Here is a 57,671-nt window from a genome sequence, read left to right as displayed (position 1 = left end):
TCCCCCGCTGAAAAGGATCGGTGGTGTTGTCGGTGAGCGGCAGGCGCTCCGCTTCTGTTCCGACAGTGCCGTCGTATTCGAACACGCGCGTCGAATCGGCAAAGGTGCCGCGGACGATGGACTCGATCGGATTTAAATCAGGCAGAGACGGCATGACCGCAATCGGGTCATGATCGGCCTGAACCATCAGCATGGTATATTCGACGGGTGCATCGCTGGTGACATCGGCATTCATTGTGATGACATCGCCGGGAGCAGCCGCGGTAGCATTCAGCTTGGGAAAGAGGGCCACGCTCTCGCCGGGGGCGATCTGCACGCTTCGCTGCTCACTGCCGGTCAAGGTGGACTCCAAATACCGGACGCCAGCCAGTCTGCCGGATAGCTCAGGATACGGAGTGGGCCCCGCCACGCCCCCGCTCTCGATCTGGATTGATGCCGCGGTATCGTTCGGATTGGTGGCGACCAGGTAGAAGCGTGCCTTTGTGGCCAGGTTGTTTTTGTGATGGACCAGAAACCGGGCCGGTCCCGACAGGATGTCCTGGTACAGGATCCCTTCCGAGTTGACCGTCTCCGGTCCGCTGGCCCGGAACAGTAAATACGGCTCGGTCGTGTAGGTGTAGGGCAGCGCTTTGTAGGACAGGATCGATTTGCCGCTGACCTGGAATGTGCCGCCTGCCGGAGTGAAGCGCTTGGCATACTCTTCTTTGCTGTACAACACCTCGGAAGTGATTTCGATTTTTTTGCTGTATTCGGATGTCAGGCCGTGCTTGTCGGTGACTTTAAGCTTGATTTCCACCGTACCCGGCTCGAAAAAGGCCGGTTCGTTGTTTGTCCATTCGCGATTCGTGATCGCGTCTTCGTCGTCGGTGCTTTGATCGCTCAGGGTCACCGGCTCGCCGATCCGGTATTGATCTTTGTCCGTCGTAAAATAGGCCAGCGGCGGTTCGTTCGTTTGCGGACTTTTTGGCTTGTCCGTCCCCGAAGATCCGGAACCGCCAGGGTGTAGCGTAATTTGGTTTCCCTGGAGCACATAAGGGAGATGAAAAGCAGCCGTCAGCGAAGTAAGGGGAACCATCAACACGCCGCGGTCCTCGTACGCTTCGCCTTTCATCGTTTTCGTCTCCCCGTTGACTTGATATGCCTTGGTATGTACACGGTACCTGGCTTTGGTACCTTCTCGGGATACGGTGGTCTCTTTCGTAGAGGCTTGGTAAGTCACTTTACAGCCTAAAGAGACGGCAAGCGAGCGGAGGCTGACAAAGGTGACTCCTTTTTTGACGACAGTGGAACGGTTTAATGCGGACTCGGTGCCGCTATTCAGGATTCGGCTGCTGTTTAAATAGATGACCGTCGTTCCGGAAGGAGCTGCGGGTGCTTGAGCCGTAGTCACTTTCTGCGGAATCGTAGGCTCCTGCTCCAGATCGGATGCGGCAGATGCCGGAACCACACCGTAGGCGGCAAGCAGAACGGAAGTCAGAAGGGCGGTTTTTTGTATTTTCATCGGAATGATATGGAACTCCTTTTCTGAAATTTGAAAATCAAACAGGGGGCTTTATTTGGCGGCAATGATGACCGCTCCCAGTACGATGACCGCGGCCCCGATCCAGCGGTTCAGCGGAACGCTTTCCCCGAAGAAATACCACGCGGCGAAAATACCGGCGGCGTAAGCCAGGCTTTGTAGCGGGTAGGCAAGGCTGAGCGGCAGCCGGGACAGCACAACGAACCACAATCCCGTGGCGATTGCATAAAGAACGATACCAAGCAGAATCAGCGGTGAAAATAATACCTGCAATAGGTTGCCAAGGTGGATGCCACCTTGATGCTGCAGGCCGATTTTCCAGGTGATTTGACCGGCGACCAGAAGCAGCATGTTGAGAAGCAGCATCAAGTAAGCCATACTAGCGGTTCACCTCCGTGCTCGAAGAAGAAGGCACAATAATTTGATCTTCGGAAGAAGCCGCCGCAGAAATTCGCTGACAGGGCTCCACGGAATGGAGTCCGGAGAATTCCCCAGACGGCATCCCGGATTGCGGCAGGGTATGCGCTTCTGGGGGCTGTTGAGAATGCGGTCTAGATGGCTGCTCAGGATGCGGTCTAGATGATTGTTCAGCATGAGGCGCGGATGACTGTCCAAAATGCGGGTCGGATGTCTGTCCCGGGTGCGACCCAAAGGCAGTACCGGCAGCAAGCCCCATAGAGCCCTCTGAGCCTCCCTCCGCCTGGGCTTCAAGCTTTTGAATGCGCTGTTCCTGCAAGCCCAGCGTTTGAGTAAGCACGATGACCCGGTGCGTGAGCGTGGACACCGCCATCGTCAAATGCAGCAGGATGAACAGCACCGCGACTACGCTCAGCAGGTAGAGCAGCGACGGGGCGTAATAAATGTGGATCCGCTGCGCGACCTCGTCCAAAAGGGACGGAAACAGCGACAGCACCATCATGATCACGCTCATCAAAAGCCAGAGCAGGGCGTACTGCTCGCGTAGCCTGTGCTTGCGGATCAAGTATAAAATCGAGCCGGCAAAAGCAAGGCTCATGCAAAAGCTGATGAGGTAAATATTAAGATTCATAGCGGTTTTCCCACGCTCTCTTTTTCTTGGTTTTCATGAGCAGGACCGACAGGATGACCTTGGACATGTAATACACGGATTTCATGGCCGAGATGCTGGAGACGCCTCCCTGACGCTCATTCATCACGACGGGAATTTCCGTAAAGGACAGCTCCCGGTTGTAGAGCAGCATCAGCGCCTCTACTTCGGGATAGTCGGTCGGGTACTCGCGGGCGAATAGGGAGATGGCGCGCCGCCCGCACAGGCGGTAGCCGGAGGTGGGATCGGTCACGTTCTGCCCGGTGAGCCGGGTCACGAGGGCGGACAGCAGACCGATGCCCATTTTGCGGGCGAAAGTCGACTGGAAGCCCTCTTTGGTAATAAAGCGGGAGCCAATCACCATATCGGCGCCGGTATCGAACTGGGCGGACAGGAGGCGGCGCAGATCGCACGGATTGTGCTGACCGTCGCCGTCGATCTGCACGGCGTAGTCGTAATGATGCTCCGCCGCGTAGCGGTAGCCGGTTTGCACCGCGCCACCGATGCCCAAGTTGCAGGTCAGGTCGATGACACTGGCCCCGGCGTCCCGGGCGATCCGGCTGGTGGCGTCGCTCGACCCGTCGTTGATGACGAGCACGTCTGCGTAAGGCGCGTCTTCGCGGAGCCGGCGGATGACCTGCCCGATCCCCTCCGCCTCGTTATAGGCGGGCACAATCACGAGCACTCTGTGCGGCTTGTTATGACTTTCCGGTCGATTCAGCATAAGTAACAGCTCCTTTCCGTGAATTTGAAGAGCGGGTCCATTTCTGCCACGCCCAGCGGAGGATGGCGATCCCCGCGGCCGCATCCAGCATGATGATCAGCGGCATGGCGGTGTAGTTATAGCGGAACTCAGGAACGAAGGCCAGGCGGGTAACCGTCATGACCGCTACAATCAGCGACATCAGCGATAATGGCTGCTTCCATTTTCGAAGCGATGCGGCCAGGGCCACAGGACAGAACCACACAAGCGCCACATGCAGCAGGCTGCCCAGCGGGCTCGGAAGCACGCGGTATAACGGACTGTGGCCGCTGCCGAAGTACATATTCGAATAAATGTACTTGAGCTTGCCGACGGTGTACCATTTGACGAACTGCCATGTGTGCTGCGTAAAACCGATCTTCAGCCGCTCTTTGGCGACTTCCATCTGCGTTTTGCCATGCCGGTCGACCAGGCCGTCGTTGTAATTTTTGTCCGGATAGGTGCCGGCGGCAAACGGATTGACCTGGGTGGAAGCGATCACGACCTCGTGCAGGGTCACGATGTTGCGGATCACCCAAGGAGCGAGGACGATCCCTGTTCCGATGCAGGTGAACAGCAGCAGCTTGAGCGTGAGGCGGAATTCCTTTTTCCAGAGCCAATACAGCCCGTACACCGGCGCGATCAGAATTAAAAACTCCGGACGCGTCAGCACCAGCAGGCCCATTGCCGCCCCGCTCAGCAGAGCGAGGGTTCGTGTTCTGCGCTCGAAGGCTTCAAGCTGCAGACGGATATACAGCATCAGGAAAAAGCAGGCTAGCGTCTCGGTCAGAACCGCACCGTTGCTCCAAATAAAAGGCGGATACACGCTGCTGATGAGCAGCACGATCATCGAAACGGTCCGACCCGAGAGCTTTCGGGCCACCGAGTATATGAGCCACAGGGTGACGAGGCTGATCACGACCTGTATGTAACGGATGTAGGGGAACGGATCATGATGCTGGTAATCGACCAGCTTGTAGATGGCCGCCATAAACAGCGGATACCCCGGCGTGACCTGGGCGTTCGACTGGGTATCCTTGTAAGCGTAGATCCCTTTTTCAAGCAGCTGCCGGACCATGATGTCGTAATTCAGCGTGTCATGCGAAACCTTATGGTTGACCGAAAGCAAAAAGTCCAGCCGAACATAGGCAGCCAGCGCTAAGATCAGCACGAAAATCGTGATGAGCAGCGTTTTTTTATGGGCCAACCATTTTGAAGTGATGGTGTACATACGGATTTCGTGCTCCTTCCTGGACAGAGATTGGAGACAAACAGCTCTCCTCACGGACGATGCCTGCTGTCCTTCTAACTTGAATCTAAGATTACAGGAGAGTTCTTAACGGGAGCCTACCCAAATGCTTAACAAACGCTTAAGTTTTTCTGTATAAGCGTGCACCAAAAAAGCAGATAGCCGCACTCCCCAGATGGGATGAGGTTATCTGCTTTTTGTATGGTGAAAGGAAAGTGGTTATGCCGGCACAGCCGGATCGGGAAGCCGGGTCTCAAACACGGTCTGGTTCGTCGAGCTCTCCACGGAGATGTCGCCGCCGTGCACGTCAATGATGCTCTTGGTGATGGCCAGCCCGAGCCCGGTACCGCCGGTCGCTTTGGAACGCGATTGCTCTACGCGGTAAAACCGTTCGAAGATATACGGTAGATCCCGCTTGGGGATGGGCTCCCCGTAATTGCAGACGCGTATGCGGACAAAAGCTTCTTCCTTTTCGATATAAACGTCGATATATTTGCCGCTGCTTCCATATTTAATGGCATTGGAAATGAGATTTTCGTAAGCCCGGACGAGGTGGTCGCCGTCGGCCTGAATGATGACCGGCTGCTCCGGCGCGTGAATCTGCAGAATCATGTTCGCCTGCTCCAGGCTCGGCACAAACTCCTCGGCCAGCTGCCGGATCAATCCGGTTACATCCAGCTTGCGCAGGTGCAGCGGCATGCCGTTATTGATGCGAGTATACTCAAACAGGTCGTCGATCAGCTTCTTGAGGCTGAGCGATTTTTCGTAAGCGATATTCATGTAATAGCGAAGCTCCACCTCGTCGGCATAACGGTCCTTATCGATGATTTCCAAAAATCCGAGAATGGAGGTCAGCGGGGTCCGCAGGTCGTGGGATACGCCGGTGATCAGATCGTTTTTCGTCTTCTCGGCGTTACGCTCCTCTTGAATGGAGCGATTCAGCTGAGCGCTCATCTGGTTGATGCTGTCGGCAATCCGGCCGAGCTCATGGTTTTCCCGAACCGGAATTTCGTAATCGAAATGTCCCTTGGCGATCTCCGCCAGCCCGTAACTGATTTCCTCCAGGTACGTATGAATTTGCCCGGACAGGCTGTTCATGTTTTCCGCGATCGTTCCGAGCTCATCGGCAGCTTTCACACTAACGGAAGCTTGGAGCCGGCCGCCGGCCATGTCCTCCAGGACTCCAGCCAGCTCTTTGGCATAACGAACGAGGGGCCGGGTGGAAGCCACGTAGAGGGACAGGAAAAAGACGACACCGAACACCCCGATCGTCGGTCTTGAGCCGATATGGTTGATCACCCAAATCAGGGGCACATTATAAGGCGGGCGCACAATGATATAAGAGGCGAGCAGGCGGCCGAGCAGCACGAACAGCAGCGTCAGCCCAGTGCAGCCGAGAAACACGGCAAGGAACTTCCAGCGGATGCCGATGTATACCTTGGTGGTCATGGTGCTCTACACCTCCTTCGCCGATTTCATTTTGTAGCCGATGCCCCAGACGGTCTTGATGTAGGCTGGATGCTGAGTATCCTTTTCGATCTTTTCGCGGAGCTTCCGGATATGGACCATCACCGTGTTTTTTGATTCCATGAACGGCTCGTTCCAGACCTCTTCGTAAATTTTGTCCATGCTGAGCACGATGCCCTGATTGACGGCCAGCAGCTTCAAAATGTCGAACTCGCGGGGCGTCAGCTTCACTTCCTGCTCCCCGACGGTCACCGTATGGGTGGCGGTATTGATGACCAAATCGTCAATTACGATTTCGTCCTCGGCTGTGGTATCGCGGTAATTTAACAGCTTGTACCGGCGCAGCTGCGATTTGACGCGGGCGACCAGCTCCAGCGGATTGAACGGCTTGGTGACGTAATCGTCGGCACCGATGCTCAGGCCGGAAATTTTATCGATATCCTGGCTTTTCGCGGACAGCATGATGATGGGGGTGTTGTTCTTTTCCCGGATTTTCATGCAGGCTTGAATCCCGTCCATTTGGGGCATCATCACATCAAGGATGATGAGGTCGATCGGATGGCTCTGCAGCGCTCCGAGTGCCTCCAGTCCATTGGATGCTTTATATAAGGTGTATCCTTCATTTTTTAAATAAATTTCAATCAGTTCGATAATTTCTTTCTCGTCATCGACGAGCAGGATCGCTTCTCTGGACATTACGGCATTCACACCTCTTTGAATATTGTGGAAACTAGGAGTATGCTTGATGTATAGCATTATAAACCGAAACCCTTAACATTATGGTCACGAATTTCTTAACATTAACTTAAATTCCGCCGATGTTGTGGCCTTAGGATGAACGTTCCGCTGCTTCTTATACATACAGGGAAAGGGCGCAGCCGATGAAAGATCGGGCTTTTTCACCAAATGGAAAGGCTGGCTAACAACGTACGAGTATCATTTTAACGTAAAAAGAGGAGAGAGCGCATAGCATGGGCAACAAGTGGACCGAAACCTACTTAATCCATTCCAACGATATCGATTTTAAATCCGAAGCGCGGCTGTCGGTACTGCTGTCTTTGGCGCAGAGAACGGCCGACGCCGATCTGGAGCAGCTTGGGGCAACGAGGGACCAGATGATCGAAGCGGGCATGGGCTGGATGCTGATTACAATGGATCTGCGCATCAGCCGGATGCCGAAGGCGCTGGAGCAAATCAACGTCGAGACCTGGAACAAAGGCCCGAGAGGGGCCCTGTGGCAGCGGGACTTTGTGATTTATGGCAGCGGCGGGGAGATTCTCGGCGAAGCGTGCAGCATTTGGGCGCTCGTGGATATCCAGAAACGCAGAATGCTGCGGCCATCCAAGTTTCCTTTTGACGTCTACATTAATGAAGAGGACTCGGCCGGTGAAGCACCGGATAAAGTAACTATACCTGAGGATATGCCGCTGCATGAATCGTACCGCTCCGTGGTACGCTACAGCGGGATCGACGCTAATCTGCATCTGAACAATTCCCGTTATGCCGATCTGTGCATGGATACGCTGACCAAGGAGGAGCTTACGGGTTATTCTTGTGCGGGTTTTCGGATCACCTACCATCACGAGGCCCGATTGGGGGATGACATGGTGGTGAAACGGTCAGAGCTGTCCGGCGGCAGGGTGTACGTGAGCGGACAAGCCGAGGACGGGTCGCATTATTTTGATGCGTATCTTCTATTGAAAGAAACGAGCTGAACGAACGAGGGCATCCCAAGGGCCCCATGGATAATTCCGTCCCGATCGGGGGATTGTTAAAGGATAAGGGGGGATAAGCATGCCGCATCGTAAACCGGTTAAAGACAGTAACCTGCCAAACAGAGCGAGCCGGAAACAGGAATACACCACGCTGCATCCGGATAAAGCTGCTAAATTTCCGCCGAGCCTGAACCAAATTCCGAAGCAGGAACAGGATTAGGCATTTACCGCACCACCCCAGGTCCTTCAGTGGCATCCTCGGCTCCTGCCGAGGTTCCGCTGGGGGATTTTATTTTGCACAGGCGATAAGATAAAACAGGGTTACCTTCCTTTTGCATCCGCTGCCGGATTCAATGTTATAATAGGACGGAAAGAAAGGGTGGTACGTCATGAAATCATTGGTATTAGCCGAAAAGCCTTCCGTGGCCCGCGAAATTGCGCGCGTCATGGGAAGCCGCGACAAGCATAAAGGATATATCGAAGGTCCGAAATATATCGTCACCTGGGCGCTGGGCCATTTGGTCGGACTCGCGGAGCCCGAGGATTACGACAATAAATACGCAACCTGGAACCTGGAGGATTTGCCGATTCTGCCGGAATCGATGAAGCTGAAGGTGCTGCGTGAATCCGCCCAGCAGTTCAAGGTTGTGCAGCAGCAGCTCCGCCGACAGGACGTCGGCGAGTTGATCGTGGCGACGGACGCCGCGCGGGAGGGGGAGCTCCTCGCCCGCTGGATCATGAAGATGGGAAAATGGAACAAGCCGTTCAAGCGGCTCTGGATATCTTCACAGACAGACAAGGCGATCAAGGAAGGTTTTGCTTCGTTGAAGCCGGGGAACCAGTTCGACCGGCTGTACGAATCCGCGCGCTGCCGGGCTGAAGCAGACTGGATGATCGGCCTGAACGTGACGCGGGCGCTCACCGTCAAATTCGGGGCGCAGCTCTCCGCAGGACGGGTGCAGACCCCGACGCTGGGCATGATCATGGACCGGGAAAATGAAATCGTAAATTTCCGGTCGCAGGAGTACGACACGATCAAGGCCGACTTCGGCGGATTTGCCGCGGTGTGGCGGGGGAACAATGGTGACGCCCGCATCTTTGACAAGAGCGCGGCCGAAGCCTTGAAGCGCAAGCTGGACGGCTCGTCCGGCCGGATCGTCAAGGTGAAGAAGACGGAGAAGGTCGAGCCTCATCCGCTCGCTTACGACCTGACCGAGCTGCAGCGGGATGCGAACCGCCGGTTCGGCTTTTCCGCGAAGCAGACGTCGGGCGTGCTTCAGCGTTTGTATGAGCAGCACAAGCTCGTCACCTATCCCCGGACCGACAGCCGCTATCTGACGTCGGATATGACCGGCACGCTGAAGGAACGCCTGGAGAGCGTGGCCATCGGACCATATGCTTCCCTGGCGCGTCCGCTGCTGCGGAAAAATTTGAATATCACCAAACGCGTCGTGGACGATTCGAAAGTCAGCGATCACCACGCGATCATCCCGACGGAAGAGACAGTGCTTTTGAATCAGCTGAACACTGAAGAACGCAAGCTGTACGACCTGATCGTCCGGCGCTTCATCAGCCTGTTCTACCCGCCGGCACGGTACGACGCGGTCGCGGTAACGATCGACGTGGAAGGCGAGTCCCTTCATGTGAAAGGGACGACGATCAAGGAGAGCGGCTGGCGCGAGGTATACGGCGGAGATGTCTCCGACGAATCGGACGAGGATTCGTCGTCTGATACCGATGGCGAAGAGAGCGGAGCCCAGCTTCCCGTGCTGAACGAGGGCGAAGCCGTCAAGGTGCAGCGGGTCATCATGCAGGGCGGCCGGACTTTGCCGCCGAAGCGGTATACCGAGGCTACGCTTCTGTCCCAGATGGAGAAGCACGGACTCGGCACTCCGGCGACGCGCGCGGACATTATCGAGAAGCTGGTGAACTCCGATACGATCGAGCGCCAGGGGAACGCGCTGCATCCGACGGGCAAAGGCAAGCAGCTGATTGGACTCGTTGCGCCGGAGCTGCGGACGCCGCAGCTGACGGCCAAGTGGGAAGCCGAGCTGGAGAAGATCGCCCGCGGCCAGGGGCAGCCGGAGCCGTTTCTGAAGGGAATCCGCGGCATGTCCAAGGAACTGGTGGCAGGCGTAAAGAACAGCAAGGCGGACTACAAGCCGCACAACGTCTCGAACAGCCATTGTCCGGACTGCGGTACCCGGCTGCTGGAGAAGAAGGGCAAGCGCGGCAAGATGCTCGTCTGCCCGAGCGAGGACTGCGGCTACCGTCGTTCGGACGAGAAGCGCCTGTCCAACCGCCGCTGCCCGCAGTGCCACAAGAAGATGGAGATGAAGGAAGGCAAAGCCGGCCTGTATGTGCAGTGCCTGTCCTGCGGCATCACGGAGACAGTCAACAAGGACAGCAAGCACGTCAACAAGCGCGAGGAGCGCAAGCTGGTGCAGCAGTATGCCAAGAAACAGGAGCCGATCGGCTCGAACCTCGGCGAGCTGCTGAAAGCGGCGATGGAGAAAAAGAACGGTTAATAGCCTGAAAGACCCGGGCTGCATGCTCTGGCTGATCGGCCTAAGTATACATGCATTAAACCTATCTGGCCTATCGCCGGTACAGCTAGAATCTGGCTAGCAGACAGAGGAATCTCTCATTCGCGAGAGGAAGCTTGCTCCATAATTGCTTAGGAAAACTCCGCCAGGTAGGCGTTTTTGCTGGAAATACTGGCAGACGGATGCCTGGCGGTTTGTCTCTTGGCTAGTAAAGTTTTATAATAGAAGCAAGCAGTAGAACGGGGGTGGTAGTGTAAGTGAGGACGGCGCTCTTGATCTGGTTTATTTTTATCAACGCGGTAGGTTACCTGATCATGTCCGAGGATAAAAGAAGGGCAAGAAACAGGCGTGACCGTGTGCCGGAAAGAACGCTCTTTCTGCTTGCCGCCATCGGCGGGGCGCTGGGCGTATTGATCGCCATGTACCGCAAACGCCATAAGACCAGGCATCTGAGCTTTCGGGTCGGGATACCGCTGCTGCTGTTCGTCAACGCAGTTCTGTACGCATTTTTCATGAGTTGATTTATCGCTTGATGGTACAACAGGTTTCATTTCTTGCTAATTCGGTTTAATAACATCTCAATTCACACTTCATACAGAGAAAGCGCAGGTGGGTCCACATGTTATTTTCCAAAATTCTTTTAGCTTATGATGGTTCCAAAGCTTCCAATAAGGCTCTTGAACGTGCAATCGAACTGGCGAAAGCGGCGCCTGACGCGGTCATCGACGTTGTACACGTCTTTGATTTCCCGCGCGTGTTCATTGGCGAAGGCATGGCTCCGATTCCGGCATCCGTCAATCAGGACTTCTATGAACTCGCTGAGCAGACCGTCGCGGAAGTGAAGAAACGCCTCGACGGCGAAGGCGTCGCCTACAATGCGGAGATGATCCAGGGTGGACCTGCGGAAGTCATTCTGGAATATGCCAAGGAAAAAGGCAATGATCTGATCGTGATCGGCAGCCGCGGCTTGGGCGGAATCCGGGAGTTTGTGCTCGGCAGCGTCAGCCACAACGTCGTGCAGCATGCGACCATTCCGGTGCTTGTCGTTAAATAAATGATGGAATTGTAAGCCAGTGTGCCCCGAATATGGGGTGCACTGGTTTTGTTTTAGGAATGATCAGCGGCAAAATCCGAACATTCGATTTTACACTGTTTTAATTGTTCGTGTTTTAGTTGACATGTTGTGTAGGGGATTGTTAAACTGTTAGGTGTAAAGCCTTAAGGGATTTGGAAGAGGCAGAGAACCATCGCTGGATGGTTAAGGGAATGAACAAATAATCGAATGAATTGATCTCGTATAATGCCGGGGATATGGCCCGGAAGTTTCTACCCGGATACCGTAAATGTCCGGACTACGAGGGAATACTGCTGAGGAGTCGCCGGTTCCGATGGACGGAAAGGCTTCCCTCCTTGCTGCGTTTGCGGCAGCGGTATTCCTTACCCGGTCCGGTATCCTGAAAGTCAACGTATTTCTCGGGCACCGGGCCTTTTTGGGTCTCTCCCGAATGAATAAAAAACTTTTGGAAAGTGGGTTGAAACATGTCAGCAGCGGTCGCTGTCATTATGGGCAGCAAATCGGATTGGGAAACGATGCAGCATGCATGTCTCGTTCTGGACGAACTGCAAATTCCGTATGAGAAAAAGGTCGTGTCCGCGCACCGGACGCCGGACCTGATGTTCGCCTTTGCGGAGCAGGCGGCGGAGCGCGGCCTCAAGGTCATCATCGCCGGAGCCGGCGGTGCCGCGCATTTGCCGGGCATGGTAGCGTCCAAGACGACGCTGCCGGTCATCGGCGTGCCTGTGCAGTCCAAGGCGCTGAACGGCCTGGATTCGCTTCTGTCGATCGTTCAAATGCCGGGCGGCATTCCGGTCGCGACGGTGGCGATCGGCAAGGCGGGCGCCACGAATGCGGGCCTCCTGGCCGCGCAAATCATCGGGGCCTATGACAGCGAGGTTCAAGCGCGGGTGCAAGCTCGAAGAGATGCCATCCGCGACGAAGTGCTGGAAAGCAGTGATTCGCTATGAGCAGCAATCAGGCATCGCAGCAGACATGGCTCCCTGGTTCCACCATCGGCATTCTGGGCGGCGGCCAGCTGGGACGAATGATGGCGCTGGCCGGGACCGCTATGGGGTACCGCTTCATCACGCTCGATCCGACGCAGGATTCGCCCTGCGGGCAGGTGGCAGGACAGATTGAAGCGGCTTACGACGACGTTGATGCAGCCCGCCGGCTGGCGGCGGCATCGGATGTCATTACGTACGAATTCGAAAACGTCGACGCAGAAGTCGCGGCGCTGCTGGAGAAGGAATCCAGCGTGCCGCAAGGAAGCGCGCTGCTCTACACGACGCAGCACCGCCTCCGGGAGAAGCGCGCGATCGAAGCTGCGGGCGTGCCCGTGGCGCCGTACCGCGAAATTACGAGCCTGGAGAGCCTCAGAGAGGCGGCTGCCGAGCTCGGACTTCCCGGCGTGCTGAAGACCGCCACTGGCGGATACGACGGCAAAGGCCAGATCGTTCTCCGCTCGGAGGATCAGCTCGAGACGGCTTACGAGGAACTGGCTGCCACCGGCCGCGAGCTGGTACTGGAGAAATTTGTTGATTTTCAATGCGAAATTTCAGTTATTGCCGCCCGCAGTCCAAAAGGGGAAGTAAAAAGCTTCCCGGTGGCAGAAAATATTCATGTGAACAACATTTTGCACCTGTCGATCGTCCCGGCGAGAGTCGAGGAGCAGGTTCAGCGGGAAGCCCGCAAGCTGGCGGAGCAGCTCGTGGAGCACCTGGGCGCGGTCGGCCTGCTGGCCGTGGAAATGTTCGTGACGAAGGACGGGCAGCTGTACGTGAACGAGCTGGCGCCGCGTCCGCACAACTCCGGCCACTACACGATGGAGGCCTGCGCCACCTCGCAGTTCGAGCAGCATGTACGCGCCGTGTGCAACATGCCGCTCGGCGATACGACGCTGCTGACCCCGGTCGTCATGGTCAACGTGCTCGGCCAGCATCTGGAGCAGGTGATCCGCGCCAGCGGCAGACCGAGCATCGCCGTCACCGAATACGGCGTGGTGCCGAAGCTTCATTTATATGGCAAGAGCGACGTGAAGAAAGACCGTAAAATGGGACATATCAACCTGCTGTGCAAGGACGTGCAGGACGGACTCGATTGGGTTGAACAAACTAACATCTGGAGGCAAGGATAATTTATGATCGAACGTTACAGCAGACCGGAAATGCGGGCCATCTGGACCGAAGAAAATAAATTCAAGGCATGGCTGGAAGTCGAGCTGTGCGCATGTGAGGCTTGGGCCGAGCTGGGCGTCATTCCGAAGGAAGACACGAAGCTGCTTCGCGAGAACGCCAAATTCGACATCGACCGGATTTACGAAATCGAGCAGGAAACGCGCCATGACGTCATCGCCTTTACCCGCGCGGTATCGGAGAGTCTTGGACAGGAGCGCAAATGGGTGCATTACGGACTCACTTCCACTGACGTGGTGGATACAGCGCTCGGGTATCTTCTCCGTCAAGCAAACGAAATTTTGGAGAAGGATATTTTGAACTTCATCGAGATCCTGAAAGACAAGGCTATAGCTTACAAAGACACGCCGATGATGGGACGTACGCACGGTGTTCATGCCGAGCCGACGACCTTCGGCCTGAAGATGGCCCTCTGGTACGAAGAAATGAAACGCAACCTGGAGCGTTTCCGCCACGCGGCGAACGGCGTCCAGTTCGGAAAAATTTCCGGCGCGGTGGGCACCTATGCCAACATCGACCCGTTCGTGGAAGAGTTCGTCTGCAAGAAGCTCGGCACGAGCCCGGCTCCGATCTCCACGCAGACGCTGCAGCGTGACCGCCATGCCGAATACATGGCAACGCTGGCATTGATCGCGACGTCGCTCGACAAGTTCGCGACGGAAATCCGCGCGCTGCAGAAGAGCGAAGTGCGCGAGGTTGAAGAAGCCTTCGCCAAAGGCCAGAAGGGCTCCTCGGCGATGCCGCACAAGCGCAACCCGATCGGCTGCGAGAACATCTCGGGCCTCTCGCGCGTCATCCGCGGCCACATGGTAACCGCCTATGAAGACGTGGCGCTCTGGCACGAGCGCGATATTTCGCACTCCTCCGTGGAGCGGATCATCCTGCCGGATGCGACCATGCTGCTGAACTACATGCTGAACCGCTTCGGCAACATCGTGAAGAACCTAACCGTGTTCCCGGAAAACATGAAGCGCAACATGGCGCGTACCTACGGTGTGCCGTTCTCCGGCCGCGTCATGACGAAGCTGATCGACAAAGGCTTCAGCCGCGAGCAGGCGTACGATACCGTGCAGCCGCGGGCAATGCAGGCGTGGGAAGAGCAGCGCCAGTTCCGCGACATCGTGGAAGCGACGCCGGAAATTACGGAGGCGCTCAGCCCGGAAGAGATCGAAGATGCGTTTAATCCGTCGTGGCATCTGAAGCACGTGGATACGATTTTCAAAAAGCTTGGCTTGATTTAAGAGGGCTGTACAATAAATTTGTCATGGAGTAAGTAGGGCAGTGGAGAGGAAAGTTGAAGCTGGAGGAGCGGGAGCGTCCGCCTTTGTTTTCGGATTTCTACCTAGAAGTATTGATCCATCAAGGAAATCCGAAAACAACAGCGGCCGGAAGCTCAACTGTTGCTCGCAGCTGTACCGATGCATCTCCAAGACGAAAAAGTGGGGAGGATTCGCATGACATCACCGGCTGTATCGACTGCGGTCGAACTGGTAGACGCGCCGCTGCTGTACAAAGGCAAGGTGCGCGAGCTTTACGATTTGGGAGAGCATGTGCTGATCGTGGTCACCGACCGCATATCCGCTTTTGACTATGTGCTGGAGCCGCCGGTGCCCGAGAAGGGCAACGTGCTGAACAAGCTGAGCGCGTTCTGGTTCGAAATGACGAAGGACTTCATGGACAACCATGTTGTCCATACGGACGTCGAGCGCCTGGGCGCCGTGGCGAAGAACAAGGAGCTCTTGAAGGACCGGATCATGGTGGTCCGCAAAGCCGAGCGTATCGACATGGAATGCGTCGTGCGCGGTTATATTACCGGCGGAGGCTGGAGGCAGTACCAGGCGGGCGGTGAAGTGAACGGCATCAAGCTGCCGGAAGGCATCCGCAAGAACGAGGCGTTTCCGGAGCCGATCTTCACACCGGCGGCCAAAAACGATGTCGGCCATGACGAGGACATCTCCATGGAGCGCATGAAGGAATTGATCGGCGCAGAGCTGGCGCTGGAGCTCCAGGAGAAAAGCCTGAAGCTGTACGACTTCGCGCGGCGGTACTGCGATGAGCGCGGCATCATTTTGGCGGACTGCAAGTTCGAATTCGGCGTACTGGACGGCAAGGTCATCCTGATCGACGAGATTTTTACGCCGGACTCCTCGCGCTTCTGGGCGAAGGAAAACTACGCGCTGGACATCGAGATCGACAGCATGGATAAGGAGCCGGTGCGATCCTACCTTGCCTCAACACCATGGGACAAGAACAGCCAGCCGGACCCGCTGCCGCAGCCGGTAGTAGACGAAACGACCCGCAGATATGTGGATATTTACGAACGCCTGACGAAGCGCGTTTAAGATAGAACCCGCTATAGTAACGAACTTAGGTTTTAGACGATTTTTTAGCTAATGCAGGCCTGAAAAAGATTCATTCACTTATTCACTCATTCCTAGAGGAGGAACTAGAAGAACATGATGAAAGCTACGGTCTATGTCACTATTAAGCAGGGCGTACTCGATCCGCAAGGGGTTGCGGTGCAGGGAGCGCTTCATTCGATGGGATTCGAGGAAGTGTCGAGCCTCCGCATCGGGAAATACATGGAGCTTCAGCTGGACACGAATGACCGTGCTGAAGCGGAACAACGCGTCAAAGCCATGTGTGAGAAGCTTCTGGCGAATACGGTGGTCGAGGATTACCGATACGAATTGGAGGGCTAACATCCATGAAATTTGCAGTTCTCGTCTTTCCCGGCTCCAACTGTGATATCGACTGCTACAAAGCGGTAGAGGAAACACTCGGGGAGCCTGTCGATTACGTCTGGCATACCGCAACAGACCTGTCCGCTTACGACTGCATTCTGGTTCCTGGCGGTTTCTCTTACGGCGACTACCTTCGCTGCGGGGCAATCTCGCGTTTTGCTCCAGTCATGAGTGAAGTGGCCAAGGCTGCAGAGCAAGGCAAATACATTCTGGGCATTTGCAACGGATTCCAAATCCTGACGGAAGCGGGTCTGCTGCCGGGCGCACTGCTGCGCAACACGTCCATGAAGTTCCGCTGTCATGACACGGTGCTGAAGGTGGCGAACAACCGCACGCCGTTCACGACCGACTTTAGCGAAAATGAAGAAATCGTCATTCCGATCGCCCACGGCGAAGGGAATTACTATTGTGATGAAGAGACGCTCGCGCGTCTTCAGGAAAATAACCAAATCGTCTTCACCTACAGCAGCAATCCGAACGGCTCTGTGCTGGATATCGCCGGCATCTGCAATGAGCGCGGCAACGTCGTCGGCATGATGCCGCACCCGGAACGCGCAGTGAACTCCCTGCTCGGCTCCGAGGACGGCAAGCGTATGTTTACATCCATTTTGAAGGCTTGGAGGGATACCCATGGCGCAGCAAGTGTCCGCTAAAGAACCGACCGCAGCACAGATTGCGGAACAGAAAATCTATCAGCAGTTTGGGGTATCGGACAGTGAATACGAGCTGATCTGCTCCTTTATGGGACGTCAGCCGAACTATACCGAAATCGGCGTGTTCAGCGTCATGTGGTCTGAGCACTGTGCCTACAAAAATTCGAAGCCGCTGCTGCGCCGCTTCCCGACCAGCGGCCCGCGGGTCCTGATGGGACCGGGCGAAGGCGCGGGGATCGTCGACATCGGCGACAACCAGGCGGTCGTGTTCAAAATCGAAAGCCATAACCACCCTTCCGCGGTAGAGCCTTACCAAGGCGCCGCGACCGGCGTGGGCGGCATCATCCGCGACATTTTCTCGATGGGTGCAAGACCGGTGGCGCTGCTCAACTCGCTGCGTTTCGGCAAGCTCGAAAGCGACCGCGTGAAGTATCTGTTTGAGCATGTCGTGGCCGGCATCGCCGGATACGGCAACTGCATCGGCATTCCGACGGTGGCCGGTGAGGTGATGTTCGACAACAGCTACGACGGCAATCCGCTGGTTAACGCGATGTGCGTCGGTCTGATCGACCACGACAAAATTCAGCGCGGTGTGGCTAAAGGCGTGGGCAACCCGGTCTTTTACGTAGGTCCTCCTACCGGCCGCGACGGCATTCACGGTGCGACGTTTGCTTCGGTTGAGCTCAGCGAAGAGTCGGAAGCGAAGAAGACGGCCGTTCAGGTCGGCGACCCGTTCATGGAGAAGCTGGTGATGGAGTCGACCCTGGAGCTGATCGATTCGGGGATCGTGCTCGGCATTCAGGACATGGGCGCAGCCGGCTTGACCTGCTCCAGCGCGGAGATGGCGAGCAAGGCGGGCAACGGCCTGGAGCTGTACCTTGACCAGGTGCCGCAGCGTGAAGAAGGCATGACGCCGTACGAAATGATGCTCTCCGAATCCCAGGAGCGCATGCTGTTCGTCGTCGAGCCGAAGGACGAAGCGCAGGCGATGGAAATTTTCGAGCGCTGGGGCGTCATCTGCGCCAAGGTCGGCAAAGTGACCGACGATGGACGCCTGAAGCTGTTCCACCATGGCGAGGTCGTTGGCGACATGCCGGTCAAGGCACTTGTTGACGAGTGCCCGGTGTACAACAAGCCGTCGAGCGTGCCTGCTTATTACGAAGCAAACGCCGGCGTCGATACGCTGCGCTACGAAGAAGTGAAAGACTTGGGCGGCGCCCTGAAGCAAGTTTTGGCTTCCCCGACGGTTGCCAGCAAAGCCTGGGTATACAATCAGTACGATTACATGGTCCGCACGAGCACGGCGGTCCGTCCGGGTTCCGACGCGGCAGTGGTTACGATCCAGGGCACGCGCAAAGGTCTCGCGATGACGACCGACTGCAACGGGCGGTACGTGTATCTCGATCCGGAAGTCGGCGGCCGCATCGCGGTCAGTGAAGCCGCGCGCAACATCGTCTGCTCCGGCGCCGAGCCGCTGGCGATCACGGACAACCTGAACTTTGGCAGTCCGGAGAAGCCGGATATTTTCTGGCAGATGGAGCGTGCGGTAGACGGCATGGCCGAAGCCTGCCGCGTGCTGGATACGCCGGTCATCGGCGGTAACGTCAGCCTGTACAATGAGAACGCCAGCGGAGCGATCTACCCGACGCCGGTCGTCGGCATGGTCGGTCTGGTGCATGATACGGATCATATTACGACACAAGGCTTCAAACAAGAAGGCGACGTCATCTTCCTGCTCGGCGACACGAAAGCGGAGCTGGGCGGCAGCGAGTTCCAATATGTCGTGCATGGGGCAACGGAAGGACGTCCTCCGGCGCTCGACCTGGACACGGAGAAAAAATTGCTGTCTTCCGTGCTTGGTGCGATCCAGCAAGGACTCGTACAGTCGGCGCACGACTTGTCCGAGGGCGGTCTTGCAGTGGCTCTGGCCGAGTCCTGCATCAGCGGTTCGCTGGGTGCCCAGGTGCATGTCGAAACCGGCCTGCGTCCGGACGTAGCCCTGTTCAGCGAATCCCAATCCCGCATCCTGCTCTCGGCATCCCGGGACAAGGCAGAGCAGCTGAAAGCTTATATTGAAGGTCAAGGCGTGCCGGTTGCCGAAATCGGCATCGTGGAAGGCGACAGTCTGGTGGTTGACATCAACGGTGCTTCGGCCGTGAACGAAAGTGTAGGAGGCTTGAAGCAGGTCTGGGAGGATGCGATTCCATGTCTCATGAAGTAACACCGCAAACGCTGTGGACGGGAGACTACTATAACGAAGGCTCGGGCAAAGACGGGCTGTTCGACAAATTAAAAGAAGAATGCGGCGTGTTCGGGGTCTATGGACACCCGGACGCCGCTTCTTTGTCCTACTACGGGCTGCATGCCCTGCAGCACCGCGGGGAAGAAAGCGCGGGGATGTGTGTCAGCGACCGCGAGGAATTTCACTACCACCGCGGCATGGGTCTCGTCAAAGAGGTATTCGACAAAGATATGATGGCTTCCCTGACCGGGGACATCTCCATCGGGCACGTGCGCTATTCGACGAGCGGCGACAGCAAGCTGACGAACGCGCAGCCGCTGGTGTTCAAGTACCGTGACGGCGACCTGGCCGTGGCGACCAACGGCAATATCGTGAACGCTCCGCAAATCCGGCGCGAGCTGGAGGAAGGCGGGTCGATATTCCAGACGACGAGCGACACGGAGGTCATCGCGCATCTGATCGCGCGTTCGCCGAAGGATCTCGTCTCTGCGGCCAAAGACGCGTTCAACCGCATCGTCGGCGGCTACGCGTTCCTGATCATGACGAACGACCGGCTGCTGGTCGCGTCGGATCCGCACGGGCTGCGGCCGCTGACGATGGGCAAGCTCGGTGAGGCGTATATTTTCGCCTCCGAGACCTGCGCGCTCGAGACGATCGGCGCGGAGCTGATCCGCGACATCGAGCCGGGCGAGCTGCTTATTCTCGACAAAGACGGCCTGCATGAAGACCGGTTCGAGGAGAAGAAGCACCGTAAATCGCTGTGTGCGATGGAGTACATCTATTTTGCCCGTCCCGACAGCGACATGAACGGCTCGAACCAGCACGCCGCCCGCAAGCGGATGGGCAGCCGGATGGCGATCGAATCGTTTGTCGACGCTGACATCGTGACCGGGGTGCCTGATTCCAGTATTTCCGCGGCGATTGGTTACGCGGAGCAGACGGGGATCCCGTACGAGATGGGGCTCATCAAAAACAAATATACGGGCCGCACCTTTATCCAGCCGAGCCAGGAGCTGCGCGAGCAGGGCGTCAAGATGAAGCTCAGCGCCGTGCGGCGTGTGGTCGAAGGCCAGCGGGTCGTCATGATCGACGATTCGATCGTCCGCGGCACGACCTCCCGCCGGATCGTGAACCTGCTTCGCGACGCCGGGGCGGTGGAAGTGCATGTGCGGATTACGTCACCGCCTTTTAAAAATCCGTGCTTTTACGGCATCGACACGCCGGACCGGCGCGAGCTGATTGCCTCAAGCAAGTCGGTGGAAGAAATCTGCCGGGAAATTAACGCCGATTCGCTGGCGTTCCTTAGCCCGGAGGGTCTGATCACTGCGATTGCAGGCAACAATGCGGATGATTATAAGGGCGGGCTGTGCCTGGCTTGTTTCGACAACGATTATCCGACGCATCTGGATTTTAACGGTGAAGAGAAGTTTGGCTGCAGCTGCTGATGGGCTTGGAATGCAGGGCGATTACGGATCGCGATGGCATTGCCGGGCTGAAGGTTTGGGCTGTGTCTGTGGATCGATTCAGGATATGAATACTTTACCCGCTTAAAAAGTGGCGGAGCATTTGACAAAGGAGTGTCGTTGGAGTGTCTGAGGCTTATAAAAATGCCGGTGTGGATATCGCGGCCGGAAATGAAGCGGTAGAACGGATGAAGAAGCACGTGAAACGGACGTTCCGTCCGGAAGTGATGACAGATCTTGGCGGCTTTGGGGCGCTGTTCGGCCTGAACAAGGACAAATATGAGGAGCCTGTGCTCGTTTCCGGAACGGACGGGGTCGGCACCAAGCTGAAAATCGCCTTCGCCATGGACCGCCATAACACGATCGGGATCGACGCGGTGGCCATGTGCGTCAACGACATCGTGGTGCAGGGGGCAGAGCCGCTGTTTTTCCTCGACTACTTGGCATGCGACAAGGTCGTGCCGGAGAAGATCGAAGCGATCGTGGCCGGCATCGCCGAGGGCTGCCATCAGTCCGGCTGCGCGCTGATCGGCGGCGAAACCGCTGAGATGCCCGGCATGTACGCCGAAGGCGAATACGATATCGCGGGCTTTACCGTCGGCGTTGTCGATAAAAGCAAAATCATCAACGGCGCGTCCATCGCCCCTGGAGATACGGTCATCGGCATCGCGTCGAGCGGCGTGCACAGCAACGGCTTCTCCCTGGTGCGCAAGCTCCTGCTTGAGCAGTCCGGCTACAGCCTGCATGATGAAATCCCTGAACTGGGCGGCAAGCTGGGCGACGTCCTGCTGACACCGACCAAAATCTATGTGAAGCCTCTGCTGGCTCTGCTGGAGAAGGTCAACGTGAAAGGCATGGCGCACATCACCGGCGGCGGCTTCATCGAGAACATTCCGCGCATGCTGCCTGCGAACGTCAACGTGGACATCCGTTACGGTTCCTGGCCGATCCTGCCGATCTTTGAGCTGATGCAGAGCAAGGGCAGTATTGCCAACCGCGATATGTTCACCACATTCAACATGGGTATCGGGCTTGTCCTTGTCGTCAGCGAAGGCGATGCGCAGCAGGCGCTGGAGCTGCTCAAGGCAAGCGGCGAGGAAGCGTACATCATCGGGTCGGTAACGCCGGGTGAGTCGGTTGTGACCTTTACGGGAGCCGGTGTCTAATGAGCGGCTACCGGATTGCTGTGTTTGCTTCCGGAACGGGAAGCAACTTTCAGGCATTGGCCGAAGCGGCCGCTGAGGGAAGGCTCGGCGGCGCGACGGTGGAACTGCTCGTCTGCGACAAACCGGCGGCCCCTGTCGTCGGCCGGGCGGAGCGACTCGGTATTCCTAAGCATCTGTTTGTTCCCAAACAGTACGGATCGCGCGAGGAATATGAAGCGGAAATCGTCGCCAAGCTCGAGGAGCTGGACATCGACCTGGTCGTGCTGGCAGGGTACATGCGTCTGCTGACCTCCGTGATCGTCGACAAATATGCGGGACGCCTGATCAACATTCATCCGTCGCTGCTCCCGGCATTTCCCGGGACAAACGCGATCGGGCAAGCGCTGGACTATGGCGTCAAGCTGAGCGGCGTAACCGTGCATTTTGTGGACGGCGGCATGGATACCGGACCGATTATCGCCCAGCGGGCGATCGAGGTGGCCGAGCATGAGACGGAGGAGTCTTTTGCGCAGGCGGTGCATGCTGTAGAACAGGAGCTGTACCCGCAGGTCGTTGCTCTTTTTGCCCAGGGTAGAGTGAAGCTGGAGGGCCGGAAAGTTACGCTGCTTAAGGGATGATGCCTTGATGTGGTTGGAGAGGTAACAACACAAAGATATAGAGATACGGTAAGGGGATAAAGGACAACTGCCGCGGTTCCGACACGAATGGCGGCGGCTGTCAGCGGCTTTTTCGTATAATATAAGTTGAATTAAAAGAATAGGATGCAGGGCAAGGGAGTAAAACGATTCTGAAGAAGCGAAGCGTTCGTGAAAGCTTTCCAAAGGAAAGCTAGCATCGGAAGCATATGCTTTGGCTTTCGGATTTCTCCATTAGGTTGGATCCATCAATCAAGAAATACGAAAACAAGAGCGATCGTAGGAACGTTTTACGTACTTGCCCCTATCATCCATTTCAATCGTTCAACTTATATAAGAAATGATAAATTTCGGTGTTTCCGCAAAGACGTCGGCCGTTATCGAGCAAAAAGTGCGCTTTGTGGAGGGATTTGACGGTTTTGTCGGCTCGGCCCGCTTCCGGCGGATGCCGGGGAATCTTTTCGATATTTCTCGGGAAATAAATGAGCTTCGAGCGAAAGTTATCGTTTTTACACATAAAGGAGGAGCATATCGTGAGTATTAAAAGAGCGCTGGTCAGCGTATCGGATAAGAAGGGCATCGTGGATTTTTGCCGCGAGCTGTCTGCATTGGGCGTGGAGATCATTTCGACAGGGGGCACCAAAAGCCTGCTGGCACAGGAAGGCGTGCCGGTTATCGGCATTTCCGAAGTAACCGGGTTTCCGGAAATTTTGGATGGACGCGTCAAGACGCTGCATCCGGCGGTACACAGCGGCCTTCTGGCTGTCCGTGACAGCGAAGAGCATCAGCAGCAGATGAAAGAGCTGGGCCTGGACTACATCGATCTGGTGGTCGTAAACCTGTATCCGTTCCAGGAGACGATTGCCAAACCGGACGTTACGTATGAAGATGCGATCGAAAATATCGACATCGGCGGTCCGACCATGCTTCGTTCGGCAGCCAAAAATCATGCGTTTGTCAGCGTAGTTGTCGATTCGGCCGACTACGGCACTGTACTTGCGGAAATCCGCGAGAACGGAGATACGACGCTGGAGACGCGCAAACGGCTTGCAGCCAAAGTTTTCCGCCACACCGGCGCATACGATGCCCTCATTTCCGATTATTTGTCGAACGTCACAGGCGATCCTCTTCCTGAGCGTTTGACGGTCACTTACGAGAAGATCCAAGACCTTCGCTACGGCGAGAATCCGCACCAGAAAGCGGCGTTCTACCGCAAACCGCTCGCTCCATCCGGTACCATCACAACCGCCGAGCAGCTGCACGGCAAGGAATTGTCGTACAACAACATCAACGACGCCAACGCGGCGCTGCAGATCGTCAAAGAATTCGACGAACCGGCTGTCGTGGCGGTCAAGCATATGAACCCTTGCGGTGTAGGCACTGGCGAAAGCATTTTGGAAGCCTATAAAAAAGCCTACAGCGCGGATCCGACCTCCATTTTCGGCGGCATCGTCGCGGCTAACCGCATTATCGACAGCGATACTGCGGCGCTGCTCAGCGAAATTTTCCTGGAAATCGTGCTGGCACCGGGCTTCACCGATGAGGCACTCGAAATTTTGACGAAGAAGAAGAACATCCGTCTGCTGAAAATGGGCGAATTCGGTTCTGCCAAGGAACGGACCAGTCAATTTGTCGTCACGTCGGTCGACGGCGGCATGATCGTGCAGGAAAGCGACGTGCATTCGCTGGACGAAGCCGATCTGAAAGTCGTCACCGACCGTGCGCCTAGCGAAGAGGAGCTGAAGCAGCTGCTGTTCGGCTGGAAGGTCGTCAAGCACGTGAAGTCCAACGCGATCGTACTGGCCGCGGACAACATGACCGTTGGCGTGGGTGCGGGTCAGATGAACCGCGTCGGCTCCGCCAAAATCGCCATCGAGCAGGCGGGCGACAAAGCCAAGGGATCGGTACTCGCATCCGATGCGTTTTTCCCGATGGGCGATACGCTGGAGTTGGCGGCCAAAGCCGGGGTCACGGCGGTCATTCAGCCTGGCGGCTCCATCAAGGACGAGGAGTCCATTAAAGTCGCCAACGAATACGGCATTGCGATGGTATTTACGGGCGTCAGACATTTTAAACACTAAGTCAAGAACTCGCCGTTCTGGCTGGGAGAAAGTCAATACCGTCATATGTAAAGTCATTGCCTCTATGCACTGAAAAGTGAAAAAGGCTGAGATAGCCGCGTTTAAGAGGTTTGGGATAACGTTTGGGAAGGGTGACTACAGTTGGGCTGTTGTCGGAAAAGTCCCCTCCAGCTGCTGCTTCCCGTCATCAAAATCTCCGCTGAACGCGGCTGTCTGCTATAAACGGTGTCGACACCGTAATCTTGGCGGCGGTATTACGACGGGATGTTTAAGTTCTTATGAAAATTAACGTGCATGAATGAAGAAACGGGAGGCGGACATGGATATTTTGGTGATTGGCGGCGGGGGCCGCGAGCATGCCATCGTATGGGCGCTGCATAAGAGCCCGAAGGCGGGACGGATCTACTGCGCCCCGGGAAATGCGGGGATCGGGCAGATCGCCGAATGCGTGCCGATTCAGGTCAATGAATTCGACAAGCTGACGGACTTTGCTTTGACGAAAGAAGTGGGATTGGTCGTCGTCGGACCGGACGATCCGCTGGCAGACGGCATCGTGGATGCTTTTGAGGCGGAAAATATTCCGGTATTCGGGCCTAACCGCAAGGCGGCTGAAATCGAGGGCAGCAAAACGTTTATGAAAGACCTGCTGCATAAATACAACATTCCTACGGCGGCTTACCGCAAATTCGACAATTACGAAGAAGCATCCGCTTATTTGCAGTCGCAACAAGCACCGATCGTCATTAAGGCGGACGGACTTGCTGCAGGAAAAGGCGTCACCGTGGCGTTTACGATGGAGGAAGCGGAAAAAGCGCTCCACGACATCATGGTCGCCAAAGTATTCGGCGAATCCGGCACTCAGGTCGTCATCGAGCAGTTCCTGCAGGGGCAGGAAATGTCGATTTTGTCCTTTGTCGACGGCGAGACGGTGCGGCCGATGGCGGCTGCGCAGGACCATAAGCCGGTGTTTGACGGGGACAAGGGTCCGAACACGGGTGGTATGGGCACCTATTCGCCGCTGCCGCATGTGGATCCGGCGATTATTGAAGCCGCTGTCGAAAATATCATCAAGCCGACCGCCAAAGCGATGGTCGCCGAAGGCCGGCCGTTCCGCGGCGTGCTCTTCGCCGGGCTGATGATCCAGCCGGACGGTACGCCGACCACGATCGAGTTCAACGCCCGCTTCGGCGACCCGGAGACCCAGGTCGTGCTGCCGCGGCTGAAGACGGATCTGCTCGACATTTTCATCGCGGTCGTGAACGGTACACTGGCCGATATCGACATCGAATGGAGCGATGAGGCTGCCGTGTGCGTCGTGCTCGCATCGGGCGGCTATCCCGCTTCGTATCCGAAGGGGCTGCCGATCCAGGGGCTGGATCAAGTCAACGCGGCAGACGCCCTCGTGTTCCATGCGGGAACCGCAAAGAACGAGCAGGGCGAGTTCGTTACCAGCGGCGGCCGCGTGCTGGGCGTCGTCGGCCTGGGTGCCGACATCGCCGAAGCCCGCGCGAAGGCATACGCGCAGGCCGAGAAGATTACCTTCGAGGGCAAGCAGAACCGCACGGACATCGCCGCCAAGGCGTTGGTGAAGAGCGGGAAATAAAAATGTTTCGCTAGAAATGCATCCATAGGGATGTCCCTATGGATGTTGCCCGGTACATTTTGCCGGGTCTGAGATAGAAGGCGTTCCGAGGTCGGCACACGACCGAAGGGGCGCCTTTTGTTGTTCAGCAAATCACTCTTCGTATACCCCCTTGCCAAAAGTCTTGAAATCATATATTATATATTTATAAATCTTAATATTAAAATAAATTCAGATCAGGTTTGGCAAGTCGTAAACGCAATGAGAGGTTTAAAATTCAGAGAGCACAGAGGAGGTTTCAAACCATGCTGCAGACGACAGGGATCCACCACATTACCGCATTCGTGAACAACGCCCAGGACAACGTTGATTTTTACGCAGGGGTGCTCGGGCTTCGACTGGTGAAAAAGACGATCAACTTCGATGCACCAAACGTGTACCATCTGTACTTTGGCAACGAGCACGGCAGTCCGGGGACGATTATTACGTTTTTTCCGAGGGACAATAGCCGAACAGGTACCGTTGGCGGCGGACAGGTGAAAACGACGGTGTATGCCGTTCCTCCGGGAAGCCTGGATTTCTGGATGCAGCGTCTGAGCTCTTTGGACTTGGCGTACGGCACGACGGAAAGATTCGGAGAAACGTACATTCAATTCAAAGATCCTTCCGGTCTGCAGATTGAATTGGTGGAGCGGGCCGAGGGGGCGCCAAGCCGCTGGTCCTTCAGCGGCGTTCCAGTGGACCATGCCATTAAGGGATTTGGCGGCGCCGTTTTGGGAAGCAATAACCCTAAGCAGACGATGCTGGTTCTGGAAGAAATCCTCGGACTGGCCAAAATCGGCGAAGACCAAGGCCAGGTCCGTTACCGCAGCACCGGCGATATCGGCAACATCATCGACGTGAATATCGGTCAGGAAGAGCGGGGGACCGCCGGTGCCGGTACGGTGCATCATATCGCCTGGCGTGCCAAGGATTTTGCCGAGCATGAGACGTGGAGAAGTCTGGTGGAGGAAGCCGGTCTTCGTCCGACGCAGATCGTCGACCGTCAGTATTTTAATGCGGTGTATTTCCGCGAGCCAGGCGGGATTTTGTTTGAGATCGCCACAGATCCGCCAGGGTTTGCACGGGATGAGCCGGAAGCGGAAATGGGGACACATCTCATGCTGCCCGAGTGGTATGAGCCGCAGCGTGAAGTGATAGAACAACTTTTGCCGGACATTCAGGTCCGTGCGTTGGGAGGCGTACAATGATGAGTATGAAGCATATTTTTGTTCAAGGAAGTCGGCCGGAGGCACCCGTATTGGTTCTTCTTCACGGAACGGGTGGGAATGAGCGGGATTTGCTCCCGATCGCAGACATGATAGCACCAGGGGCATCCGTGCTTGGCGTGCGGGGAAACGTTCTGGAGCATGGCATGCCGCGTTTCTTCCGGAGACTGGCCGAAGGGGTGTTCGATGAGGAAGATTTGATTGCGCGGACGCATGAGCTGAAGGCCTTTTTGGATGAGGCGGCCGCGCAGTATTCCATCGACCGGAACCGGATGGTGGCTGTCGGCTTCTCCAACGGCGCCAACATTGCCGCGAGCCTGCTGTTCCATTACAGCGACTCCCTGCAGGGCGCGGTTCTGCTGCATCCGATGGTTCCGCTGCGCGGGAAGGAGCTGCCTGATCTAACCGGCGTTCCGGTATTTATCGGGGCAGGGACGAATGACCCAATCTGCTCCATCAGCGAAACCGAGGAGCTTCATTCGCTGCTGTCAGACGCCGGTGCGGATTCCGAGCTGCATTGGGCAGATTACGGACACCAGCTGAGCAAGCTGGAGATTGATGCGGCGACCGCCTGGTTTGAGCGTCATTTTAACAGCAAAGCATAATGATTTGATCGAACATAAGGAAAAGGCTGCTTGGGACTCATCCCGGCAGCCTTTTTTTGTTGCGTTGGAATTTCGTTCTCTTTACTCCGCCGGAAACTCCCAAGCGGGATTCCAGACGATTTCCCACAGGTGTCCGTCAGGATCCTGAAAATAACCGGAGTACCCTCCCCAGAACGTATCGTGCGCAGGGGAGGTGATGGTAGCTCCCGCCTGACGCGCCTGTTCCATCACTTGATCGACCTCTTCCTTGCTGGTAACGTTGTGGCCGATTGTAAACTCCGCACTGCTGGGGGCCGAGCGCTCGATGTTGGCGTCGTGGACGAGGTCGTCCCTTTTCCAGACGGCCAGCTTCACCCCGGCCTGAAGGTCAAAGAACGCGACCGCGCCGTGCTCAAACTCTGTTCCAATAATGCCTTCCGTAGGAAGCCCCAAGCCATCCCGGTAAAAGGCCAGCGCCCTTTCCAAGTCGTCTACCCCCAGGGTCAAAACGGATATACTTGGCTTCATCGTGTTACATCCTCCTTCTTGGATTAAAGTGTGTGCAATGTCTTCGGCTGGTACTTTTGATTATAGCAATGTATTGGTGACAGCTTGATTGTCATCATTAAGGAATAATTTGACTTCATTTCCGGCATGATATGAGAACCGATCATCGTACACAAGAGGTGGAAACTATGAAGGGAACCGCACTGGATATCCTCAAACAGCAGCTGAAGGATTCCCCGGATCTGGTTTGCCAGCCATTTCTCATTGACGGTAGAACTTGTACGTTATTTTATATACCTTCCATTGTAGACCAAGCGATGCTTCAAAAGAACATCGCCCGTTTTTTGCTGGCCGAAAGCCGGACGGGGAGTTGGGATGCTTTTCGCCGTAACCTGCAGCAAGGAAACGCGTTTCCGATCGTCTATCATTCCATTTCCGGCCCAGAAGAGGCATCCGTCCTGGTCGTACAAGGGAAGGCCGTCCTGCATGTGGATCAAACGGACGATTTTTACTATTTTGACACCGTACAGTACCAGAAAAGATCGATTGCGGAATCGCAAAACGAATTGGTCGTTACGGGTCCGCAAGAGGCTTTTATCGAGGATATTCAGAGCAACCTGTCCCTGCTGCGCCATAAGATCCGGCATCCGAAGCTGAAGATGAAGGAATATACAATCGGCGACTATACCAACACGTTGGTTTATGTGGTTTATATCGAGGGCCTGCCCAAAAACGAAGTGTTAGCCGAAATCGACAGCAAGCTGCAAAGCCTATCCATCGATGGGATTTTCGGTATTGGTTATGTAGTGGAGCATTTCAAGGAAAGCTCCACGCCGTTTCCGATATTTCAATATACGGAGCGGCCTGATGCCGTTGCAGCCTCTTTGCTCGAGGGGCGCGTCTGCATTTTGATGGATGGGGCACCTAATGCTGTGATCGCTCCGGTCACCTTGTTTTCGTTATTGCAGGCCTCGGAGGATTATTTTCAGAGTCCCTTTGCAGCCAGCTGGATTCGCACGGTCCGATTCGCTTTTTCACTGCTGTCGATCTTATTGCCTTCATTATACGTAGCGATTACGACGTTCCACCCTCAAGTCCTTCCGGCTCATCTGCTGATTACGATCGCATCCGCCCGTGAACGCATCCCGTTCTCGGCATTAACGGAAGCGCTGCTGATGGAGCTGACCTTTGAAGCGCTGCGGGAGGCGGGCATGAGAATTCCGAAGCCTGTCGGCCAGACGGTCTCGATCATCGGGGGGATCGTCATCGGCCAAGCCGCCGTTCAGGCAGGCATCGTCTCCGCTCCCATGGTCATCGTCGTTTCGATCACAGGGGTGGCCTCTTATATCATTCCCCATCTGGAGCTGGGGCTTATCTTTCGGATGCTCCGTTTCCCGTTTCTCATTTTGGGCGGTTCGATGGGGCTGATCGGCATATTCGCAGGTACTTTTGTTCTGTACGCGCATTTGGTGCACTTAAGGTCCTTCGGGGCCCCATATTTGCAGCCGGTCGCACCGCTCGTCCTGTCCGATTGGAAAGATACGCTGTTGCGGCTGTCATCACCTCTGATGAACAAACGCAGCAGCGCCTTTTCGAGAATCCGGCATCGGAGGAGATAATCGATTCCTATGAAAACGACACTTCTGAAAGTTGGGCTGATGGTCATCATATTGTGCAGCATCACTGGATGCTGGTCCAAAGTCGAGCTGGATCAGCGTATTTTCGTAAACGGGGTGTTTATCGATGTCGGTGAGGAACCCGGAACGGTGAAGGTCTCGATCAGCACGCCTCTGACCAACCGCCTGGATTCGGACCAGTTAAGCGGCGGGGGAGGCGGCAAGGATAAGCCCTACTCCTTGATCACCAAGCAATCCACGAGCATCGGCAAGGCGCTGGAATATATCCACAAAGATTTGTCGCGCCAGCTCAGCCTGTCCGAAATCAAAGTCGTGATGATCAGCGAGCAATACGGCGAGCAGGGCATCGGCGATCTTCTGGAATGGATCAAGAGGGAACCCGATGTCCCGATCGGGGCATACTTGTTAGTTGCTTCCGGTAAGCTGGATGATGCCGCACACCTGACGCCGATTTTTGAACAGCTGCCCACCACGGTGCTGCTAAGCTTCGCCACCCAAGGTTATATGCTGAATACGACCATCAAGGACTGTCTCGTCGCGGACGCTGCCGGCTTGGGATACGCCGCTACCTTATTGCAGAACGACAAGATCCATTCCGCCGCCGATGCTCATAAAAGCGAAACGTGGACGGGAATTAAGGGGGCAGCTTTGTTTCAGCAAGGCCGATTGAAAGGCACGCTCCCCTATGAAGAAGCCAAAACCATCGCATGGGCCTATGGGCATCTCAAATTTCCGATTTATTCCGTTCAATGGGATCACGGCAAGAGCAAAGCAGATCTTAAATTCACTTATACGAACGGCAAAACTTCGGTCAAAATGACCCCAAACGGCCCGGTTTTCACGGTTCATCTCAAAGGCAGGGCCAGCATCATAGCCAAAAAGGACGCTTCTCACCGCTTCGTGAAGGACGTCAGCGGGACCATCATGAATCAAATGAGAGAAACCGTCTCCGAAGACTTCCGGAAGAGCATTGCCTACTCTCAACAAATCGGAGCTGATGTGCTTCAGCTCGGGTTTCTTCTGGAGTGGAACGCCCCGCAGTACTGGCAGCAGGTGAAAGGCAAATGGCCGGAACACTATAAGAAGGATGCCGAGGTACGCGTAGTTACCAAGCTGAGCCTGGACGATTACGGGAAAGAATATTGAGAAGGGGAGCGAGGCGAAATGACTTCAAACAACAACTGGAGGTTGGCCCGATTTGCCTTTGTCTATTTTAACTCCCAGGCGTCCATCTTCCTTATTCCAGAGCTGGTATCCACGTCAAGCTATCAAGGAATTGCGGGCATCGTGTTCGGTTCCCTCTTGGGCTTCATCATTTTGTTCTATGTGGTTTATATCAGCAAGCTTCAGCCCGCTTCCTCCTGGGTCACCTTCGGGAACCGAATCATGGGTAAAGGGATACATGGAGCCTTCGTTATTATGCTGCTCGTATGGACGGTGTACTACGCCTCCTACGATATCCAAAGCTTCGTCTTGTTTTTCGGGACCAATTACTTGAAAGGAACCCCGCCCTGGTTCATCCAGCTCATTATCAGCCTCGTGATCCTCTACGTCGTCCGGTTGGGGGCAAGAACGCTTGTCTACATGTCGGAGGGCCTTTTTTTGCTGATCTTTGCAACCACGCTGCTGATCACCTATTTTTATGCTGAAAACGCCAGTGTGCAGATGCTTCCGGCTTTTTTTCATTATTTTGACCTGCCTACTTTTTTCAGCAACACAATGGCTACGTTTTCGGTCGTGAGCGAGTGGGTGGTCTTTCTGTTTCTTGCTCCGGAATTTACATTCGGCAAAGGGACGTTCGCCAAGCTGGCGGTTGCATCGGTTGGAAATTCCTTCGTCTTGTTGTCAGGCTGGATGTTTACGCTGCTTAATTTCAGTCCGCATTATGCCAAGCAGATCCAATATCCATTCCTCGAAATTATCCGAGGTAAAATAGACGATGGCCTGTTGGAAAACTCCGCCCCATTTATGATCGGGGTATGGACGGCTTCGATGCTGATCCATTGCTCCTTTTTGATATATGCCGGGACCAAGTGCATGTCCTATTTTACGAAAGGTAGAGGAGAGGGAATCATCGTCCCTTCGCTGACGCTCGTTTCGGCGGGGATTGCGTTTTATTACGCCTACCACTTGTCTGCCTACCAGAAGCATTATTTCTCCTTTATTACGGTGCTGGTGTGGATATTTATCGAGCTGATTCCGTTGTATTATGGGATCGTGGCCATGTTAAGATTACGGTCAAAAAAATGGTGGAGTGAGCAGACCTGAATGCGGGCAGCTCCATTTTAAACGTCAAGGAGTGAAAATACGATGAGCATCACTGTCATTTATGGGGGTACGCGTCCAGACGGGAATACGGAGCTTCTGACCGAGCGGGTCGTCCGGGGATTTGCCGGCGTGGACCGGATTGTGCTGAAAGAGTATACCGTTCAACCGATTGAGGATCTTCGACATACCGAGCAGGGGTTTCAGGATGTGGGCGACGATTACAACGCGCTGATTGACCGCGTGCTGGCCGCGGATACTGTGATTTTTGCCACGCCGGTGTATTGGTACGGCATGTCGGGCCATATGAAAAACTTTATCGATCGCTGGTCCCAAACGCTCAGGGACGATCAGCGTCCGCATTTCCGGGAATCGATGAAGTCCAAAACCGCTTATGTGATTGCGGTCGGCGGCGACGATCCACAGCTGAAAGGACTGCCGCTGATCCAGCAGTTTCAGCATATTTTCGGCTTTTTCGGAACAAAGTTTGGGGGCTATATCCTGGGCGAGGGGAATCGGCCTGGGACAGTTATCCATGATACTCCGTCGATCAAGCTGGCGGATGAGCTCCGGGACCGTCTGATCCGGCAGGTGCAAGAATAAGTCATATTTTTCAATTTGCATAGCTTGTGGTATATCTTGCCGTATGCTAAGATAACAATAAATAAGGAGCAGCCGGCCCAGGCTACTCCCTAGCACAAACATCTTGAGTGGGATTTCCCTCCAGGATCAAGCTTGACCTTGAAAATAACCCACTTAGGTGCCGACCTTAAGAGTGGGTTATTTTCGTTTATCGATGTAAGTGAGTAACGCTACCAGGAAAATCCCGAAGGTTAGTACTTCACCAAACGAAATGTTCATTCGCATCATCTGAGCTAACGTAACGTTTAAACTGAGAATAAAAGACTTAGAAAAGGCCCATTTAAGGTGGGCTTTTTTTATGCTTACTCATCAAAGCAAATACAAACATTTCATGCATCATGATAGTGAGGTCTTCAAGCTGTATAGGCCCTCCGTTGCCCCAGTCACCAATTTTCTGGCGGTTCCATACTGCCTCAACCGTTTGGATATTGACAGCTTAGTACACCCGTACTAAACTAATTAGTACAGTCGTACGATTTGTTAGAATCTACGAAGCAGGTGAACTCCAAATAGGGGGCGGGGGAGTCAATGGAACAATCGAAGAGAAGGCAGCAAATCATGGAGGTCGCAATCCATACGATTGCCGAGCTTGGTTACGCCCAGGCCTCGGTGGGACAAATCGTCAAGCGTGCCAGTGTAAGCAAAGGCGTGTTCACCTACCACTTCGCCAGCAAGGATGAGTTAATGGAGCAAATCGTCCATGAGGTCTTTGATGCCGGAGCACGCTTCATGTCTCCACGAGTCGAGGGACAAACGACACCTAGCGATATGTTGAAGACCTATATCGAATCGAACCTGGAATTTATGGGCGGGCACCGTGACTATATCGTAGCTTTAACGGAAGTTGTCACGAATGCGCGCACGGCGGACGGAAAGCTTCGGTTCGGAGGAGCCGCCGATGACTTGATCCTGGAGCCACTTATCGAAATATTGCGATGGGGGCAGGAGGCCGGGGAGTTCAAGCCGTTTACCGAACGCTCCGCTCGTGTGACTGCAGCGGCCATCCGCAGCGCCATTGATGGCGTCGCAAGCCAGCTGCTCGTCAATCCCGGCCTGGACCTTTCGGGATACGCGGCGGAACTTGCCGACCTGTTTCTATCGGCCGTCCACCGTCCCTCTCATCCAGTGGATTCGTCTGCGGAAGGAGGAGAGCAGTCATGAAACGGATCGATCCGAGGGCGGTAAAAGCGCGAAGAATGGAAGGGTGGATCGCCAGCGCGATCAGTGTCGTGCTGATTATCGCGCTTCTATGGCTGACAATGGCTTACAGCTGGCCCGTCTGGATTGCGGGATGGAGTGCGGCCGCCGTTCTGCTGTTTATCGTGCTTGAGCTGGCGGTGCTGCCCGGTTTGCTGTACCGGTTCTGGCGATATGAGATTACGGAAAAGAACGTAGAGCTAAATCACGGCGTCTGGGTGCGCAGGAAAACGTTAATCCCGATGGTGCGTATTCAGCATGTGGATTCCAAGCAAGGGCCGATCCAGAAGATTTATGGACTGTCCACCGTCACGTTCTCCACCGCAGCCGGCAGCCATCGCATTCCTGCATTGTCAGAGCAGGAAGCTGAGAATATTCGCAAGCAGATTTCGGATTGGGCAGGAGGGACGAACGGTGAACTCTAATCCAGGACCCTTGCCGTCCAACCGGCGGCTGCATCCCGTATCCATTCTGTACTTTCTGATTCATTCCGGGAAGGAATTGGCGGGCTTGCTGCCTTTAATTCCATTCTGTATTTTTCTGATCCATCGCGTATTTGGAAAAGAGATCGACCGCATCGTGCTGACCGCTTGCGTGATTGCGGCGGCTGCGGTCATGCTGATCGTGTTCGCTTGGCTGCGCTGGCGCCGTTTTGTGTACCGGGTGGAGGACGGCGTCCTTTATATGGAACACGGGCTGTGGGTCCGCCGAAAACTATGGATCACCAAGGAACGCATTCAGTCTCTGAATATCACAGTCAGCCTGTATGATCGAATGTTCGGGCTCGTTCGCCTGGAAATGGAGACGTCCGGGGGTGAAGATGAGCCGGAGGCCGTGCTCAGTTCGATTTCTGCCGCGGAAGCCGCCCGGATTCAGCGAGAGATCGGCATGGCAAACCCGGAGAAAGCGGCGTCCGAACCGTCCGGCGATTCCCTCGTTCACGCTGAACAGCCGAACGCTACTCCCCTGAACAGCATGCGGCTGTCACTGGGCCAAACGCTGATTCTAAGCACAACGAGCGGCAAATTCTCGATCCTCTGGATGGTGATCGTAGGGGGAGGCTTGAAGCTGTGGGATGAATGGGTGAGGGATACGCCGGTATGGGATCAGCTGTCCCCGCGGCTGATGGTCTTCGGAATCCCGGGACTCATCTTCATCCTTGCGATCCTTTCCTGGCTGCTCGCGTTTGCAGGCGCCTTCTTACTGGAGTACGGCTTTCGGGTTGAGGCCGAGGGCCGTACGTTAACCATCGAGCGGGGCATTTTGGAAAGAAAAAGAACCGTCATCAAGCCGCACCGGATTCAGGCGATCCGCATCACCCAGAACCCGCTGCACAAGCTGCTTCGCCGGGCTTCGGTTCGAATGGTCATCGCAGGCAGCTCGGATGAGGAGAAAAAGGCCGTCGATTTGTTTCCGCTTGTCCGTTATGACGAGCTTCCTCTGCGGATGGCAGCGTTTCTGCCCGGCTTCCGCCTGCCGCAGACCTGGAACCCGGTCAGCCGTAAATCTTACCGTTCTTACACCGTGCTGCCTGTTCTCATCTGTATCATTCTGGCGGCAGCCGCCTGGTTGCTCGCGCCCGGCGTGTGGCGGTGGCTTGCATGGGTTCTCCCCCTCTTTGCCTGGGCAGCGTCATCATTGGAATACCGGAGGGCGGCCTGGAGCCGGGAGGAGAACCAGCTTCACATCCGCTATGGGAGCTTTTCCGAGAAAACCGTGCTGATCCCGATCTCCAAGGTACAGTGGCACATAACCTCGCAGACTCCATTCCAGGCGGGAAAAGAGCTGGCCACGCTGAAAGTGGCGGTAGCATCCGGTAAATCCGGAGACAAAGTTTCGCTGCGGCATGCCTCGGCCTCCGATGTCGACATGCTCACCGATTGGCTTTCCGGAAAACAGTAGCTGATGGCCTTCCCACCGCGAAAAACGCCATAAGAAAAACGTCTATCGACGTACTTTCAAAGAAGACAGACCGCGGTTAGCTGAAGTTTTTCTTGCGATTATAGAATGATTCAGCTTCGCTGAATTTTATAAATTCTATAATCTTCAAAAATAGGCGCCTGCCGGAAGAGAGCCTCTTGAAAAAAAGCCGCAAAAGCGTTAAGTTACTGAGTAATATAAAAACGTCCGTTTAAAAAGAGGGTTAGCGGAGTGAGGAGAGAACAAGAGATGAAAGATACCGGTAAGGAAACGCAGGTCCAGCCTTCAGCTGGCGCCGAAGGAGTCACTGTCGTGAACGCTGAAAGAGAAAGCGCGGCAGACAAGCCCCGCACCGTCAGTATGGAAGATATCGTCCGGGCACACCACGTGCTGCGGGAGGTTATCGTACGGACGCCGCTGCAGCGGGACCCGGTCCTGTCGGCGAGATACGAATGCAGCGTGTTTTTGAAAAGGGAGGATCTGCAGGTCGTGCGTTCCTTCAAGATCCGCGGGGCCTACAATATGATCCGCAGCCTGTCGCCGGAGGAGATGGCGAAGGGGATCGTGTGCGCGAGTGCAGGCAACCATGCGCAGGGTGTGGCCTTTTCCTGCCATGCGCTGAATATTCACGGGAAAATCTACATGCCGAGCACGACCCCGAACCAGAAGGTGAAGCAGGTCAAGCGCTTTGGCGGCAGCAACGTGGAAGTCATTCTGACCGGAGACACGTTCGACGACGCCTACGCAGAGGCGATCAAGGCCTGCGACCGCGAGGGCATGACGTTTATCCATCCGTTTGACGAGCCTAAGATCATTGCAGGGAACGGCACGATTGCGATGGAAGTGATGGAAAGCCTGGATTCGGCAGCAGACCATGTGTTTGTCACCATCGGCGGCGGCGGACTGGCGGCAGGCGTGGCGACGTACATCAAGACGGTCAGTCCCGCGACCAAAGTGATCGGCGTCGAGCCGGAAGGCGCAGCATCGATGAGCGAGGCGCTGGCTCAGCAGGGCGTTGTCACCTTGGATGAGATCGACAAGTTCGTCGACGGAGCAGCCGTGAAAAGGGTGGGCGACACCCCGTACGACATCTGCTCCCGCCTGCTGGACGACGTCGTCAAAGTGCCGGAAGGCAAAGCCTGCACGGCCATCCTGGAGCTGTACAACGAAAATGCAATCGTCGTTGAGCCCGCAGGCTCGCTGCCGGTCGCGGCGCTGGACCTGTACCGGGATGAAATCCGCGGCAAGACGGTCGTCTGCATCATCAGCGGCGGCAACAACGACATCGACCGGATGCAGGAGATCAAGGAGCGCTCGCTCATGTACGAAGGCATCAAGCATTACTTTATGATCAATTTCCCGCAGCGCTCCGGCGCGCTCCGCGAATTTCTGGAGGACGTGCTCGGGCCGGGAGACGACATCACCAACTTTGAGTATACGAAAAAGCACAACAAAGAGAACGGACCGGCGCTCGTCGGCATCGAGCTGAACAGCCGCGAGGATTATGAGCCGCTCATCGAGCGCATGAACCGGAAAGGTCTCAAATATACGGAGCTGAACAAGGATTCCAGCCTGTATAACATGCTGATTTAATAGAGCGGCCGGATCGCCGGCAACGGATGCTGATATGCTCGCCCCTTGGTGCACCGTGCCAACGTGGGAGCAATCCGCATCCGCCCCGCCCAAACTACAAAAAGGGAGACCCTGCAACCATCGCAGCGGTCTCCCTTTTCTATTTTTAATTATGACAAAGGATCAGTTTCGGAGAATGTACGTCGATAGACGATTTTTTATCCGGTTGATGATTCAGCCGATAAAAGTTTCGTCTGATGAACGAGCGGCATTATTTCAGCGCGGAATTGATGTAGTTCCGGACTTCCGGCGTCAGGGTGTCTTTGTTTTTGTTCACGACGTCAAGGAATCCCTTGATGCGTTTCAGGTAGCCGCTCGTGGCCGGGTTTCCTTTGCTGACGGCAGCTTCCAGCGCGGCTTTGGCCTTCGGATCGATTTTCTTGCTGTCATAGTCGAACATCGGCGTGTTGTTGAGGCCGTTCATGCTGATGGCCAGGTACAGTTGGTACAGCGCTTTGACCTGGGTCACACGGTTGGATTTCGGATACGACTTTACGAATGCTTCCTGGGTCTGGGCACGCTTGATAACTTCCTGCCAGCTGATCGACAGCGCCGCGTCGTTGGCAAAGCGGTTTTTCGTCTCCGCCGTCATGATATCGATATAGCTCTTGATATCTTTGGTTACGTAAGGGCGAACCTTCTGGAAACGCGGGTAGTCCAGCACCAGGTAGAACATGCCTTCAGCCGTTTCGAGACGATAGCCGCTGTCGCGGGCGCCTTTGAAGAGGGTTTTCAGGTTTTTGTCGCTCGTCTTATTGATCAGGGAAGTCAGGTCGTCGCCTTGCTTCATCAGCTTCATGAGGCTGCGCTGTACATTGTCTTTGTAAAATTTCTGGTTCCATGCTTCCAGGTTGGCGTTTTCGGCATTCTCCATCTTGAGAGCCATCAGCATCGCTTGATACGGCGTTACTTGATACATGTTTTTCTCCATGTAGGCCAGTGCTTCCGCCTGCTTCGCCGGTTTCTTCAGCAGCTCCATCATGTGGTTGTAAATGGCGTTGGCGTGCTTCGTTTTGGCCGAGACGTCGGCAGAAACTGCCGATTTGGTAGCGGCAGGCTGCGCGGTGGCGGCATGAACCGCTCCGGCTCCGGTTTGCATGGTAAGGGCAATCATAAGGGCAGCGGCTGTGGCCGCGGTAACTGTTTTTTTCATAGGTGTGTTCAACCTCCTGTTTGGTATATGAACATATTACCCGAAGGTTGTTTCGCTTTGATCTCAACTTGTTTCCGACTTGTAAACTTTTAGCGATTGATTTTGGTGACAGGGGAATTTCACAGTATTCCGTAGAACTAAATATCAGGGATTCGTATTTTTACTCACTTGTTTTGAATTTTTTGATATTCCATTAATCTACATACAACATATAACGTTTATGATGGATTTGATTTGCCGGCAGCAAGCACCGTATAAATAACGTTAGGGAGCGATTGGCGTGAACCCTGAACCACAACAAACCTTAGAAGCTACTAATGCAAAATCAGGCTCACTCTGGGAGGTGCTTCGCGTCTCCACCAAATTAGGCCTGACCTCCTTTGGCGGTCCGATTGCCCACCTGGGTTACTTCCATGACGAATACGTCCGGCGCAGGAAGTGGATGGACGAAAAAGCCTATGCGGATCTTGTGGCCCTCTGCCAGTTCTTGCCGGGTCCGGCAAGCAGCCAGGTCGGAATCGGGATTGGCATCCTCCGGGCGGGCCTGTGGGGCGGTGTGATGGCCTGGTTAGGCTTTACGCTGCCTTCCGTGATCGTGTTGGTTCTGTTCGCCTTATTGCTTCAAGGCTTCGATATCGCAAATGCAGGCTGGATTCATGGGCTTAAAATCGTGGCTGTTGCGATTGTAGCCCAGGCTGTGCTGGGCATGGGCCAAAAATTGACCCCCGACCGGTCCCGCATGACGATCGCGGTCGGCGCTGCCGCGCTTGTGTTACTATGGCCGACAGCCTATACTCAAGTGCTCATCATTGCCGCCGCGGGTATACTCGGGCTGTGGCTGTACAAGAAGGGTCCGGATCCTGGCAGCCAAAGTCTGCGGATGCCGGTAGGCAAACCTTTCGCGATCGGCTGCCTTGTTCTGTTTTTCGGCCTGCTCGCTGCGCTGCCGCTCTTGAGACGAACGTTTGACATCCAATGGCTGGCCCTGTTCGACAGCTTCTACCGCTCGGGGTCATTGGTGTTTGGCGGCGGACATGTCGTACTGCCTTTGCTGGAGCGCGAGGTGGTGCCGACGGGGTGGGTGAATCCGGAAGACTTCCTTGCCGGCTATGGGGCGGCGCAGGCCGTTCCCGGACCGCTGTTTACTTTTGCAGGGTACCTCGGGGCGATGGCCAGCGGAATCACAGGTGCCATTGTAGCGACAGTGGCGATTTTCCTGCCTGCTTTTTTGCTGGTTGCCGGAGCGCTGCCGTTCTGGAACGGCCTCCGAAACAGCCCCAGGGTGCAAGGTGCGCTCATTGGGATTAACGCTGCCGTGGTCGGCATCTTGTTAGCGGCATTCTATGTTCCGATCTGGACGACGGCTGTTACGGCACCGGTTGATTTTGCCTTGGCTCTATTGTTATTTATTCTGCTTGTCTTCTGGAAGCTCCCGCCTTGGGTTGTCGTTCTTGCAGGTGCGTTAGCCGGAATGATTATCGGATGGATATGAGTGGATCTTAGAGGCTGCCGTATATAGCCAAAAACGAAAAATCCCCTTCGAGCAAGCGCAGCGCTGCCATTCAGCACATGCCTGCTTAAAGGGGATTTTCACTATGTTCGGGCTATCCGCAAATATGGGGCCAAGGCGCTTTGTCCAGCCAACCTCGTTTGCCGAATCAGCCTCTTCTTAGAAAGATAAAACGTAGCCCGGCCAGCCCAACCAATCCGATCACCAGGCTTACCCATGGGTTGACAGTGAAGACCGGCAGCATGGTCCGCATTGAGAACCCGATGATCATGACGATGATCAGGATGATCAAATACACCCCGATCGCCTTTAAATCGATCTTGGGCTTGCTGGAGCCCTCATCGCTGCCCGGTTTATTCAGGGTCTTGGTGACGAGCTCGGTCAGCAGAATCGAGCCTGCGGCCAACACGATCAGCGCCAGCAGGCTGATCCGATTGATCGGTTCCCCTGCATAGCCGCTCCATTCGGCGACCAGTCCGAACACCGCCTCGACCAAAAACAGAAATGTGAACGCCGCCCAAGGAATCATGATGTAATAGGCGGCTCCCTCGATGGCTTTACGCTTCGGCAGCGCATCCGCGATGCTGCGGGCACAGGCCGCCGGATCTTCGCCATACAGCTGGGATGCCGTGCGGCCGGCTTCCTGGGCCTTCAGCACGTCCGAAGCCACTTCGAGCAGCTTCTTCTCGGCCTGCTGCCGGTCGGCCCGGGTGCTCCGCACCGCGATGATGACATCCTCCACGTAATCCCGGTTCGCCGGGGTCATGCGTTCACGCAGCCTGTTATTCTCTTGAATCATTTGCTTGATCGTCATTCTGTACGCTCCTCCATATACCACAAGTATAGGAACAGCCCCGGCCGTTTGCAAGGCAGCCTTCAAGGGATACCGCCCCTCTATTCCTTGAAAAAGAGCATTTCATAGTGCACCGCCACATAAATAATGGCGATAATGACGCAGACGATCAGGACGATCGACAGCGGCTTTTCCTGGGCAAACGTCATGACATGGTCCCACATGGATGATCCATCCTCTCGCAAAAATGATAAGTAGACCTAGTTTCTGCCGCGCGTCTGTTTTCCATGCAGGCAAGGGGGATATGAGGCGCAGCGATGGTCCATAGCAACGCTCCACAGCGACGCTCCACAGCCCAGTAGTAGTCTCCCTTCTCCCTCAATTTTGTGAACATTTAACGACCCCCGAATAATCCGCACGGCTGCGCGTGACAATAGGTCAATATGCATCCAAAATTTAATCTGACCAGGGGGTGACCTTGTCGTGAGCGACAACTTTAAGCAGAAATATGTGTGGGACAGCAAGAGCAGAGGATGGATCGTGGAAATGGCCGCGCTGGGGTCACTGAACGGGTCCGAAGCAGCGGCCGAACAGGCGCAGACAAAGGGAGAAGAAGGCGGGCAGCCGTCTGTATCCGGGCAGCAGGCAGGGCAAGCGAATCGCATCAGCGATCACGAGCTTCGGGGCGTTGGCCCGGTCGATGTCGGCAGCGGCATGCGGGGCGTAGGTCCGGCAGCCGAAGATAACGGAATCGGGCCTCGGACGGCGGGCGAATTCACGAGCGAAATGGCCGAGGAGCCGATCGAAGCTTATGGCTGGCTTAACGAGCCCGAGTCTAAGGGCAGCTGGCATCCGCAGAACGTGCTGGAAGTAAGTCCGGAGAACAGCCTGCTAACCGATTGGGAAGGCCGGGAGGAAACCCATTCGATGTTCCGCCGCAGTTACGAATAGAGGCATAAGCCGCTTTTTCAATTGACACTCTCCACCCCGCGGTGATAAGATAAATTCCGATATCACATTAAACTTATCGGAATTATCAATATATAAATTTTATGGGGACGGGGGAGTTAGGATGGAGCGGAATATTACGATCCGGCACGAACAGGAGGAGCTGGCGGCGAGCCTGCATTATCCGGTGAAACAGGAAGGCAAGGAAGGCCGGAGCAAGGACCGCGTCCCGCTGGTGATCATCTGCCACGGGTTCGTCGGGAGCCGGATCGGCGTGGACCGGCTGTTCGTGAAGACCGCGCGCGAGCTGGCGCGGGAAGGATACATGGTGCTGCGCTTTGACTATGCCGGATGCGGCGAGAGCAGCGGGAGCTACGGGATGGAAGGGCTGGAGTCGATGATCGCCCAGACCCGGACGGTGCTCGATTACGGCATGAGCTGCGTGGATGTCGATCCGACGCGCGTCACCTTGATCGGTCACAGCCTGGGAGGCGTGGTGGCCATCCTGACGGCTGTCCGCGACCGGCGCGTCAAGAGCCTGGTGCTGTGGTCGTCGGTCGGATATCCGCTCAGCGATATTTTGAAAATCACCGGCAGAGACGTGTACGATACCGCGGTGAAATCCGGGTACTCGGATTACCTGGGTTATGACTTCACCCCGGGATTCTTCGACTCGCTCGGCCAGTATCAGCCGCTGCAGGAAGCGGTGAAGTTCGGCGGCGACGTGCTCATCATTCATGGAACGTCGGACGACACCATCCCGGTGGACTATGCATTCCTGTATCAAAAGGTGTTCTGGATGCGCAACGAGGGGCGCTGCGACAAGGAGATCATTTTCCAGGCGGACCATACGTATTCCTCGGGACCTCACCGCAGACAGGTGATCCACTGCACGAAGGAGTGGCTGAACGACCAGGAAGCCGTTCAACAGGAATGGCAGCATTGGATGATCTAGAACTTTACGAGGTTCGGTTATCCCAAGCAGACACCAGGCAGGGTAGGCGTGGATAACGAGGCGGGGCGGCGATCCATGGCAGGCGGGCGGACCGTATGTTCGGGCGGAAATTGGAAATCTCTCTGCATACACGGTACAATAGAAACAGCAACGTATACTGGCGTGTGGAGGTTGACATCGATGACATTACCAGCACTATTTGTAGCCCACGGTTCACCCATGCTCGCTTTGGAGGATCACGAGTACTCGCGGTTTTTGGAGTCACTGGGACGGGAGCTGCCTGCCCCGGAAGCCATCGTCGTCTTCTCGGCACATTGGGACAGTCCTGAGCAATCGATGACAGTGGACGAATCTCACGATACGATGCATGACTTTTACGGATTTCCTGAAGCGATGTACGAGCTCCGCTACCCGGCTAAGGGGTCGGCAGCCGTCACCCAAAGAATCGCCAGCCTGTTCGAAGCAGGCAACCTGCATTACGAGCCCGTTCTGGGACGCGGTTTGGACCATGGCGCCTGGGTCATCCTGAGCAAAATGTACCCGAACGCGGACATCCCGGTCATCGAGCTGTCCGTGGATTCACGGCGGTCACCTGAGGAGCAGTACGCCATTGGCGCGATGCTGAAGGAGCTGCGGCAGGACAACGTCCTGATCATCGGCAGCGGCGGCCTCGTCCATAACTTGCGGCTGATCAGTCAGACGGATGAACCGGAAGTCTGGGCGGTCGAATTCGACGAATGGATTGCCCGGAATCTGGAGATCTGGAACCTGAAAGAGCTGTTTAACTACGACAAAAAAGCACCGCATGCGCGCGAAGCCGTTCCATCCTACGGGACCGAGCATTTTGCCCCGCTGTTTTACGCGATGGGCGCAGCAAGCGACGAGGCGAAGGCCAAACGGCTGATCCAGACGTACCAATATGGAAGCCTCAGCCTGAACTGCTGGATGTTCGGCGGGTCTTGAACCGATCGGAAGGCTGGCAGCAAGATTGCATATTGAAGTGGACCGGCGAGCGCCGAAAGTCCTGTAAAATATAAACGAGCCGGCATCCTTGCCGGCTCGTTTCTTGTTTGAACGGGGGAACGTTCAAAAACAGTATATATGGGGAAAGCGGCGGTCCGCATCCATCCATCCGGCCTTCGCGGGATTCGCGCTTCAGCCGAGTGGACGGTGCTGGTTGCGGGCCGTCCGCTTGCTCCTGAAGTTAAGCGGCGCCCTTGCTCTTGCCATTCATGCCTGGTGCGGGTGCCGGCGTGGGATCCATGCCGTCATGATGCCGGTGGAACAAGCCGCGGAGGTAAGGCAGTACCCAGCGGTCCAGACCGATCCGGCCGGCGTTGGCGGCAGCGACGACGATGAACATTTCAAGCAGCAGCATTTGTGCGTTGGTGCTTACGGTGCCCGAGAAGAGGAACGCCGCGTTCATCACCATACCCATCAGGGCGGCGAAGGTGGTGAAGGTGCCGAGGATCAGCCCCAAGCCGACCAGCGTTTCGCCGAGCGGGATCAGGACGTTGAAGAATTTGACGCCCGGCAGGGCCGCGTGTTCCAGGAAGGCGGCCCACCAGCCTTGAACGGCCGGATGATCACCGGTGCTCTTGGCAATGGCCCCCTGCAGGAATCCGCCTGCATCGAAGCCTCCGGTCAGTTTCTCGATACCGCCTTTGATCCAGCTGTACCCCAGGTAGATCCGGACGACGGTCAGCAGCCAGCTTGCTACTTTGTGATTTCTAAGCCAATGGTTGAACATGATTTGTTCCACTCCTTTATTTTCTTTAGGTTATGTTGCTTTTGGAAGATGATCATCTTTGATGTCTTTATTATAAGTGAAATATTTCACAATAACTATGATATACATCACACATCCAACAAAATACGAAAAAAGATTTCAGTTATGTTTAAGCTTCGGACGCTAAGCTGGATTTATACGAAAAACGGGATGTTTTAGTAGTCGAAAGAATTAATACCCTTCAGTGTAACCGTCTCGGAGTACAATCCCTCGCGTGTCTCTCAAGTTATGCCTGTAGTCCGCTGCAATGTGGTCCGTCAATCTGCTTGGAATCAGGATCAAACGCCTGCTAATGCGAGTCCGTCGGCCCGCCAATCTGCCTGAAAACACAGACAGATGCCGCCCTTTTGTGATTAAATGGAAGGAAAGCATGTGTGGACGAGCCGCACAAAGACAGCAGGGGATGACCGGGAGTTTACGATGAAGGGATGAATCCAAGCGAATGAACGATACGTGGAGTACAGGCTGGAGGAGGCTGTCAGGCACGCTGCTGTGCCTGACGCTGAGCGGCGCGCTTTTGGCCGCCTGCACCGAGAAAGCGGCGGAGGCGCCGCAGCCGCCCGCCGCCGGGGAGCAGGAGCCGGCGCAGGACGAGCCGGCGCCCGAGGAGACCGCGCCGCCGGAAGCGGCGGAGCAGGAGCCGGCGGCCTATACGGCGCCGCTGACGGGGCTGCCGGTGGAGCAGCCGGCAGACAAGAGGCCGCTGGCGGTGATGATCAACAACGCGCCGGCGGCACGGCCGCAGTCGGGCCTGAGCCAGGCCGACATCGTCTATGAAGTGCTGGCTGAGGGCGGGATTACGCGGCTGATCGGCATCTTCCAGAGCCGGGGCGCCGAGGAGACGATCGGGCCGATCCGCAGCATCCGCCCGTATCTGATCGATCTGGGCGAGAGCTACGGCGGCGTGCTGGTGCATGCCGGGGGCAGCAACGACGCCTACGCGATCATCCAGCGCCAGCACAAGGAGGACCTGGACGAGATCAGCAACGCCGGTCCGTACTTCTGGCGCGACAAGAGCCGCAAGGCGCCGCACAATCTGTATTCGAGCGCGGATAAGCTGCGCGAGGGAGCGGACAAGCGCGGATACGCGGAGCATGTGGAGCTGAAGTCGTATCCTTTTCACGATCCGGCGGACGACAGCGTTCCTGAGGGTGAGGACGCTACGGACGTCGACGTCACCTTTTTGCTCCAGAGCTATAAAGTTTCCTATAAATATGATACCGCCACCAAGCTCTATCAGCGCTTCATTAACGGCAAGCCGCATATCGACCTGAACAACAACGAGCAGCTGACCGCGGCGAACGTCATCGTGCTGGGAGCCGACCAGAAGGTGCTGGACGATGTGGGCCGGCTGGACATCGATGTATCTTCCGGCGGGAAGGCCGTGCTGCTGCAGCGGGGCAAGGTGCTGGAGGGCAAGTGGGTGCGCGCCAAAGGGGATGTCATCCGCTTTGTAAAAGACGGACAAGAGGTGCCGCTGTACCCGGGAACCACGTATTTTAACATCGTGCCGAATGCGCCATCTTTCGACAGCCATCTTCAGCTTCTCAAATGACGGAAAAATAGGGAAAGGATGGCGAATCCTTGCGGGAATTGTCACTCCACCGGATATTTTGGCAGGGAATGGGTAAGTTTAATATATAAATTCGGCAGCGAGTTTACATTGCATTAAAATTGAAAGCCGCTTATCTTTACAAACCGTAGGACGGATTGATAAGATAACAAGGGTTGTCATTCTCATGTTTTTGCGGTGTTTATGCAAACTTATGTAAAGGGGTTATCGTATGAGATTGAAGAAAAAGGACATATTTTTCCAAACCCTGGAGAATATGGCCGATACGATTGTGCAGGCTGCCGATTATTTCGCCCAGCATGTGGACAATCTGCAAGATGTGCTTGTTTTTGCCAACGAAATGAAGAGATTCGAGTCGCAATGTGACGATTACACGCACACGATTATTACAGAACTCAACAAGACATTCATTACGCCCATCGAACGTGACGACATCATGGACCTGACAACCACCATGGATGATGTGATGGACGGGCTGGAGGCCTGCGCTTCCCGTTTCGACATGTACCATCTCCCGGATCCGGATGAGTATATCGTGCAATTCGCGGAAATTCTCCGTCAGTCGGCTTATGAAATTCAGAAAGCGATCCACCTGCTGTCCCAGAAGAAGCTGCTGGCCATGCGTGAATATACGATCCGCCTGAACGACCTGGAGAACCAGGGCGACGAGCTGCTTCGCATTTGTATTAAAGAGCTGTTTGCGAAAGTGACCGATCCGATCGAGCTGATCAAGCGCAAGGAAATTTACGAACGCCTTGAGACGACCACCGACGCTTGCGAAGACGTGGCCAACATGCTGGAATCGATCATTATGAGCAACTCGTAAGGGGTTTTGGAGACACATGGAGACATCATTATTTGTACTTACCATAGTCATCATTCTGGCGCTGGCGTTTGACTTCATCAACGGTTTCCACGATACCGCGAACGCGATTGCCACGTCCGTATCGACACGGGCGCTGAAGCCGCGGACGGCGATCCTTCTGGCGGCGGTCATGAACTTTGTCGGCGCGATTATGTTTACGGGCGTCGCGAAGAAAATCGGCGGCAGTGTCACCGACCCCTCGACGCTGAATAACGGGCTCGAAGTCGTCATAGCCACGCTGCTGGCGGCGATCATTTGGAACCTGGTCACCTGGTGGCTCGGCATTCCGTCCTCCTCGTCACACGCACTCATCGGTGCGCTGGCCGGAGCGGTTTACGTCGGAGCAGGCTCAAGCCATATCAAGTGGAGCGGCTTTACGGAAATTGTGGAAGGCTTGCTGTTATCCCCTCTAATCGCATTTGTGATCGGCTATATCGTCATGACGATTCTGAAGTGGATCTTTGCCAAACGCAGTCCGCATACGGTCAATAAAGGCTTCCGGTTTATGCAGATCATTACGGCGGCGCTGCAGTCGTTCACGCACGGCACCAACGATGCGCAGAAGGCGATGGGGATCATCACCCTGGCGCTGGTAACATCGGGCCGGCTGGAGACGCTCGAAGTTCCGCTCTGGGTTAAAATCGCTGCGGCGACCTCCATGGCGCTCGGCACGTCCATCGGCGGCTGGAAAATCATCAAGACGATGGGCACGAAAATTTTCAAAATCGAGCCGATCAACGGCTTTGCGGCAGACTTCTCGTCCGCTTCCGTCATCTTCACGGCAACGCTCCTGCACCTGCCAGTCAGTACGACGCACGCAATTACGTCTGCGATCTTAGGCGTGGGCAGCGCGAAGCGCTTTTCCGAAGTAAAATGGTCGCTGGCCGGAAGAATCGTCATCACCTGGTTCATTACCATTCCGATTTCAGCGGTGCTGGCGGGCATTATCTTTAAAATCTTTTTCTAATCTTGGTTAATCTCATATATATAGATGTACACATTTGGAGTAGAGTGGGGGCCAATCGTCAAAGGGTTGGCTTTTTTGTTGCGCAAAAACATCGCCGGCGTGACTTCGTTCGAACGGATGCTGTACAATACTAAGATAGATCAGAACATACATATAGAAGTGCTCCGCTTCTGCCGGAGCCGGAACATAAGCCGCTAGAGGGGAGTTTCGCTGAACGCCGATGATACGCACGCTTGCCATTACCCATACCCATGAGGTGCTGACGGGAATTTCGCTGGAAGAAGCCCGGATGGAGGACTATGCCTGGATGTGGGTGGATTTTAACGGTCCGACCGAAGAGGAATCCGCCCTTTTACATACGTATTTTCATTTTCACCCGCTGGCGGTCGAGGACTGCATGCATGTGCTGCAGCGGCCGAAGCTGGATATGTACGAGGATCTGCAGTTCTTCGTTCTGCATGCGCTCGATCCCGATACGCTCGGGGTGGATGAGGTGGACCTTTTCCTCGGGCACGACCTGCTCGTGTCCTTTCATCTCAAAGAGCTGCCGGTCGTCGACGACGCCTGGGAGCAGATCCTCCAGCATGCCCATGACCGCAAAATCTGGGCGCGCGGCCCGGTATCCTGCGCCTATACGATCATGGACCACTTGGTGGACCGCTATTTTCCGAGTTTGTACAAAATCGAGGATGAGCTGGCCGACCTGGAGAACCGCGGCGGCAAAGAGTCGGTCGAGGAGCTGATGAACCAGGTGTTCGACCTGCGCGGCCGGCTGCTGAAGCTGCGGCGGACGATTGTGCCGATGCGCGATCTGCTGTACCGGGTCGTCAACTCCCAGCATGTCCAGAACAACAGCGAGCACAAAGTGTATTTTGCCGATATTTACGACCATCTGCTCAAGCTGACCGACATGATCGAGGCCGACCGCGAAATGACCGCCGACCTGCGCGACAGCTACATCTCGCTCAACTCCAACCGGGCAAACGCGATCATGAAGACGCTGACGGTCATTACCGTCATCTTCATGCCGTTGACGCTTATCGCCGGCATCTATGGCATGAACTTCGTCAATATGCCCGAGCTTAACTGGAAGTACGGCTACCCCGCTGTTATGCTGCTCATGTTCGTGCTTGGGGCGGGCATGGTGCTGTGGTTCACGAAGCGCGGATGGTTCAAATAGAAGGAAGGACTATCTGGGATTGCGTCAGGCCAAGAGTGTGGCAGGTAGAACGGGGGCAATCGGCCAAGAGCAGGATAATGTAGAACGGGCGGCAGGACAAGAGAACGTGTGGTAGAACGGAATGCGCCAGGCCAAGCACGGAAGTGGAGAGACTTCTGCGCTGGGACCTGGCGCTTGTATGTTCTTTGGGCATGATATAGTGGCGAAGAGGGAATCATCGTTATTCTTCCGGTAAAATGGGCGACATGAGGGTATCGATATTGTGAATGGTGAGTACGATAGGGCATGAGGTACGATATGGCACCGGTTCATGGCACCGGCTCATCGCACCAACGAAGGCTTCGTTCGACACTTAAACGGCAATGGTAGTGGATTTTTTGGCGTCAGCTGCGCTTCTTCTTGGATGTTTTTTTCGACGAGCTCTTCTTCGACGACGATTTTTTCTTGGAAGACGATTTCTTGGACTTCTTTCTCCGGCGTGGTCTGTATTCGCCATCATTGCTGCTGTTGGTTTTGCCTTTACCGAGACCCGCGAACAGTTTAAACATCGGGGCAATCTGCTGCATACCGGTCATCACCTTCTGGAATTTGCCGACGGAGTTCACAATGCCATCGATGCCGCCCACCCGGTCGATCAGTCCCTTGAGGTCACCGAGCTGGGCAAGGGAGAAGCCGGTTTTGGCGGTTTCGGCTGCGGCAGCGACCGGTGCGGCGGCTGCGGCTGCGGCGGCCGCGGGAGCAGCCGAGGCGGCTGCGGATACTGGCGGGATGATCTCCGCCGTACCTGCCAACCCTTCAGGTCCGTAATAAGGCGCAAACCCGGGAGCGCCTCCGGGTAATCCGCCGGGTGCTCCAAAGTCCGGATAGCCTTGAATGCCGGGATACGGGGACGGTGGATATGGGGAGGCAAATTCGTTCAGCGAGCGGTGGTCAGCTTTGGGCTTTGCCTTTGACTTATGGTAGTAATGCTCAGGCATGATATCACTTTCCTTTTTGGAATGATTTACTATACTGTATGTGCTGGGCAAACATAATGTATGGACGTTAGCCCGGTAGACAGGGATAGGAGCGGAAACGGGCGGATGCCCAGCCGGCGCGGAAGCAGCGGTTGAAACGGTCGGCAACGTTGGAATGCGGCTTATTTTTGCTTGACCCTGACACTAATGTCACGGTTTATAATGAGCTCATCCCAAACAGAAAAGGAAGATGCCGTGATGGATATTTCGTCCCAAGAAGAACACATGATTCAGGCGCTGCGCGAGGTGGCATTACCTCCACTATTTGTGCTCATCCGGATTCGGAACGATATTTTAAATGACACGGTCAATATCGAAGAAGGCCGGAGAAATGAGATCGTAAGCACGTTGGAACAATACATCGCCCCGCTCTGGGAGGATTATCATAAGGAGAAGAACGCACAAGCCAATGATGGAGCCTCGAATCCGGAATGAATGGGCACGACATAGAGAAGGAGCTTCGGGTCTGGAATGAATGGGCACGACATAGAGAAGGACCATCCAGTTCGGAATGAGTAGACACCAACATCAGAGCGACGCGCCATGCCGCCATATCGGGCGGTTTTTCTTTTGCACAAAAGCTGGCATTCAAGGATCCCAGACCTCTTACCCTACAAGATTCAGCGGAGGCCCGGTTGGTGCGTGGGGGAGGATCCGGGAGAAGAAATATCGCTAACTTGTGATCACAACCCGGAGTCCAATGCCGGGAATTGGAAATGATCCACCAAAACATGTACAAGCCCGTCAGGATGATGTATAATTTAAGCGCTTTCAAGTGGAAGGTGGTGTTCTATGCATTTTAACCGTGGAAGGGCATCGGGGACCGGGCGGCGGATCCATGTCGCTTTATTTGGCCTGCTGCCATGCAACTCTTCAGTGCGTGAATCCGTTAACGCTTGAAAAGTTCATAACGGCTCGGTACAATGGGAGTACATAGAGGACTATCATTTGAACACGGATTGACCGATATTAAATGTGGAAAGACCCTGTGACGGGAGCAAAATCCTGAATAGGCAATAGTTACAATAGGGGATGATATTTCAGTGCAGCTGAAGAAACTTAATGATAAAAGCATCGACCAACTATTTGAAGCCATTTTAACTCTTAAAGATGTAGAGGAATGCTACGTATTTTTCGACGATCTGTGTACCGTCAACGAAATCCAGTCTCTCTCCCAGCGTCTGGAAGTGGCGCGTATGCTCGGCAAGGGCAGCACGTACAATCAGATCGAGGCGGAGACGGGAGCCAGCACGGCCACCATTTCGCGGGTGAAGCGCTGTTTGAATTATGGCAACGAAGGGTATAAAATGACGTTAGAGCGTCTCGGGCGTTAATATGCGCAAACCGGGGGTACTTGTTATCAGTCACGGCTCCAGGGAATCCTCCTGGGTCCAACTGGTCGACGATGCCGTTGGGCAGCTGCCGCTGCGGGGAGAACTCCCTGTGGCGGCTTCGTTCTTGGAGATCGTGGAAGGCCGCTTGATCCAGGACGGGATCGATGATCTGGAGCGTCAGGGCGTTACGGATATACTGGTGATTCCGCTGTTTGTCTCTTCGGGCAGCACCCATGTGAATGAAATCGCATATGCGCTCGGCGTCATTGACGCCCCGGCCATCGACACGGACCTGGAGCCATTTCGCATCCGGGCGAATATTCTGTACGGAGAGCCGATCGACAACGATCCGGACGTGGCCCGCATGGTGTGGGATAAAGTGAAGACGGAATCGAAGAACCCCGGCGAGGAGGTTCTTATTCTTGTTGGTCACGGCAGCAGCCACGACGGCTTCCGCGAGCGCTGGGAGGAAGGCCTCTCGCGCCTGGCGGAGAGCGCCCGGGCGATCGGCGGCCTGGCCGCGGCGGACTATGCCCTGCTTCGGCCCGACAGCGTGCGGGCGAAGGTGGAATACTGGCAGAAGGAACGCGGAATGCAGGTGATTGCAGCTCCGCTCTTTTTGAGTGACGGCTATTTCACCCGGACGGTGATTCCGCAGCGGCTGGACGGGTTAAATTACCGGTATTCAGGTGAAGCGCTGCTGCCGCACCCGCTGCTGACCCATTGGATGGAGCGGCAGATCCGGAGCTGGCTTGCGCGTGATGCTGATGAGTCATTGTAAAGAACAGGCGCTTATTCGGAAATTATCAACTTATTAGGTGGCGTATGTATGAAAAGAGCACGTTTGATTTATAATCCCACCTCAGGCCGGGAGGAAATGCGCCGGCGTCTGCCGGACATTCTGCACCGGCTCGATCAGGGCGGCATCGAGGCTTCCTGCCATGCCACGATGGGCGAAGGGGACGCCACGAAGGCGGCCATCGACGCCGTGGAGCGGGGGTACGACATGATCATCGCCGCCGGCGGGGACGGTACGCTGTACGAGGTCGTCAACGGCATGGCGGAGCGGGATAACCTGCCGCCGCTCGGCGTGTTCCCGGTCGGAACGACAAACGATTTTGCGCGGGGGCTGGGCATTCCGAGGAACTGGGAAGACTACTGCGATCTGGTCATCCGGCAGCAGACCCGCCCGATCGACGTGGGCAAGGCGAATGACCGGTATTTCATCAACATCGCCGGGGGAGGCACGCTCACAGAGCTGACATACGACGTGCCCAGCCGGCTGAAGACGATGATCGGCCAGCTCGCTTATTATATTAAAGGCGTGGAGAAGATGGTCAGCCTGTCTCCGCAGGAGCTGATCATCAATGCCGAGGGCCAGGAGACGATCCATGACGAGTTCATGATCTTCCTGATCACGAACACGAACTCCGTCGGCGGCTTCGAGAAGCTCGCGCCGGGCGCGCGGATCGACGACGGCCTGCTCGATGTGATCGCCCTCAAGAAATGCAACCTGGCTGAATTCGTGCGGCTGGCCAGTCTCGCGCTGCGCGGCGAGCATTTCAACGACAAGAAGGTCGTCTACTTCCGCACGAGATCGATGGAAGTGACGTCCCCTGGCAAGGTGCTGCTCAACCTGGACGGAGAGCTCGGCGGAACGCTGCCAGGGCAGTTTTCGGTGCTGCCGCAGCATTTGCGGATTTTTGCGTAAGGCTTGTTTTTGACATACTTCGATATAGACAACAGGGATAGGAACAGAATGGTTCATCTGCCTACTGGGAAGTTGTGCAGGCGGTGGATCATCGCAGGAGAGTTAAGGTGTCGGCATGCGGCTCATCCGCTATGGATGGGGGCAAGGCATCTTGACTTTTTTTGTGCGCTTTTCTGTTATAATGGGAAGGATGCGGGGAAGAAATGAAGCCAGAGGGTTGTGGGGCTTATAACCCGCGGGTTAAAAATGGATTAGTATCATTCCTCATCTTAACTTTGACGAATACAAGTGGACAGGCCGCCGTGCATCGGGGCTTTCCCTTTCAAAATATACTCGAAAGAAGTGACTCAAGCAGCATGAACAAGCGACACAGCCGCCGGAATCCCGGCCGCCACAGCACGCCTGCAGCGATTGCCGGCTTGCCGGTAGCGAAAAACGATGAAGCCGTCATTGACATCATCGGCATGAACCACGACGGAGAGGGGGTTGGCCGTGCCGAAGGCTATACCCTGTTCGTCGCGGGCGCCCTTCCCGGTGAGAAGGTCCGCGTGAAGGTACTCAAGACGAAGAAGCAGTACGGCTACGCCAAGCTGCTCGACATCGTGCAGGCAAGCCCCGACCGGATCGCGGCGCCCTGCCCGATCTATGACCAGTGCGGCGGCTGCCAGCTGCAGCATATGGACTACGCCGCCCAGCTCGCGTGGAAGCGCCAGCTGGTCGTGGACAACCTGACGCGCATCGGCAAGCTGCAGGTGCTCGGCGAGCCCGAGCTGCGCGGGCCACAGGCCGCCGATGGGGCGGAAGGCGCGGGTGCTGCTGCGCCGGCGTCCATCGCAGCGGGCGGTGCAGCGCAGCAGGGCATCCAGGTTCATGCCACGCTGGGCATGAACGAGCCGTGGCGCTACCGCAACAAGGCCCAGGTGCCGATCGGCGTCACCGAAGGCGGCCTGGTGGGCGGCTTCTACGCCCGGGGCAGCCACCGCATCATCGACATGGAGACCTGCCTCATTCAGCACGAGCACAACGACGAGGTCGTTGCCCGTGTGAAGGCCATCGGGCGGAAGCTCGGCATCACCGCGTACGACGAAGAAACCGGCCAAGGCCAGCTTCGTCATGTCGTGGTGAAAGTCGCCTTCCGCACCGGCGAGATGATGATCGTTCTGGTCACGAATGGGGACAAGATACCGCATGTGGACGAGTGGGTCTCGGAGATCCGCGAGCAGCTGCCTTCGGTGGTCAGCATCTGCCAGAACGTCAACACGAAGCAGACGAATGTGATTTTCGGTGACGTGACTCGTGTCTTGTGGGGCAGTGAGGTCATTTATGATTATATCGGCGACGTGAAATTCGCCATTTCGGCGCGGTCTTTCTATCAGGTGAACCCTGCTCAGACCGAGGTACTGTACGGAAAGACGGTCGAGTATGCGCAGCTGACGGGAAAAGAAACAGTTATCGACGCGTATTGCGGTATCGGGACGATTTCGCTGTTTATGGCGCAGCATGCGGGCAAGGTGTACGGCGTCGAGATCGTGCCGGAGGCGATTGAGGATGCAGGCCGCAACGCGGAACTGAACGGGATGAGCAACGTCACGTTCGAAGTCGGAGCGTCCGAAGATGTCATTCCTGCCTGGAAGGAGCAGGGCATCGAAGCGGACGTCATCGTCGTCGACCCGCCGCGCAAGGGCTGCGATCCGAAGCTGCTGGAGACGATCCTGGAGATGAAGCCGGAGCGGGTGGTATATGTAAGCTGTAATCCATCCACACTGGCGCGGGATTTGCGGGTGCTGGAGGATGGAGGGTACAAGACCGTCGAAGTAACGCCGGTGGATATGTTCCCGCATACGGTTCACGTAGAATCGGTGGCTTGGTTGGTGAAGGATTGTCTGTAAATAGTAATCAAAGTTAACCCAAAGCCTAACTAGTCTGCATAAAGCATAAATAGTCTGCCTAAGAGCCGAACGAAATTCAGGTACTCACTCCTGATTTTCTCGGCTTTTTTAAACCCAATCGATATCCGCCGGGGGAACCCAGGGGCAGGGAATATTATTTTTAGGGAGCGGGACAAGATACGTGCATACCGTTTCCACTCGACCCTGAACCCAAAACCCACTCAAATCCTTGCCCCGCCTGCATTTTACCTACTGATAATTCCGCCCAGCTTTGCCCCTATGCCACCATTTGACAAACTACCTACCAGAAGGTAGAATGACGATATGAACAATTTATCTAACACCTATGACGAAATCCTGGCTTGTGCGCGTTCTCTGATCATCGCTGGCGGCTACAACGGTTTCAGTTATGCCGACATCGCTGATGTGGTTGGGATTCGTAAGGCGAGCATCCATCACCATTTCCCAAGCAAGGTAGATCTGGTCCGAACGCTGGTTGCGCGGTATCGGAAAGAGGCCGAAGAGGGGATGGCGAATCTCGAGCATCAGGTATCTGATCCGTTCGAACTGCTTCGGTTCTACACGGGTTATTGGGAAGCCTGCATCATGGACGACAGCGCTCCGTTTTGTGTCTGCGCGCTGTTGGCAAGCCAGCTCCCCGTTCTGCCCGAGGAAGTTGGCCTAGAGGTCCGGGCGCATTTCCGCTCCCTGTCGGCTTGGTTGACAGCTGTGCTGGAGCGCGGTGCACGGCAAGGGGAGCTTCAACTGATGGGTACTCCTCATGATGAGGCCGAAGCGTTCATGGCGACGGTTCACGGCGCGATGCTCTCGGCGCGGGCCTATGGCGATCCGAAAATATTCGGCGTCGTGACAAGCTCGCTCTTGGAGCGATTCTCTTCGCGATGAAAGCCGCGATGGAGATGGTTTGTAGTCATAATCTAGAAGAAAAGAGGTGAATCCTTTAGCTTTACCCACTTTGAGAGCAGGCTATATTCTAATGAGGATTAGCCCGCTATATTACGAACGAGTCGCATCTCATCCGCCAATTGCAGATACGAGGCATGCCGTCTACATAACGTCAGTCTACAGTGAGAACGGCGTATTCTTGTCGCTGAATGATTGCTAAATGGCCCCTGCTGCCCGTCGATTGATCAGACATACCTCCAGAGCTGCTGAGTATGGGATATCGGTTGTGGCCGGTCCCGTCGAGTGGTCCGCGCGTGATGTTTTTTCACGACAGGCACGGGGGACGTTTAAAGCAGCCGGCGGAGTCTTGTCTTTTTAACCTACCTATTAGTAGGTAGTGGTTTACGACCAAATGAATTTTTGATCAGGAGTGCTGTCAGCCGCTAGTATCGGCTCGCGCCAAGACAAAACAAATCAACCTTGTCCTTATGGACTGGAAGGAGACAATGATGTTTGGAATTTCATCACTCGGCTGGGTGCATACACTCAGCAGCTTGCCCGCCATTCCGCTGGCTATCTATATGTTTGCTCGTTACGGACGGATTGTGCCCCGGTCAAAGCCCGGTATCGTCTACTTCATTTCGATGCTGATTGGCGCGATCACCGTATTCCCCATCGCACATCAGTCGGCTAGCTATGCCATTGGTACCGCAACGCTCCTGCTGCTGCTCGCCGGATACGGCGTCGGGCGTATTTCGAGCTTTGGGCGTGCGGGAAAGTACCTCGAAACCATCTTCTTGAGCCTGACGGCGTTTCTGCTGATGTTGCCGACCATTACCGAAACCCTGACCCGTGTTCCTAACGGCCATCCCTTCGTCACCGATCTGAGTTCGCCCATTCTCCGCGGCGCTCAAGGCATTCTCTTCGTCATTCTTATCGTTGGCTTGATAGCCCAAATCATCCATTTGCGCAGGCAAGGCAAGCGCGCGGCATTCGCCTCGCCAGCCGAGATTTCTGCCGAATGAAGCTTCATGAATTGAGATTTAGCCTGATAAATAACCAGCAAGTCTATCTAATTTATAGCCGCTTTTATGAGAAAGTTTTAATTAAAAAGGAGAGCGAAACATGTCATTAACTCAAGCTTTAGCGGAAACCAAACAGCAATTTATCGCGAATACCCCTATAGAGATTCAAACAGAGATGTTCCGTCAGATCCGGGAGCAGCAGGAATCCGGTATTCCTTACGGCCGGCAGGAGGGGGAAAAGGCCAAAGATTTTACTCTCAAGAATGCTTTGGGTGAAACGGTG

Annotated in this window: 56 protein-coding genes and 1 riboswitch (2 of these 57 running past the window's edge); of the genes, 43 read left to right on the top strand and 13 right to left on the bottom strand. The window is 55.4% G+C overall.

Annotated features, from left to right (window positions below):
* The 7 genes from BCV73_RS25090 to BCV73_RS25060 form a co-directional block, all read right to left on the bottom strand.
* On the bottom strand, positions 1-1,501 hold the 5' portion of the coding sequence (locus BCV73_RS25090; protein ID WP_089548988.1) for a copper amine oxidase N-terminal domain-containing protein. Its footprint begins 305 nt before the window's first position; the window shows 1,501 of its 1,806 coding nt (coding positions 1-1,501); the start codon lies at positions 1,499-1,501; the stop codon falls past the left edge of the window.
* A gap of 51 nt (positions 1,502-1,552) precedes the next feature.
* Positions 1,553-1,897, bottom strand: a complete 345-nt coding sequence (locus BCV73_RS25085; protein WP_089548987.1) for an EamA family transporter — start codon at positions 1,895-1,897, stop codon at positions 1,553-1,555.
* A gap of 1 nt (position 1,898) precedes the next feature.
* Positions 1,899-2,567, bottom strand: coding sequence for a DUF2304 family protein (locus BCV73_RS35945; RefSeq protein ID WP_256992990.1), 669 nt, complete (start codon positions 2,565-2,567; stop codon positions 1,899-1,901).
* Positions 2,557-3,309 carry a glycosyltransferase family 2 protein gene (locus BCV73_RS25075; protein WP_089548986.1) on the bottom strand — a complete coding sequence of 251 codons (753 nt, stop codon included), beginning with the start codon at positions 3,307-3,309 and terminating at the stop codon, positions 2,557-2,559. The genes BCV73_RS35945 and BCV73_RS25075 overlap by 11 nt, the downstream gene beginning before the upstream one ends.
* Positions 3,284-4,534 carry an ArnT family glycosyltransferase gene (locus BCV73_RS25070; RefSeq protein ID WP_256992989.1) on the bottom strand — a complete coding sequence of 417 codons (1,251 nt, stop codon included), beginning with the start codon at positions 4,532-4,534 and terminating at the stop codon, positions 3,284-3,286. The genes BCV73_RS25075 and BCV73_RS25070 overlap by 26 nt, the downstream gene beginning before the upstream one ends.
* 261 nt (positions 4,535-4,795) lie before the next feature.
* A complete protein-coding gene (locus tag BCV73_RS25065; protein WP_076176822.1) occupies positions 4,796-6,025 on the bottom strand; it encodes a sensor histidine kinase in 1,230 nt (409 codons plus the stop codon).
* 6 nt (positions 6,026-6,031) lie between these two features.
* Positions 6,032-6,739 carry a response regulator transcription factor gene (locus BCV73_RS25060; protein WP_076176821.1) on the bottom strand — a complete coding sequence of 236 codons (708 nt, stop codon included), beginning with the start codon at positions 6,737-6,739 and terminating at the stop codon, positions 6,032-6,034.
* A 275-nt stretch (positions 6,740-7,014) separates the two neighbouring features.
* On the opposite strand from BCV73_RS25060, the gene BCV73_RS25055 reads away from it, so the two are divergent.
* From BCV73_RS25055 to BCV73_RS24965, 19 genes are all read left to right on the top strand, one after another.
* Complete coding sequence (locus BCV73_RS25055; RefSeq protein WP_089548984.1) at positions 7,015-7,758, top strand: acyl-[acyl-carrier-protein] thioesterase; 744 nt, start codon at positions 7,015-7,017, stop codon at positions 7,756-7,758.
* A 79-nt stretch (positions 7,759-7,837) separates the two neighbouring features.
* Complete coding sequence (locus tag BCV73_RS35155; protein ID WP_163880674.1) at positions 7,838-7,978, top strand: hypothetical protein; 141 nt, start codon at positions 7,838-7,840, stop codon at positions 7,976-7,978.
* Between the two features lie 169 nt (positions 7,979-8,147).
* Positions 8,148-10,286 (top strand): DNA topoisomerase III, encoded by a 2,139-nt coding sequence (locus tag BCV73_RS25050; RefSeq protein ID WP_089548983.1) that lies wholly within the window; start codon positions 8,148-8,150, stop codon positions 10,284-10,286.
* Between the two features lie 275 nt (positions 10,287-10,561).
* Positions 10,562-10,825 (top strand): DUF1294 domain-containing protein, encoded by a 264-nt coding sequence (locus BCV73_RS25045; protein ID WP_076176818.1) that lies wholly within the window; start codon positions 10,562-10,564, stop codon positions 10,823-10,825.
* Positions 10,826-10,923: 98 nt separating this feature from the next.
* On the top strand, positions 10,924-11,358 hold the full coding sequence (locus BCV73_RS25040) for a universal stress protein (protein WP_076176817.1): 435 nt from the start codon (positions 10,924-10,926) through the stop codon (positions 11,356-11,358).
* Between the two features lie 219 nt (positions 11,359-11,577).
* Positions 11,578-11,679, top strand: a riboswitch (purine riboswitch).
* Between the two features lie 164 nt (positions 11,680-11,843).
* A complete protein-coding gene (gene purE, locus BCV73_RS25035; RefSeq protein ID WP_076176816.1) occupies positions 11,844-12,329 on the top strand; it encodes a 5-(carboxyamino)imidazole ribonucleotide mutase in 486 nt (161 codons plus the stop codon).
* Positions 12,326-13,498 (top strand): 5-(carboxyamino)imidazole ribonucleotide synthase, encoded by a 1,173-nt coding sequence (purK, locus tag BCV73_RS25030; RefSeq protein ID WP_076176815.1) that lies wholly within the window; start codon positions 12,326-12,328, stop codon positions 13,496-13,498. The genes purE and purK overlap by 4 nt, the downstream gene beginning before the upstream one ends.
* 3 nt (positions 13,499-13,501) lie before the next feature.
* Entirely contained in the window at positions 13,502-14,797 is a 1,296-nt protein-coding gene (purB, locus tag BCV73_RS25025) for an adenylosuccinate lyase (protein ID WP_076176814.1), read from the top strand.
* Positions 14,798-15,010: 213 nt separating this feature from the next.
* The gene (locus tag BCV73_RS25020; protein WP_089548982.1) at positions 15,011-15,898 is read left to right on the top strand and encodes a phosphoribosylaminoimidazolesuccinocarboxamide synthase; all 888 of its coding nucleotides are present in this window, start codon (positions 15,011-15,013) and stop codon (positions 15,896-15,898) included.
* Positions 15,899-16,012: 114 nt separating this feature from the next.
* Positions 16,013-16,258, top strand: coding sequence for a phosphoribosylformylglycinamidine synthase subunit PurS (gene purS, locus BCV73_RS25015; protein ID WP_076176812.1), 246 nt, complete (start codon positions 16,013-16,015; stop codon positions 16,256-16,258).
* A 5-nt stretch (positions 16,259-16,263) separates the two neighbouring features.
* The gene (gene purQ, locus BCV73_RS25010; protein ID WP_076176811.1) at positions 16,264-16,953 is read left to right on the top strand and encodes a phosphoribosylformylglycinamidine synthase subunit PurQ; all 690 of its coding nucleotides are present in this window, start codon (positions 16,264-16,266) and stop codon (positions 16,951-16,953) included.
* Positions 16,931-19,174, top strand: a complete 2,244-nt coding sequence (purL, locus tag BCV73_RS25005; protein WP_089548981.1) for a phosphoribosylformylglycinamidine synthase subunit PurL — start codon at positions 16,931-16,933, stop codon at positions 19,172-19,174. Before purQ ends, purL begins: the two co-directional genes overlap by 23 nt.
* Positions 19,159-20,640 (top strand): amidophosphoribosyltransferase, encoded by a 1,482-nt coding sequence (gene purF, locus BCV73_RS25000; RefSeq protein ID WP_089548980.1) that lies wholly within the window; start codon positions 19,159-19,161, stop codon positions 20,638-20,640. Before purL ends, purF begins: the two co-directional genes overlap by 16 nt.
* Before the next feature lie 143 nt (positions 20,641-20,783).
* Complete coding sequence (gene purM, locus BCV73_RS24995; RefSeq protein ID WP_089548979.1) at positions 20,784-21,824, top strand: phosphoribosylformylglycinamidine cyclo-ligase; 1,041 nt, start codon at positions 20,784-20,786, stop codon at positions 21,822-21,824.
* Entirely contained in the window at positions 21,824-22,441 is a 618-nt protein-coding gene (gene purN, locus BCV73_RS24990; protein ID WP_076176807.1) for a phosphoribosylglycinamide formyltransferase, read from the top strand. Before purM ends, purN begins: the two co-directional genes overlap by 1 nt.
* Positions 22,442-22,992: 551 nt before the next feature.
* Positions 22,993-24,540: a bifunctional phosphoribosylaminoimidazolecarboxamide formyltransferase/IMP cyclohydrolase gene (gene purH, locus BCV73_RS24980; protein WP_089548977.1), complete on the top strand. Its 1,548-nt coding sequence runs from the start codon at positions 22,993-22,995 to the stop codon at positions 24,538-24,540.
* Positions 24,541-24,859: 319 nt separating this feature from the next.
* Positions 24,860-26,143: a phosphoribosylamine--glycine ligase gene (purD, locus tag BCV73_RS24975; RefSeq protein WP_089548976.1), complete on the top strand. Its 1,284-nt coding sequence runs from the start codon at positions 24,860-24,862 to the stop codon at positions 26,141-26,143.
* Between the two features lie 284 nt (positions 26,144-26,427).
* Positions 26,428-27,372, top strand: a complete 945-nt coding sequence (locus tag BCV73_RS24970; RefSeq protein WP_089548975.1) for a ring-cleaving dioxygenase — start codon at positions 26,428-26,430, stop codon at positions 27,370-27,372.
* Positions 27,372-27,995: an alpha/beta hydrolase gene (locus BCV73_RS24965; RefSeq protein ID WP_089548974.1), complete on the top strand. Its 624-nt coding sequence runs from the start codon at positions 27,372-27,374 to the stop codon at positions 27,993-27,995. Before BCV73_RS24970 ends, BCV73_RS24965 begins: the two co-directional genes overlap by 1 nt.
* Before the next feature lie 81 nt (positions 27,996-28,076).
* Here BCV73_RS24965 and BCV73_RS24960 read toward each other — a convergent pair whose 3' ends face one another.
* The gene (locus BCV73_RS24960; RefSeq protein WP_089548973.1) at positions 28,077-28,502 is read right to left on the bottom strand and encodes a VOC family protein; all 426 of its coding nucleotides are present in this window, start codon (positions 28,500-28,502) and stop codon (positions 28,077-28,079) included.
* 167 nt (positions 28,503-28,669) lie between these two features.
* On the opposite strand from BCV73_RS24960, the gene BCV73_RS24955 reads away from it, so the two are divergent.
* From BCV73_RS24955 to ilvA, 8 genes are all read left to right on the top strand, one after another.
* A complete protein-coding gene (locus BCV73_RS24955; RefSeq protein ID WP_076176800.1) occupies positions 28,670-30,100 on the top strand; it encodes a spore germination protein in 1,431 nt (476 codons plus the stop codon).
* A 9-nt stretch (positions 30,101-30,109) separates the two neighbouring features.
* Positions 30,110-31,264: a Ger(x)C family spore germination protein gene (locus BCV73_RS24950; protein ID WP_089548972.1), complete on the top strand. Its 1,155-nt coding sequence runs from the start codon at positions 30,110-30,112 to the stop codon at positions 31,262-31,264.
* 18 nt (positions 31,265-31,282) lie between these two features.
* Positions 31,283-32,386 (top strand): GerAB/ArcD/ProY family transporter, encoded by a 1,104-nt coding sequence (locus BCV73_RS24945; protein WP_089548971.1) that lies wholly within the window; start codon positions 31,283-31,285, stop codon positions 32,384-32,386.
* Between the two features lie 42 nt (positions 32,387-32,428).
* The gene (locus BCV73_RS24940) at positions 32,429-32,986 is read left to right on the top strand and encodes a flavodoxin family protein (RefSeq protein WP_076176797.1); all 558 of its coding nucleotides are present in this window, start codon (positions 32,429-32,431) and stop codon (positions 32,984-32,986) included.
* Positions 32,987-33,553: 567 nt separating this feature from the next.
* Positions 33,554-34,186, top strand: a complete 633-nt coding sequence (locus BCV73_RS24935) for a TetR/AcrR family transcriptional regulator (RefSeq protein ID WP_089548970.1) — start codon at positions 33,554-33,556, stop codon at positions 34,184-34,186.
* Positions 34,183-34,647, top strand: a complete 465-nt coding sequence (locus BCV73_RS24930; RefSeq protein ID WP_089548969.1) for a PH domain-containing protein — start codon at positions 34,183-34,185, stop codon at positions 34,645-34,647. The genes BCV73_RS24935 and BCV73_RS24930 overlap by 4 nt, the downstream gene beginning before the upstream one ends.
* Positions 34,637-36,124 carry a PH domain-containing protein gene (locus tag BCV73_RS24925; protein WP_179232060.1) on the top strand — a complete coding sequence of 496 codons (1,488 nt, stop codon included), beginning with the start codon at positions 34,637-34,639 and terminating at the stop codon, positions 36,122-36,124. The genes BCV73_RS24930 and BCV73_RS24925 overlap by 11 nt, the downstream gene beginning before the upstream one ends.
* A gap of 378 nt (positions 36,125-36,502) precedes the next feature.
* On the top strand, positions 36,503-37,735 hold the full coding sequence (ilvA, locus tag BCV73_RS24920; protein WP_076176828.1) for a threonine ammonia-lyase IlvA: 1,233 nt from the start codon (positions 36,503-36,505) through the stop codon (positions 37,733-37,735).
* A gap of 250 nt (positions 37,736-37,985) precedes the next feature.
* On the opposite strand, the gene BCV73_RS24915 is transcribed toward ilvA, so the two are convergent.
* Positions 37,986-38,927 carry a hypothetical protein gene (locus BCV73_RS24915; protein ID WP_089548966.1) on the bottom strand — a complete coding sequence of 314 codons (942 nt, stop codon included), beginning with the start codon at positions 38,925-38,927 and terminating at the stop codon, positions 37,986-37,988.
* 280 nt (positions 38,928-39,207) lie between these two features.
* On the opposite strand from BCV73_RS24915, the gene BCV73_RS24910 reads away from it, so the two are divergent.
* Positions 39,208-40,419 (top strand): chromate transporter, encoded by a 1,212-nt coding sequence (locus tag BCV73_RS24910; protein WP_089548965.1) that lies wholly within the window; start codon positions 39,208-39,210, stop codon positions 40,417-40,419.
* Between the two features lie 166 nt (positions 40,420-40,585).
* Here the strand turns inward: BCV73_RS24910 and BCV73_RS24905 are convergent, their stop codons facing one another.
* Entirely contained in the window at positions 40,586-41,251 is a 666-nt protein-coding gene (locus tag BCV73_RS24905) for a DUF1129 family protein (RefSeq protein WP_076176791.1), read from the bottom strand.
* Between the two features lie 80 nt (positions 41,252-41,331).
* Positions 41,332-41,454, bottom strand: coding sequence for a hypothetical protein (locus BCV73_RS35940; protein ID WP_256992987.1), 123 nt, complete (start codon positions 41,452-41,454; stop codon positions 41,332-41,334).
* A 259-nt stretch (positions 41,455-41,713) separates the two neighbouring features.
* Here BCV73_RS35940 and BCV73_RS24900 point away from each other — a divergent pair, with 259 nt between their 5' ends.
* From BCV73_RS24900 to BCV73_RS24890, 3 genes are all read left to right on the top strand, one after another.
* The gene (locus tag BCV73_RS24900) at positions 41,714-42,181 is read left to right on the top strand and encodes a hypothetical protein (RefSeq protein ID WP_089548964.1); all 468 of its coding nucleotides are present in this window, start codon (positions 41,714-41,716) and stop codon (positions 42,179-42,181) included.
* A gap of 121 nt (positions 42,182-42,302) precedes the next feature.
* The gene (locus BCV73_RS24895; RefSeq protein WP_076176789.1) at positions 42,303-43,133 is read left to right on the top strand and encodes an alpha/beta hydrolase; all 831 of its coding nucleotides are present in this window, start codon (positions 42,303-42,305) and stop codon (positions 43,131-43,133) included.
* 180 nt (positions 43,134-43,313) lie between these two features.
* Complete coding sequence (locus BCV73_RS24890) at positions 43,314-44,096, top strand: DODA-type extradiol aromatic ring-opening family dioxygenase (protein ID WP_089548963.1); 783 nt, start codon at positions 43,314-43,316, stop codon at positions 44,094-44,096.
* 241 nt (positions 44,097-44,337) lie between these two features.
* Here the strand turns inward: BCV73_RS24890 and BCV73_RS24885 are convergent, their stop codons facing one another.
* Positions 44,338-44,883 carry a DoxX family protein gene (locus BCV73_RS24885; RefSeq protein ID WP_076176787.1) on the bottom strand — a complete coding sequence of 182 codons (546 nt, stop codon included), beginning with the start codon at positions 44,881-44,883 and terminating at the stop codon, positions 44,338-44,340.
* Positions 44,884-45,364: 481 nt separating this feature from the next.
* On the opposite strand from BCV73_RS24885, the gene BCV73_RS24880 reads away from it, so the two are divergent.
* From BCV73_RS24880 to corA, 4 genes are all read left to right on the top strand, one after another.
* Positions 45,365-46,477: a DUF3048 domain-containing protein gene (locus tag BCV73_RS24880; protein ID WP_089548962.1), complete on the top strand. Its 1,113-nt coding sequence runs from the start codon at positions 45,365-45,367 to the stop codon at positions 46,475-46,477.
* 229 nt (positions 46,478-46,706) lie between these two features.
* On the top strand, positions 46,707-47,321 hold the full coding sequence (locus tag BCV73_RS24875; RefSeq protein ID WP_076176785.1) for a DUF47 domain-containing protein: 615 nt from the start codon (positions 46,707-46,709) through the stop codon (positions 47,319-47,321).
* Between the two features lie 16 nt (positions 47,322-47,337).
* Entirely contained in the window at positions 47,338-48,327 is a 990-nt protein-coding gene (locus tag BCV73_RS24870) for an inorganic phosphate transporter (RefSeq protein WP_076176784.1), read from the top strand.
* A 220-nt stretch (positions 48,328-48,547) separates the two neighbouring features.
* Complete coding sequence (corA, locus tag BCV73_RS24865) at positions 48,548-49,507, top strand: magnesium/cobalt transporter CorA (protein WP_089548961.1); 960 nt, start codon at positions 48,548-48,550, stop codon at positions 49,505-49,507.
* 383 nt (positions 49,508-49,890) lie between these two features.
* Here the strand turns inward: corA and BCV73_RS24860 are convergent, their stop codons facing one another.
* Complete coding sequence (locus BCV73_RS24860) at positions 49,891-50,484, bottom strand: hypothetical protein (protein ID WP_089548960.1); 594 nt, start codon at positions 50,482-50,484, stop codon at positions 49,891-49,893.
* A gap of 237 nt (positions 50,485-50,721) precedes the next feature.
* Between BCV73_RS24860 and BCV73_RS24855 the strand changes: the two genes are divergently transcribed.
* The 8 genes from BCV73_RS24855 to BCV73_RS24820 all read left to right on the top strand — a co-directional run.
* Positions 50,722-50,958: a hypothetical protein gene (locus tag BCV73_RS24855; protein ID WP_089548959.1), complete on the top strand. Its 237-nt coding sequence runs from the start codon at positions 50,722-50,724 to the stop codon at positions 50,956-50,958.
* Between the two features lie 608 nt (positions 50,959-51,566).
* Entirely contained in the window at positions 51,567-51,857 is a 291-nt protein-coding gene (locus BCV73_RS24850; protein WP_076176780.1) for a YerC/YecD family TrpR-related protein, read from the top strand.
* Between the two features lies 1 nt (position 51,858).
* Complete coding sequence (locus BCV73_RS24845) at positions 51,859-52,638, top strand: sirohydrochlorin chelatase (RefSeq protein WP_089548958.1); 780 nt, start codon at positions 51,859-51,861, stop codon at positions 52,636-52,638.
* A 48-nt stretch (positions 52,639-52,686) separates the two neighbouring features.
* Positions 52,687-53,568, top strand: coding sequence for a diacylglycerol kinase (locus BCV73_RS24840; protein ID WP_089548957.1), 882 nt, complete (start codon positions 52,687-52,689; stop codon positions 53,566-53,568).
* A 356-nt stretch (positions 53,569-53,924) separates the two neighbouring features.
* Complete coding sequence (gene rlmD / locus BCV73_RS24835) at positions 53,925-55,457, top strand: 23S rRNA (uracil(1939)-C(5))-methyltransferase RlmD (RefSeq protein WP_089548956.1); 1,533 nt, start codon at positions 53,925-53,927, stop codon at positions 55,455-55,457.
* A gap of 324 nt (positions 55,458-55,781) precedes the next feature.
* Positions 55,782-56,363, top strand: a complete 582-nt coding sequence (locus BCV73_RS24830; RefSeq protein ID WP_089548955.1) for a TetR/AcrR family transcriptional regulator — start codon at positions 55,782-55,784, stop codon at positions 56,361-56,363.
* A gap of 488 nt (positions 56,364-56,851) precedes the next feature.
* Positions 56,852-57,388, top strand: coding sequence for a hypothetical protein (locus tag BCV73_RS24825; protein ID WP_256992986.1), 537 nt, complete (start codon positions 56,852-56,854; stop codon positions 57,386-57,388).
* Positions 57,389-57,488: 100 nt separating this feature from the next.
* On the top strand, positions 57,489-57,671 hold the 5' end (the start) of the coding sequence (locus tag BCV73_RS24820) for a peroxiredoxin-like family protein (protein ID WP_089548953.1). It continues 459 nt past the right edge of the window; only the first 183 of its 642 coding nucleotides appear in the window; its start codon is at positions 57,489-57,491; its stop codon lies off the right edge, out of view.

The sequence above is a fragment of the Paenibacillus sp. SSG-1 genome (genome assembly GCF_002224835.1).
In the GTDB taxonomy this organism is placed as follows: domain Bacteria; phylum Bacillota; class Bacilli; order Paenibacillales; family Paenibacillaceae; genus Paenibacillus_AQ; species Paenibacillus_AQ favisporus.
This window is presented reverse-complemented; position numbering and strand designations above follow the sequence as displayed.

Coding starts and splice junctions, on each gene's coding strand:
- BCV73_RS25020 (WP_089548982.1), top strand. CDS start 15,011: ATGACATCACCGGCTGTATCGACTGCGGTCGAACTGGTAGACGCGCCG.
- corA (WP_089548961.1), top strand. CDS start 48,548: ATGATACGCACGCTTGCCATTACCCATACCCATGAGGTGCTGACGGGA.
- BCV73_RS24840 (WP_089548957.1), top strand. CDS start 52,687: ATGAAAAGAGCACGTTTGATTTATAATCCCACCTCAGGCCGGGAGGAA.
- purB (WP_076176814.1), top strand. CDS start 13,502: ATGATCGAACGTTACAGCAGACCGGAAATGCGGGCCATCTGGACCGAA.
- BCV73_RS24890 (WP_089548963.1), top strand. CDS start 43,314: ATGACATTACCAGCACTATTTGTAGCCCACGGTTCACCCATGCTCGCT.
- BCV73_RS24915 (WP_089548966.1), bottom strand. CDS start 38,927: ATGAAAAAAACAGTTACCGCGGCCACAGCCGCTGCCCTTATGATTGCC.
- BCV73_RS24885 (WP_076176787.1), bottom strand. CDS start 44,883: ATGTTCAACCATTGGCTTAGAAATCACAAAGTAGCAAGCTGGCTGCTG.
- BCV73_RS24895 (WP_076176789.1), top strand. CDS start 42,303: ATGGAGCGGAATATTACGATCCGGCACGAACAGGAGGAGCTGGCGGCG.
- BCV73_RS24950 (WP_089548972.1), top strand. CDS start 30,110: ATGAAAACGACACTTCTGAAAGTTGGGCTGATGGTCATCATATTGTGC.
- BCV73_RS24870 (WP_076176784.1), top strand. CDS start 47,338: ATGGAGACATCATTATTTGTACTTACCATAGTCATCATTCTGGCGCTG.
- purD (WP_089548976.1), top strand. CDS start 24,860: ATGGATATTTTGGTGATTGGCGGCGGGGGCCGCGAGCATGCCATCGTA.
- rlmD (WP_089548956.1), top strand. CDS start 53,925: ATGAACAAGCGACACAGCCGCCGGAATCCCGGCCGCCACAGCACGCCT.
- BCV73_RS25065 (WP_076176822.1), bottom strand. CDS start 6,025: ATGACCACCAAGGTATACATCGGCATCCGCTGGAAGTTCCTTGCCGTG.
- BCV73_RS25040 (WP_076176817.1), top strand. CDS start 10,924: ATGTTATTTTCCAAAATTCTTTTAGCTTATGATGGTTCCAAAGCTTCC.
- BCV73_RS24940 (WP_076176797.1), top strand. CDS start 32,429: ATGAGCATCACTGTCATTTATGGGGGTACGCGTCCAGACGGGAATACG.
- BCV73_RS24845 (WP_089548958.1), top strand. CDS start 51,859: ATGCGCAAACCGGGGGTACTTGTTATCAGTCACGGCTCCAGGGAATCC.
- purL (WP_089548981.1), top strand. CDS start 16,931: ATGGCGCAGCAAGTGTCCGCTAAAGAACCGACCGCAGCACAGATTGCG.
- BCV73_RS25050 (WP_089548983.1), top strand. CDS start 8,148: ATGAAATCATTGGTATTAGCCGAAAAGCCTTCCGTGGCCCGCGAAATT.
- BCV73_RS25075 (WP_089548986.1), bottom strand. CDS start 3,309: ATGCTGAATCGACCGGAAAGTCATAACAAGCCGCACAGAGTGCTCGTG.
- BCV73_RS24880 (WP_089548962.1), top strand. CDS start 45,365: ATGAACGATACGTGGAGTACAGGCTGGAGGAGGCTGTCAGGCACGCTG.
- BCV73_RS24965 (WP_089548974.1), top strand. CDS start 27,372: ATGAGTATGAAGCATATTTTTGTTCAAGGAAGTCGGCCGGAGGCACCC.
- BCV73_RS35940 (WP_256992987.1), bottom strand. CDS start 41,454: ATGTGGGACCATGTCATGACGTTTGCCCAGGAAAAGCCGCTGTCGATC.
- BCV73_RS25060 (WP_076176821.1), bottom strand. CDS start 6,739: ATGTCCAGAGAAGCGATCCTGCTCGTCGATGACGAGAAAGAAATTATC.
- BCV73_RS35155 (WP_163880674.1), top strand. CDS start 7,838: ATGCCGCATCGTAAACCGGTTAAAGACAGTAACCTGCCAAACAGAGCG.
- BCV73_RS24955 (WP_076176800.1), top strand. CDS start 28,670: ATGAAGGGAACCGCACTGGATATCCTCAAACAGCAGCTGAAGGATTCC.
- BCV73_RS24960 (WP_089548973.1), bottom strand. CDS start 28,502: ATGAAGCCAAGTATATCCGTTTTGACCCTGGGGGTAGACGACTTGGAA.
- purK (WP_076176815.1), top strand. CDS start 12,326: ATGAGCAGCAATCAGGCATCGCAGCAGACATGGCTCCCTGGTTCCACC.
- BCV73_RS24875 (WP_076176785.1), top strand. CDS start 46,707: ATGAGATTGAAGAAAAAGGACATATTTTTCCAAACCCTGGAGAATATG.
- BCV73_RS24905 (WP_076176791.1), bottom strand. CDS start 41,251: ATGACGATCAAGCAAATGATTCAAGAGAATAACAGGCTGCGTGAACGC.
- ilvA (WP_076176828.1), top strand. CDS start 36,503: ATGGAAGATATCGTCCGGGCACACCACGTGCTGCGGGAGGTTATCGTA.
- BCV73_RS35945 (WP_256992990.1), bottom strand. CDS start 2,567: ATGAATCTTAATATTTACCTCATCAGCTTTTGCATGAGCCTTGCTTTT.
- purQ (WP_076176811.1), top strand. CDS start 16,264: ATGAAATTTGCAGTTCTCGTCTTTCCCGGCTCCAACTGTGATATCGAC.
- BCV73_RS24970 (WP_089548975.1), top strand. CDS start 26,428: ATGCTGCAGACGACAGGGATCCACCACATTACCGCATTCGTGAACAAC.
- BCV73_RS24945 (WP_089548971.1), top strand. CDS start 31,283: ATGACTTCAAACAACAACTGGAGGTTGGCCCGATTTGCCTTTGTCTAT.
- purN (WP_076176807.1), top strand. CDS start 21,824: ATGAGCGGCTACCGGATTGCTGTGTTTGCTTCCGGAACGGGAAGCAAC.
- BCV73_RS24860 (WP_089548960.1), bottom strand. CDS start 50,484: ATGCCTGAGCATTACTACCATAAGTCAAAGGCAAAGCCCAAAGCTGAC.
- purF (WP_089548980.1), top strand. CDS start 19,159: ATGTCTCATGAAGTAACACCGCAAACGCTGTGGACGGGAGACTACTAT.
- BCV73_RS24830 (WP_089548955.1), top strand. CDS start 55,782: ATGAACAATTTATCTAACACCTATGACGAAATCCTGGCTTGTGCGCGT.
- purS (WP_076176812.1), top strand. CDS start 16,013: ATGATGAAAGCTACGGTCTATGTCACTATTAAGCAGGGCGTACTCGAT.
- BCV73_RS25085 (WP_089548987.1), bottom strand. CDS start 1,897: ATGGCTTACTTGATGCTGCTTCTCAACATGCTGCTTCTGGTCGCCGGT.
- BCV73_RS25055 (WP_089548984.1), top strand. CDS start 7,015: ATGGGCAACAAGTGGACCGAAACCTACTTAATCCATTCCAACGATATC.
- BCV73_RS24930 (WP_089548969.1), top strand. CDS start 34,183: ATGAAACGGATCGATCCGAGGGCGGTAAAAGCGCGAAGAATGGAAGGG.
- purE (WP_076176816.1), top strand. CDS start 11,844: ATGTCAGCAGCGGTCGCTGTCATTATGGGCAGCAAATCGGATTGGGAA.
- BCV73_RS24855 (WP_089548959.1), top strand. CDS start 50,722: ATGGATATTTCGTCCCAAGAAGAACACATGATTCAGGCGCTGCGCGAG.
- BCV73_RS24825 (WP_256992986.1), top strand. CDS start 56,852: ATGGACTGGAAGGAGACAATGATGTTTGGAATTTCATCACTCGGCTGG.
- BCV73_RS24935 (WP_089548970.1), top strand. CDS start 33,554: ATGGAACAATCGAAGAGAAGGCAGCAAATCATGGAGGTCGCAATCCAT.